The 57,671-nt window shown below is 71.6% G+C and carries 51 protein-coding genes (2 of these 51 cut by a window edge); 43 read left to right on the top strand and 8 right to left on the bottom strand.

Annotated features, from left to right (window positions below):
- Nucleotides 1–502, bottom strand: the 5' portion of a protein-coding gene (locus ACT2CW_RS09250; protein ID WP_445516203.1) for a DUF2470 domain-containing protein. Its footprint begins 263 nt before the window's first position; the window shows 502 of its 765 coding nt (coding positions 1–502); it begins with the start codon at nucleotides 500–502; the stop codon falls past the left edge of the window.
- Nucleotides 503–695: 193 nt separating this feature from the next.
- On the opposite strand from ACT2CW_RS09250, the gene rpsD reads away from it, so the two are divergent.
- The 14 genes from rpsD to nusB all read left to right on the top strand — a co-directional run bounded on the left by rpsD (nucleotide 696) and on the right by nusB (nucleotide 14,711).
- Nucleotides 696–1,307 (top strand): 30S ribosomal protein S4, encoded by a 612-nt coding sequence (rpsD, locus tag ACT2CW_RS09245; protein ID WP_037951633.1) that lies wholly within the window; start codon nucleotides 696–698, stop codon nucleotides 1,305–1,307.
- Between the two features lie 305 nt (nucleotides 1,308–1,612).
- The gene (locus ACT2CW_RS09240) at nucleotides 1,613–2,062 is read left to right on the top strand and encodes a DUF948 domain-containing protein (RefSeq protein ID WP_037951634.1); all 450 of its coding nucleotides are present in this window, start codon (nucleotides 1,613–1,615) and stop codon (nucleotides 2,060–2,062) included.
- An 8-nt stretch (nucleotides 2,063–2,070) separates the two neighbouring features.
- Nucleotides 2,071–2,400, top strand: a complete 330-nt coding sequence (locus ACT2CW_RS09235; RefSeq protein ID WP_445516202.1) for a DUF6167 family protein — start codon at nucleotides 2,071–2,073, stop codon at nucleotides 2,398–2,400.
- Entirely contained in the window at nucleotides 2,400–5,069 is a 2,670-nt protein-coding gene (gene alaS, locus ACT2CW_RS09230; protein ID WP_445516201.1) for an alanine--tRNA ligase, read from the top strand. The genes ACT2CW_RS09235 and alaS overlap by 1 nt, the downstream gene beginning before the upstream one ends.
- Nucleotides 5,069–5,539 carry a Holliday junction resolvase RuvX gene (gene ruvX / locus ACT2CW_RS09225; RefSeq protein WP_445516241.1) on the top strand — a complete coding sequence of 157 codons (471 nt, stop codon included), beginning with the start codon at nucleotides 5,069–5,071 and terminating at the stop codon, nucleotides 5,537–5,539. The genes alaS and ruvX overlap by 1 nt, the downstream gene beginning before the upstream one ends.
- An 88-nt stretch (nucleotides 5,540–5,627) precedes the next feature.
- Complete coding sequence (mltG, locus tag ACT2CW_RS09220) at nucleotides 5,628–7,400, top strand: endolytic transglycosylase MltG (RefSeq protein WP_445516200.1); 1,773 nt, start codon at nucleotides 5,628–5,630, stop codon at nucleotides 7,398–7,400.
- Nucleotides 7,401–7,406: 6 nt separating this feature from the next.
- Nucleotides 7,407–8,234 (top strand): shikimate dehydrogenase, encoded by an 828-nt coding sequence (locus ACT2CW_RS09215; protein ID WP_414082014.1) that lies wholly within the window; start codon nucleotides 7,407–7,409, stop codon nucleotides 8,232–8,234.
- Between the two features lie 234 nt (nucleotides 8,235–8,468).
- On the top strand, nucleotides 8,469–9,653 hold the full coding sequence (gene aroC / locus ACT2CW_RS09210; RefSeq protein WP_164425036.1) for a chorismate synthase: 1,185 nt from the start codon (nucleotides 8,469–8,471) through the stop codon (nucleotides 9,651–9,653).
- Nucleotides 9,654–9,697: 44 nt separating this feature from the next.
- Nucleotides 9,698–10,180, top strand: coding sequence for a shikimate kinase (locus ACT2CW_RS09205; protein WP_445516240.1), 483 nt, complete (start codon nucleotides 9,698–9,700; stop codon nucleotides 10,178–10,180).
- Nucleotides 10,177–11,280, top strand: a complete 1,104-nt coding sequence (gene aroB / locus ACT2CW_RS09200) for a 3-dehydroquinate synthase (RefSeq protein ID WP_445516199.1) — start codon at nucleotides 10,177–10,179, stop codon at nucleotides 11,278–11,280. Before ACT2CW_RS09205 ends, aroB begins: the two co-directional genes overlap by 4 nt.
- 290 nt (nucleotides 11,281–11,570) lie before the next feature.
- Nucleotides 11,571–12,449, top strand: coding sequence for a Pro-rich N-terminal domain-containing protein (locus tag ACT2CW_RS09195; protein WP_445516198.1), 879 nt, complete (start codon nucleotides 11,571–11,573; stop codon nucleotides 12,447–12,449).
- Between the two features lie 63 nt (nucleotides 12,450–12,512).
- A complete protein-coding gene (locus ACT2CW_RS09190; RefSeq protein WP_445516197.1) occupies nucleotides 12,513–13,625 on the top strand; it encodes an aminopeptidase P family protein in 1,113 nt (370 codons plus the stop codon).
- 64 nt (nucleotides 13,626–13,689) lie between these two features.
- Nucleotides 13,690–14,256, top strand: coding sequence for an elongation factor P (efp, locus tag ACT2CW_RS09185; protein ID WP_037951647.1), 567 nt, complete (start codon nucleotides 13,690–13,692; stop codon nucleotides 14,254–14,256).
- Between the two features lie 2 nt (nucleotides 14,257–14,258).
- Nucleotides 14,259–14,711: a transcription antitermination factor NusB gene (gene nusB, locus ACT2CW_RS09180; RefSeq protein WP_445516196.1), complete on the top strand. Its 453-nt coding sequence runs from the start codon at nucleotides 14,259–14,261 to the stop codon at nucleotides 14,709–14,711.
- Between the two features lie 120 nt (nucleotides 14,712–14,831).
- On the opposite strand, the gene bldD is transcribed toward nusB, so the two are convergent.
- On the bottom strand, nucleotides 14,832–15,332 hold the full coding sequence (bldD, locus tag ACT2CW_RS09175; RefSeq protein ID WP_014056259.1) for a transcriptional regulator BldD: 501 nt from the start codon (nucleotides 15,330–15,332) through the stop codon (nucleotides 14,832–14,834).
- 219 nt (nucleotides 15,333–15,551) lie between these two features.
- Here bldD and pyrR point away from each other — a divergent pair, with 219 nt between their 5' ends.
- From pyrR to ACT2CW_RS09105, 14 genes are all read left to right on the top strand, one after another.
- Nucleotides 15,552–16,133, top strand: a complete 582-nt coding sequence (gene pyrR, locus ACT2CW_RS09170) for a bifunctional pyr operon transcriptional regulator/uracil phosphoribosyltransferase PyrR (RefSeq protein WP_037951650.1) — start codon at nucleotides 15,552–15,554, stop codon at nucleotides 16,131–16,133.
- A 139-nt stretch (nucleotides 16,134–16,272) separates the two neighbouring features.
- Entirely contained in the window at nucleotides 16,273–17,253 is a 981-nt protein-coding gene (locus tag ACT2CW_RS09165) for an aspartate carbamoyltransferase catalytic subunit (protein WP_445516195.1), read from the top strand.
- Between the two features lie 2 nt (nucleotides 17,254–17,255).
- Nucleotides 17,256–18,551: a dihydroorotase gene (locus ACT2CW_RS09160; RefSeq protein WP_445516194.1), complete on the top strand. Its 1,296-nt coding sequence runs from the start codon at nucleotides 17,256–17,258 to the stop codon at nucleotides 18,549–18,551.
- Entirely contained in the window at nucleotides 18,548–19,144 is a 597-nt protein-coding gene (locus ACT2CW_RS09155; protein ID WP_311766679.1) for a PH-like domain-containing protein, read from the top strand. The genes ACT2CW_RS09160 and ACT2CW_RS09155 overlap by 4 nt, the downstream gene beginning before the upstream one ends.
- On the top strand, nucleotides 19,141–20,280 hold the full coding sequence (carA, locus tag ACT2CW_RS09150; protein ID WP_164425050.1) for a glutamine-hydrolyzing carbamoyl-phosphate synthase small subunit: 1,140 nt from the start codon (nucleotides 19,141–19,143) through the stop codon (nucleotides 20,278–20,280). Before ACT2CW_RS09155 ends, carA begins: the two co-directional genes overlap by 4 nt.
- A complete protein-coding gene (gene carB / locus ACT2CW_RS09145) occupies nucleotides 20,273–23,584 on the top strand; it encodes a carbamoyl-phosphate synthase large subunit (protein WP_445516193.1) in 3,312 nt (1,103 codons plus the stop codon). Before carA ends, carB begins: the two co-directional genes overlap by 8 nt.
- Before the next feature lie 92 nt (nucleotides 23,585–23,676).
- A complete protein-coding gene (locus ACT2CW_RS09140; protein WP_445516239.1) occupies nucleotides 23,677–24,777 on the top strand; it encodes a quinone-dependent dihydroorotate dehydrogenase in 1,101 nt (366 codons plus the stop codon).
- Nucleotides 24,778–24,871: 94 nt separating this feature from the next.
- A complete protein-coding gene (gene pyrF / locus ACT2CW_RS09135) occupies nucleotides 24,872–25,735 on the top strand; it encodes an orotidine-5'-phosphate decarboxylase (protein WP_164425056.1) in 864 nt (287 codons plus the stop codon).
- A gap of 203 nt (nucleotides 25,736–25,938) precedes the next feature.
- Entirely contained in the window at nucleotides 25,939–26,262 is a 324-nt protein-coding gene (locus ACT2CW_RS09130; RefSeq protein ID WP_009713618.1) for an integration host factor, read from the top strand.
- 48 nt (nucleotides 26,263–26,310) lie between these two features.
- Nucleotides 26,311–26,877 (top strand): guanylate kinase, encoded by a 567-nt coding sequence (gmk, locus tag ACT2CW_RS09125; RefSeq protein WP_164425058.1) that lies wholly within the window; start codon nucleotides 26,311–26,313, stop codon nucleotides 26,875–26,877.
- Nucleotides 26,878–26,935: 58 nt separating this feature from the next.
- Complete coding sequence (gene rpoZ, locus ACT2CW_RS09120) at nucleotides 26,936–27,196, top strand: DNA-directed RNA polymerase subunit omega (protein ID WP_020867048.1); 261 nt, start codon at nucleotides 26,936–26,938, stop codon at nucleotides 27,194–27,196.
- A gap of 141 nt (nucleotides 27,197–27,337) precedes the next feature.
- A complete protein-coding gene (coaBC, locus tag ACT2CW_RS09115; RefSeq protein ID WP_445516192.1) occupies nucleotides 27,338–28,546 on the top strand; it encodes a bifunctional phosphopantothenoylcysteine decarboxylase/phosphopantothenate--cysteine ligase CoaBC in 1,209 nt (402 codons plus the stop codon).
- Nucleotides 28,547–28,906: 360 nt separating this feature from the next.
- Nucleotides 28,907–30,115 (top strand): methionine adenosyltransferase, encoded by a 1,209-nt coding sequence (gene metK, locus ACT2CW_RS09110; protein WP_037951673.1) that lies wholly within the window; start codon nucleotides 28,907–28,909, stop codon nucleotides 30,113–30,115.
- Between the two features lie 101 nt (nucleotides 30,116–30,216).
- Nucleotides 30,217–32,382, top strand: coding sequence for a primosomal protein N' (locus ACT2CW_RS09105; protein WP_445516191.1), 2,166 nt, complete (start codon nucleotides 30,217–30,219; stop codon nucleotides 32,380–32,382).
- Nucleotides 32,383–32,566: 184 nt separating this feature from the next.
- Here ACT2CW_RS09105 and ACT2CW_RS09100 read toward each other — a convergent pair whose 3' ends face one another.
- Nucleotides 32,567–33,082, bottom strand: a complete 516-nt coding sequence (locus ACT2CW_RS09100; RefSeq protein WP_210610208.1) for a hypothetical protein — start codon at nucleotides 33,080–33,082, stop codon at nucleotides 32,567–32,569.
- A 276-nt stretch (nucleotides 33,083–33,358) separates the two neighbouring features.
- Here ACT2CW_RS09100 and fmt point away from each other — a divergent pair, with 276 nt between their 5' ends.
- From fmt to ACT2CW_RS09085, 3 genes are all read left to right on the top strand, one after another.
- Nucleotides 33,359–34,291 (top strand): methionyl-tRNA formyltransferase, encoded by a 933-nt coding sequence (fmt, locus tag ACT2CW_RS09095; RefSeq protein ID WP_164425066.1) that lies wholly within the window; start codon nucleotides 33,359–33,361, stop codon nucleotides 34,289–34,291.
- 146 nt (nucleotides 34,292–34,437) lie between these two features.
- On the top strand, nucleotides 34,438–36,483 hold the full coding sequence (locus tag ACT2CW_RS09090; RefSeq protein ID WP_445516190.1) for an ABC transporter ATP-binding protein: 2,046 nt from the start codon (nucleotides 34,438–34,440) through the stop codon (nucleotides 36,481–36,483).
- A 43-nt stretch (nucleotides 36,484–36,526) separates the two neighbouring features.
- Nucleotides 36,527–37,996 carry an RsmB/NOP family class I SAM-dependent RNA methyltransferase gene (locus ACT2CW_RS09085; protein ID WP_445516189.1) on the top strand — a complete coding sequence of 490 codons (1,470 nt, stop codon included), beginning with the start codon at nucleotides 36,527–36,529 and terminating at the stop codon, nucleotides 37,994–37,996.
- Nucleotides 37,997–38,025: 29 nt separating this feature from the next.
- Here the strand turns inward: ACT2CW_RS09085 and ACT2CW_RS09080 are convergent, their stop codons facing one another.
- Complete coding sequence (locus ACT2CW_RS09080) at nucleotides 38,026–38,958, bottom strand: serine hydrolase (protein WP_445516188.1); 933 nt, start codon at nucleotides 38,956–38,958, stop codon at nucleotides 38,026–38,028.
- A 130-nt stretch (nucleotides 38,959–39,088) separates the two neighbouring features.
- Here ACT2CW_RS09080 and rpe point away from each other — a divergent pair, with 130 nt between their 5' ends.
- The 7 genes from rpe (at nucleotide 39,089) to ACT2CW_RS09045 (ending at nucleotide 48,820) form a co-directional block, all read left to right on the top strand.
- A complete protein-coding gene (gene rpe / locus ACT2CW_RS09075; RefSeq protein WP_086882716.1) occupies nucleotides 39,089–39,763 on the top strand; it encodes a ribulose-phosphate 3-epimerase in 675 nt (224 codons plus the stop codon).
- A gap of 135 nt (nucleotides 39,764–39,898) precedes the next feature.
- Nucleotides 39,899–40,885 carry a sugar-binding transcriptional regulator gene (locus tag ACT2CW_RS09070; RefSeq protein WP_075200442.1) on the top strand — a complete coding sequence of 329 codons (987 nt, stop codon included), beginning with the start codon at nucleotides 39,899–39,901 and terminating at the stop codon, nucleotides 40,883–40,885.
- 136 nt (nucleotides 40,886–41,021) lie between these two features.
- Nucleotides 41,022–41,768: an IclR family transcriptional regulator gene (locus ACT2CW_RS09065; protein WP_445516187.1), complete on the top strand. Its 747-nt coding sequence runs from the start codon at nucleotides 41,022–41,024 to the stop codon at nucleotides 41,766–41,768.
- 239 nt (nucleotides 41,769–42,007) lie between these two features.
- Complete coding sequence (locus ACT2CW_RS09060) at nucleotides 42,008–44,146, top strand: NAD(P)-dependent oxidoreductase (RefSeq protein WP_445516186.1); 2,139 nt, start codon at nucleotides 42,008–42,010, stop codon at nucleotides 44,144–44,146.
- Between the two features lie 194 nt (nucleotides 44,147–44,340).
- The gene (locus ACT2CW_RS09055) at nucleotides 44,341–45,990 is read left to right on the top strand and encodes an L-lactate permease (RefSeq protein WP_445516185.1); all 1,650 of its coding nucleotides are present in this window, start codon (nucleotides 44,341–44,343) and stop codon (nucleotides 45,988–45,990) included.
- Nucleotides 45,991–46,028: 38 nt separating this feature from the next.
- Complete coding sequence (locus ACT2CW_RS09050; RefSeq protein ID WP_445516184.1) at nucleotides 46,029–47,228, top strand: enolase C-terminal domain-like protein; 1,200 nt, start codon at nucleotides 46,029–46,031, stop codon at nucleotides 47,226–47,228.
- A 128-nt stretch (nucleotides 47,229–47,356) separates the two neighbouring features.
- Nucleotides 47,357–48,820, top strand: coding sequence for a GuaB1 family IMP dehydrogenase-related protein (locus ACT2CW_RS09045; protein ID WP_445516183.1), 1,464 nt, complete (start codon nucleotides 47,357–47,359; stop codon nucleotides 48,818–48,820).
- 124 nt (nucleotides 48,821–48,944) lie between these two features.
- On the opposite strand, the gene ACT2CW_RS09040 is transcribed toward ACT2CW_RS09045, so the two are convergent.
- Nucleotides 48,945–49,601, bottom strand: coding sequence for a DUF2637 domain-containing protein (locus tag ACT2CW_RS09040; RefSeq protein WP_233361553.1), 657 nt, complete (start codon nucleotides 49,599–49,601; stop codon nucleotides 48,945–48,947).
- A gap of 107 nt (nucleotides 49,602–49,708) precedes the next feature.
- The gene (locus tag ACT2CW_RS09035; protein ID WP_164425081.1) at nucleotides 49,709–49,915 is read right to left on the bottom strand and encodes a hypothetical protein; all 207 of its coding nucleotides are present in this window, start codon (nucleotides 49,913–49,915) and stop codon (nucleotides 49,709–49,711) included.
- A gap of 300 nt (nucleotides 49,916–50,215) precedes the next feature.
- Here ACT2CW_RS09035 and ACT2CW_RS09030 point away from each other — a divergent pair, with 300 nt between their 5' ends.
- The 4 genes from ACT2CW_RS09030 to ACT2CW_RS09015 all read left to right on the top strand — a co-directional run bounded on the left by ACT2CW_RS09030 (nucleotide 50,216) and on the right by ACT2CW_RS09015 (nucleotide 54,991).
- Nucleotides 50,216–51,688, top strand: coding sequence for an amino acid permease (locus ACT2CW_RS09030; RefSeq protein WP_445516182.1), 1,473 nt, complete (start codon nucleotides 50,216–50,218; stop codon nucleotides 51,686–51,688).
- A 10-nt stretch (nucleotides 51,689–51,698) separates the two neighbouring features.
- On the top strand, nucleotides 51,699–52,154 hold the full coding sequence (locus ACT2CW_RS09025; RefSeq protein ID WP_445516181.1) for an Lrp/AsnC family transcriptional regulator: 456 nt from the start codon (nucleotides 51,699–51,701) through the stop codon (nucleotides 52,152–52,154).
- A gap of 263 nt (nucleotides 52,155–52,417) precedes the next feature.
- Nucleotides 52,418–53,215: a carbon-nitrogen hydrolase family protein gene (locus ACT2CW_RS09020; RefSeq protein WP_037951705.1), complete on the top strand. Its 798-nt coding sequence runs from the start codon at nucleotides 52,418–52,420 to the stop codon at nucleotides 53,213–53,215.
- Nucleotides 53,216–53,281: 66 nt separating this feature from the next.
- Nucleotides 53,282–54,991, top strand: coding sequence for a flavin monoamine oxidase family protein (locus tag ACT2CW_RS09015; RefSeq protein WP_164425086.1), 1,710 nt, complete (start codon nucleotides 53,282–53,284; stop codon nucleotides 54,989–54,991).
- Nucleotides 54,992–55,009: 18 nt separating this feature from the next.
- Here the strand turns inward: ACT2CW_RS09015 and ACT2CW_RS09010 are convergent, their stop codons facing one another.
- Both ACT2CW_RS09010 and ACT2CW_RS09005 read right to left on the bottom strand, forming a co-directional pair.
- The gene (locus tag ACT2CW_RS09010) at nucleotides 55,010–55,711 is read right to left on the bottom strand and encodes a DUF5995 family protein (RefSeq protein WP_445516180.1); all 702 of its coding nucleotides are present in this window, start codon (nucleotides 55,709–55,711) and stop codon (nucleotides 55,010–55,012) included.
- A gap of 300 nt (nucleotides 55,712–56,011) precedes the next feature.
- Nucleotides 56,012–56,896: an NAD-dependent epimerase/dehydratase family protein gene (locus ACT2CW_RS09005; protein WP_445516179.1), complete on the bottom strand. Its 885-nt coding sequence runs from the start codon at nucleotides 56,894–56,896 to the stop codon at nucleotides 56,012–56,014.
- A 131-nt stretch (nucleotides 56,897–57,027) separates the two neighbouring features.
- Here ACT2CW_RS09005 and ACT2CW_RS09000 point away from each other — a divergent pair, with 131 nt between their 5' ends.
- On the top strand, nucleotides 57,028–57,671 hold the 5' portion of the coding sequence (locus tag ACT2CW_RS09000) for a helix-turn-helix transcriptional regulator (protein WP_445516178.1). It continues 214 nt past the right edge of the window; the window shows 644 of its 858 coding nt (coding positions 1–644); its start codon is at nucleotides 57,028–57,030; its stop codon lies off the right edge, out of view.

Below are 57,671 nucleotides of genomic sequence, written 5' to 3'. Positions count from 1 at the left end.
CGTGCCGGACCAGCGGATCGGGGTCGGCCGAGGTGAAGTCGTCCGGCTCGACGCCGTCCTGGCCCCACAGGTCGTCCACGCACGCCTCGCCGACCTCCAGCCGCAGCAGCGTCCAGGCGGCTCTCCCGGCGGGCCCCACCCCGGTGGCCGGCCCACCGCGCCGCGACGGCCGCGGCGCCTGGTCGAGGCCGAGCAGTTCGCCCACCGGATGCCGCTCGGCCAGCAGCGCCGCCGCGGTGCGCGTGCGCTCACCGCAGGGGACGGGGGTGAGCCAGCCGGCCACCCAGGCGCGGCCCCGGATCCGGTGGGGCATCGCGACGGGGGCCACGTCGGTGATCTCCATCACGCAGGTCAGCTCGTCGTCCTGGGCGTGGGCGGCGGCGCGGGCGGCGGGGGAGGCGCTGGGCACGAGCAGCAGCACATCCCCGTCCGGGGCGACCGTACGGGCGGTGGGACCGTCCGCCCCCAGGTCGTCCAGGGCCTCGATTCCGGGAATCGTCAACGAAGCCGTAGCCTTGGATTCAACGAGAGTACGTACGCGCTCTGCCGGTGTGGGCCGCAGGGTGCTTTCCATGGGACGCGGCTGACCCTCCTCGGGGCTCTGACCAGTGCTGGGCAGGGGGATCCCAGGTCGAAACATGCGTTCTCCTCGGCTAAGGTAAGGCTCACCTAACTTACATGGAGGTTCGTTCCCCGTGAACCAGTCGCGTCCCAAGGTCAAGAAGTCGCGGGCGCTCGGCATCGCTCTGACCCCGAAGGCCGTCAAGTACTTCGAGGCCCGCCCCTACCCGCCGGGCGAGCACGGCCGTGGCCGCAAGCAGACCAGTGACTACAAGGTCCGGCTGCTGGAGAAGCAGCGGCTGCGCGCCCAGTACGACATCAGCGAGCGCCAGATGGCCCGTGCCTACGACCGCGCCCGGAAGGCCGAGGGCAAGACGGGCGAGGCCCTGGTCGTCGAGCTCGAGCGCCGTCTGGACGCGCTCGTTCTGCGGTCGGGCATCGCCCGCACCATCTACCAGGCCCGCCAGATGGTCACCCACGGCCACATCGAGGTCAACGGCCGCAAGGTCGACAAGCCGTCCTTCCGGGTCCGCCCGGACGACGTGGTGATGGTCCGCGAGCGCAGCCGCGAGAAGGTCCCCTTCCAGGTGGCGCGCGAGGGTGGTTACGCCCCCGACGGCGAGACCCCGCGCTACCTCCAGGTCAACCTGAAGGCGCTCGCCTTCCGCCTGGACCGGGACCCCAACCGCAAGGAGATCCCGGTGATCTGCGACGAGCAGCTCGTCGTCGAGTACTACGCCCGCTGATCCGGCGGAGCGCACCGTACGCACCCGAGCCCGCGGGTTCCCCCTCGACACCGGTCGACGGGGAACCCGCGGGCTTGTCCGATGGCGGGTCCGCACCGGGCGCCCGGCGGCCGTTATGCGTTTCGGGTGCGCGTCCGCGGCGCGATAAGGTCGATACCTGCCGCCCGCACCCGGATACCGCCCGAGAGCGGCGGGCGACGGACGACGCCGAACGACGCGTCATCACGACACGTCAGCGCGCCGAGCACGACCAACACGACCAATACGAGACAACGACGACGAGCGGCGACAGGGAGCGGTGCGACGTGTCCGGTGGAGAGGTGGCCGGGATCCTCGTGGCCGTCTTCTGGGCGATCCTGGTGTCCTTCCTGGCGCTGGCGCTGGTAAGGCTGGCCCAGACGCTCAAGGCGGCCACCAGACTGGTGGCCGAGGTCACCGACCAGGCGGTGCCGCTGCTGAGCGAGGCGTCCGCGACCGTGCGCGAGGCCAATACCCAGCTCGCCCGGGTGGACTCGATCGCCTCCGACGTCCAGGAGGTCACCTCCAACGCCTCCGCGCTCTCCTCGACCGTCTCCACCGCCTTCGGCGGACCGCTGGTCAAGGTGGCCGCGTTCGGCTACGGCGTCCGGCGGGCGATCGGCCGCAAGGGGCGGGCGGAGGAGGACGAGCCCGCGCCCACGCGCAACGTCGTCATCGGCAAGACCCTGCCGTCCGCCCGCCGGGGCGGCCGCCGCAACCGTGGATCGAAGGGCTGACAGACCGGATGTTCCGCCGCACATTCTGGTTCACCACCGGCGTCGCCGCCGGGGTGTGGGCCACCACCAAGGTCAACCGCAAGCTCAACCAGCTCACTCCGGAGAGCCTGGCGGCGCAGGCCGCCGACCGCGCGGTGCTGGCGGGTCGGCGGATCAAGGTCTTCGCCCTCGACGTACGGGACGGCATGGCCGACCGCGAGGCCGCGCTCAAGGACGCGCTCGGGCTCTCCGCGCCACCGCCGGACGACCGCAAGCGGCTCCCGGCCCAGCGGAGCCGGGCCGAGCTGACCCGCACCACCCCCTACAAGCTCCACGAAGCCGGAAATGAGGACCACTGATGGAGTCGGCTGAAATCCGCCGCCGCTGGCTGCGCTTCTTCGAGGAGCGCGGGCACACCGTCGTGCCGTCGGCGTCGCTCATCGCGGACGACCCGACGCTGCTGCTGGTCCCCGCGGGCATGGTGCCCTTCAAGCCGTACTTCCTCGGTGAGGTCAAGCCGCCCTTCGACCGCGCCGTCAGCGTGCAGAAGTGCGTGCGTACGCCGGACATCGAAGAGGTCGGCAAGACCACCCGCCACGGCACCTTCTTCCAGATGTGCGGGAACTTCTCGTTCGGCGACTACTTCAAGGAAGGCGCCATCAAGTACGCCTGGGAGCTGCTGACCAGCTCGCAGGAGGAGGGTGGCTACGGCCTCGACCCCGAGCGGCTGTGGATCACCGTCTACGAGCAGGACGACGAGGCCGAGCGCATCTGGCGCGAGGTGATCGGCGTCCCCGCCGACCGGATCCAGCGCCTCGGCATGGGCCCGAACTACTGGTCCATGGGCGTCCCCGGCCCCTGCGGCCCCTGCTCCGAGATCAACTACGACCGTGGCCCGGAGTTCGGCGAGGAGGGCGGCCCGGCCGTCAACGACGAGCGCTATGTGGAGATCTGGAACCTGGTCTTCATGCAGTACGAGCGCGGTCCGGGCGAGGGCAAGGACAACTTCCCGATCCTCGGCGAGCTCCCCAGCAAGAACATCGACACCGGTCTCGGCCTCGAGCGCCTGGCGATGATCCTCCAGGGCGTGCGGAACATGTACGAGACCGACACCCTGCGCGTCGTCATGGACAAGGCCACCGAGCTGACCGGGGTCGCCTACGGCGCCGCCCGGACTTCCGACGTCTCGCTGCGCGTGGTCGCCGACCACATGCGCACCTCCGTCATGCTCATCGGCGACGGCGTCACCCCCGGCAACGAGGGCCGCGGCTATGTGCTGCGCCGCATCATGCGCCGCGCCATCCGCAACATGCGCATCCTCGGCGCCACCGAGCCGGTCGTCGGCGAGCTGGTCGACGTCGTCCTCAAGACGATGGGCCAGCAGTACCCGGAGCTGCTCACCGACCGCAAGCGGATCGAGACCGTCGCCCTCGCCGAGGAGTCGGCCTTCCTCAAGACGCTCAAGGCCGGCACCAACATCCTCGACACCGCCGTGACCGACACCAAGGCCACCGGCGGCAGCGTGCTCCCCGGCGACAAGGCGTTCCTGCTCCACGACACCTGGGGCTTCCCGATCGACCTCACCCTCGAGATGGCCGCCGAGCAGGGCCTCTCGGTGGACGAGGAGGGCTTCCGCCGCCTGATGAAGGAGCAGCGGGAGCGCGCCAAGGCCGACGCCAAGGCCAAGAAGACCGGCCACGCCGACCTGTCCGCCTACCGTGAGGTGGCCGACAGCTCCGGCCAGACCGAATTCACCGGCTACCTCCACACCGAGGGCGAGTCCACCGTCGTCGGCCTGCTGGTCGACGGGGTGTCCTCGCCCGCCGCCACCGAGGGCGACGAGGTCGAGGTCGTCCTGGACCGCACCCCGTTCTACGCCGAGGGCGGCGGCCAGCTCGCCGACACCGGCCGGATCAAGCTGGACACCGGCGCCGTGGTGGAGGTCCGGGACGTCCAGCAGCCGGTGCCCGGGGTCAGCGTGCACAAGGGCGTCGTCCAGGTCGGCGAGGTGACGGTCGGCGCCGGGGCCCACGCCCGGATCGACATCAAGCGCCGCCGTGCCATCGCCCGCGCCCACAGCGCCACCCACCTCACCCACCAGGCGCTGCGCGACGCCCTGGGCCCGACCGCCGCCCAGGCCGGTTCGGAGAACTCGCCCGGCCGCTTCCGCTTCGACTTCGGCTCGCCGACCGCCGTGCCCGGCGCGGTCCTCACGGACGTCGAGCAGAAGATCAACGAGGTGCTCTCCCGCGAACTCGACGTCACCGCCGAGGTGATGAGCATGGACGACGCCAAGAAGCAGGGCGCCATCGCCGAGTTCGGCGAGAAGTACGGCGACCGGGTGCGCGTGGTGACCATCGGCGACTTCTCCAAGGAGCTGTGCGGTGGCACCCATGTGCACAACACCGCCCAGCTGGGCCTGGTGAAGCTGCTCGGCGAGTCCTCCATCGGCTCCGGGGTGCGCCGGGTCGAGGCCCTGGTGGGCGTGGACGCGTACAACTTCCTCGCCCGGGAGCACACGGTCGTCTCCCAGCTCACCGACCTGGTCAAGGGCCGACCCGAGGAGCTGCCGGAGAAGATCTCCGGCATGCTGAGCAAGCTCAAGGAGGCCGAGAAGGAGATCGAGCGGTTCCGCGCCGAGAAGGTGCTCCAGGCCGCCGCCGGTCTCGTCCAGGGCGCCAAGGACGTCCGGGGCGTGGCCCTGGTCGCCGCCAAGGTGCCGGACGGCACCTCCGCCGACGATCTGCGCAAGCTGGTCCTGGACGTCCGTGGCCGCATTCCGGGTGACCGCCCGGCCGTCGTCGCCCTCTTCACCGTGGCGGGCGGCCGCCCGCTGACCGTCATCGCCACCAACGAGGCCGCCCGTGAGCGCGGGCTCAAGGCCGGTGACCTGGTCCGCACCGCCGCCAAGACGCTCGGCGGCGGAGGCGGCGGCAAGCCGGACGTGGCCCAGGGCGGCGGTCAGAACCCGGAGGCCGTCGGCGAGGCCATCGAGGCCGTCGAGCGGCTCGTCGCGGAATCGGCCTGATCGTCGTGCGACGCGGCAGGCGGATCGCCATCGACGTCGGGGACGCCCGGATCGGGGTCGCCTCGTGCGACCCCGACGGGATCCTCGCCACCCCCGTGGAGACCGTGCCGGGACGCGACATCCCGGCCGCCCACAAGCGGCTCGTGGCGATCGTCGAGGAGTACGAACCGATCGAGGTGGTGGTCGGCCTGCCGCGTTCGCTCAGCGGACGCGAGGGGCCGGCCGCGGCCAAAGTGCGCACCTTCGCGCGCGAGTTGGCGCGGCGGGTCAACCCGGTGCCGGTGCGGCTCGTCGACGAGCGTATGACCACTGTCACAGCCTCCCAGGGGCTGCGCGCCTCCGGGATGACGTCCAAGAAGGGCCGTTCCGTCGTTGACCAGGCGGCTGCCGTGGTGATCCTCCAGAGCGCGCTGGAGACCGAGCGGGCCTCGGGGAGGGCCCCCGGGGAAGCCGTCGAAGTGGTCATCTGATCGCGATACGGTAACGTTCCGCGCGGCATGGCCGCCGCCCGTGCCACGCACACGCCGAGCGGTGACCACCTCCGTCGCTAGGGGATCGATGACTGAGTACGGCCGGGGACCCGGCTCCCAACCGTGGCACCCCGAGGATCCGCTGTACGGGGACCGAGAGTGGAGCGGCCACCACGCGGCGGCCGGCCAGGATCCCTACGCACAGGACGATCCCTACGCACAGGACCGGTACGCGCAGGACCCCTACGCCCAGCAGGACACCTACGCACAGGATCCGTACGCACCGGACGCCTACGGCCAGGATCCCTACGGTCAGGGCGGCTACGGCCAGGGCCCGTACGGCCAGGACCCCTACGGACACCAGCAGTATCCGCACGGCTATCCGCGCGACCCCCAGCAGCAGCATCAGCAGCCCCAGTGGGACGGCCAGGACGCCGGTTACCCGCATCAGCGGCACCCGCAGGAGTACCCCGGCCAGGGCGGCCCTTACCCGCCCCAGGACGGCTCGTACGGCGGGATGGACCCGCGGGACCCCTATGGCGGCCAGGGCGGTTCCTACCCGGGCCAGGACCCCTACCAGGGACAACAGGGCACTCAGCAGATGCCCACGGTGCCCGCGGAGCACCAGGTGCCGCGCCAGCGCCAGGCCCCCGAGGAGCCGCCCCTCCAGGCGGACGAAGAGGACGACCATCCGTTCTTCAACGACGGCGGCGGCCGGGGCGACGCCGATGACGCGGACGACGACGGCGAGGACGGCGAGCGCTCCGGCGAGAAGGGCAAGCCCAAGAAGCGCCGCAGCGGCGTGGCCTGCCTCTTCGTGACCGTCGTTCTGGTGGGCGCCGTCGGCGGAGGCGGCTACTACGCCTACGACTTCTGGCAGACCCGCTTCGGCCCCGCACCCGACTACTCCGGCCAGGGCACCGGCCGGATCGAGGTGGAGGTCCCGTCCGGCTCCGGCAACGCCGAGATCGGCTCGATCCTCGCCGACAAGGGCGTGGTCAAGAGCAGCGGCGCCTTCGTCGACGCCGTGGAGGACAGCGGCAAGTTCGTCCAGCCGGGCACCTACACCCTGCGCAAGGAGATGTCCGGCGCGGCGGCGGTCAAGCTGATGCTCGACCCCAGCAGCAGCAACGCGCTGATCGTCACCGAGGGCATGCGCGACGCCACGATCTACGCGGCGATCGACAAGAAGATCGGCCTCAAGGCGGGGACCACCGCGGGCGTCGCCAAGAAGGAGGCCAAGAACCTCGGGCTGCCCTCCTGGGCCGACGACAACAGCAAGATCAAGGATCCGCTGGAAGGCTTCCTGTACCCGTCCCGCTACAGCGTGGGCGAGGGCGCCAAACCCGCGGACGTACTGCGGAAGATGGTCGCCGAGGCCAATCGGAACTACTCCGGTCTGGATCTGGAGGGCAAGGCCAAGGAATTGGGCCTGAAGTCCCCGCTCCAGCTGATCAGCGTGGCCAGCCTGGTCCAGGCGGAGGGCGTCACCCACGACGACTTCCGGAAGATGGCCGAGGTCGTCTACAACCGGCTGAAGCCCGCGAACCCGGAGACATACGGCAAGGTGGAATTCGACTCCACCTACAACTACATCAAGAACCAGAGCAAGATCGATATCCCGATCAGCGAGATCAAGCAGTACGACAACCCGTACAACACCTACTTCTACAAGGGACTTCCGCCCGGTCCGATCGGAAATCCGGGCCATGACGCGCTGAAGGCGGCGATGAACCCGACCGGCGACGGCTGGTATTACTTCGTCTCGCTCGACGGCAAGACGAGCCAGTTCTCCAAGACCTACACGGATCACCAGAAGTGGGTCGACAAGTTCAATAAGCAGCGCAAGAACAACGGCTGAGGAAAGATGTCGGAAAACCGCAGGGCAGCGGTGCTCGGTTCGCCGATCGCCCATTCCCTGTCACCGGTGCTGCACCGCGCCGCCTACCGCGAACTGGGCCTGACCGGCTGGACGTACGACCGCTTCGAGGTGGACGAGACCGGGCTGCCGGACTTCTTCAAGCACCTCGGCGAGGACGCGGGACCGGCCTGGGCCGGGCTGTCCCTGACCATGCCGCTCAAGCGCGCCGTCATCCCGCTGCTGGACGAGATCAGCGACACCGCGGCCTCGGTGGAGGCCGTCAACACGGTCGTCTTCGGCGACGACGGCCGCAGGCGCGGGGACAACACCGACATCCCCGGCATGCTGGCGGCGCTGCGGGAGCGCGGCGTCGGGCGCGTGGCGCGCGCCGCCGTGCTGGGCGCCGGCGCCACGGCCTCCTCCGCGCTGGCCGCGCTCTCCCGGATCTGCGACGGCGAGGTCACCGCGTACGTCCGCAGCGCGGCCCGCGCCGCCGAGATGCGGCAGTGGGGCGAGCGGCTGGGCGTCGCGGTGCGCACCGCGGACTGGGGCGACGCGGCCGAGGCGCTCGGCGCGCCGCTGGTGATCGCCACCACCCCCGCGGGCACCACAGACGCGCTCGCCGCGGCCGTACCGGACCGCCCCGGCGCGCTCTTCGACGTCCTCTACGAGCCCTGGCCCACCCCGCTGGCCGCCGCCTGGGCGGCGCGCGGCGGCTCGGTGGTCGGCGGCCTGGACCTCCTGGTGCACCAGGCGGTGCTCCAGGTCGAGCAGATGACGGGCCGCGCCCCGGCGCCGCTGGCCGCGATGCGCGAGGCGCTGGCGGCCCGCTGAGCCGTCCCACGGGCCCCTCGTCGGCTCCCTCCGGCCCCTCGTCGGGTCCGTCCGGCCCGTCCCCGGCCCCGTCCGGCCCGTCCCCGGCCGCTCTCCGGGGCGCCGCGAGCGTCCACCTCATGGACCACGAACCGAGCGGACGCCCCGGTCGTGGGAGGATCGGAGGTGCGGGCCGGAGTCGCGCGGACCGGGCCGCGCCGCACGACGTCGAGGCACGCGCATGAGGGAGCACCGTTGAGCAGGTTGCGCTGGCTGACCGCGGGGGAGTCGCACGGCCCCGCACTCGTGGCGACGCTGGAGGGGCTGCCCGCCGGGGTGCCGATCACCACCGACATGGTGGCGGACGCCCTGGCCCGACGGCGGCTCGGCTATGGCCGCGGTGCCCGGATGAAGTTCGAGCGCGACGAGGTCACCTTCATCGGCGGCGTACGCCACGGGCTGACCCTCGGCTCCCCGGTCGCGATCATGGTCGGCAATACGGAGTGGCCCAAGTGGGAGCAGGTCATGGCCGCCGACCCGGTGGACGCCGAGATCCTCGAGGGCGTCGCCCGTAACGCCCCGCTCACCCGCCCCCGCCCCGGCCACGCCGACCTGGCCGGGATGCAGAAGTACGGCTTCGACGAGGCCCGGCCGATCCTGGAGCGCGCCAGCGCCCGCGAGACCGCCGCCCGGGTGGCGCTGGGTACCGTCGCCCGCTCCTACCTCAAGGAGACGGCCGGGATCGAGATCGTCTCGCACGTCGTGGAGCTGGCCGCCGCGAAGGCGCCGTACGGCGTCCTCCCCAAGCCCTCCGACGTCGAGAGGCTGGACGCCGACCCGGTGCGCTGCCTGGACGCCGACGCGAGCAAGGCGATGGTGGCCGAGATCGACCAGGCCCACAAGGACGGCGACACGCTCGGCGGTGTCGTCGAGGTGCTCGCGTACGGCGTGCCGGTGGGCCTCGGCTCGCATGTGCACTGGGACCGTCGGCTCGACGCACGGCTGGCCGCCGCGCTGATGGGCATCCAGGCCATCAAGGGCGTCGAGGTCGGCGACGGCTTCGACCTGGCGCGGGTGCCCGGCTCCAAGGCCCACGACGAGATCGTCTCCACGGACGAGGGCATCCGGCGCTCCACGGGCCGCTCCGGCGGCACCGAGGGCGGGCTGAGCACCGGCGAGCTGCTGCGCGTCCGCGCCGCGATGAAGCCGATCGCGACCGTGCCGCGGGCGCTGGCCACGGTCGATGTGACCACCGGCGAGGCCACCAAGGCCCACCACCAGCGCTCCGACGTGTGCGCCGTCCCGGCCGCCGGGATCGTCGCCGAGGCGATGGTCGCGCTGGTGCTGGCGGACGCGGTCGCGGAGAAGTTCGGCGGCGACTCGGTTCCCGAGACCCGGCGCAACGTGAAGGGCTTCCTCGAGAACCTGGGCATCCGGTGAGCGGGGACATTGGCGGGGGTCCGGCGGTTGTGCTGGTCGGGCCCATGGGGGTCGGCAAGACCACCGTCGGGCAGGTGCTCGCGGAGCGGCTCGGCACCACCTTCCGCGACACCGACACCGACATCGTCGCGACGGCGGGCAAGGAGATCTCGGAGATCTTCATCGACGAGGGCGAGGCGCACTTCCGCGAGCTGGAGCGGCAGGCGGTGCGGACCGCCGTCGCCGGGCACCGGGGCGTGCTCGCGCTGGGCGGCGGCGCCGTCCTCGACGAGGGCACCCGGGCGCTGCTCGCGGGCCTCCCGGTCGTCTTCCTGGAGATGGGCGTCGCCGAGGCCGTCAAGCGCACCGGTCTCGACGCCCCGCGCCCGCTGCTCGCGGTCAATCCGCGTCAGCGCTGGCGCGAGCTGATGGAGCAGCGCCGCCCGCTGTACACCGAGGTCGCCCGCGCCGTGGTGTCGACCGAGGACCGCACCCCCGAGGCCGTCGCCGAGGCCGTCCTGGACGTACTGGAGCTGAAGAACGCATGACATCCCCTGTGGCCGACACCCCCACGCGCGTCCAGGTCGGAGGCACCGCGGGCACCGCTCCGTACGAGGTGCTGATCGGCCGGCAGCTGCTCGGTGAGCTCCCCGGGCTGCTCGGCACGCTTGCGAAGCGCGTCGCCGTTCTGCACCCCGAGGCGCTGGCCGAGACCGGTGAGGCGATCCGCCAGGACCTCGCCGAGCAGGGGTACGACGCCATCGCGATCCAGCTGCCCAACGCGGAGGAGGCCAAGACCGCCGAGGTCGCCGCGTACTGCTGGAAGGCGCTCGGGCAGACCGGCTTCACCCGCACCGATGTGATCGTCGGCGTCGGCGGCGGCGCGACCACCGACCTCGCCGGGTTCGTGGCCGCCACCTGGCTGCGCGGAGTGCGCTGGATCGCCGTCCCCACGACCGTGCTCGGCATGGTCGACGCCGCCGTCGGCGGCAAGACCGGGATCAACACGGCCGAGGGCAAGAACCTCGTCGGCGCCTTCCACCCCCCGTCCGGGGTGCTGTGCGATCTGGCCGCGCTGGACTCGCTGCCGGTCAACGACTACGTCAGCGGGCTCGCCGAGGTCATCAAGGCGGGCTTCATCGCCGACCCGGAGATCCTGGAGCTCATCGAGCGGGACCCGGTCGCCGCCCGTACGCCCGCCGGCCCGCACACCGCCGAGCTCATCGAGCGCTCCATCCGGGTCAAGGCCGAGGTCGTCTCCAGCGACCTCAAGGAGTCCGGGCTGCGGGAGATCCTCAACTACGGCCACACGCTCGCCCACGCCATCGAGAAGAACGAGCGCTACAACTGGCGCCATGGCGCGGCCGTCTCCGTGGGCATGGTCTTCGCCGCCGAGCTGGGCCGGCTGGCGGGCCGGCTGGACGACGCCACGGCCGACCGGCACCGCACCGTCCTGGAGGCCGTGGGCCTGCCGCTCACCTACCGCGGCGACCAGTGGCCCAAGCTGCTGGAGACCATGAAGGTCGACAAGAAGTCCCGCGGTGACCTGCTGCGTTTCATCGTCCTGGACGGTGTCGCCAAGCCCACCGTGCTGGAGGGTCCGGACCCGGCGGTGCTGCTCGCGGCGTACGCCGAGGTCTCCGGCTGACCCGGTTCGTAAACCGTCTTCCCGCGTCACAGCTCTGTCATCGCCTCGACGACGACGAAAGCCCGCGGCCCCGCCGCGGGCTTTCGAACGGCCCCCGGGCCCTGGCGGTTGCGGCCCTTGAGGGACGAAATGCCTGGCTGACGCGGGGCGGCGGGGACACAGCGGGTTTGCGGTCCGTTCACACAGCGGAGCGTTGGGCAGGTACCGTTCGGTAGGAGCGGCCCCAGCGCCGTATCAGCACCTGACAGTTGTCGGACGAGAACTGCCTGTACGAGACGGAGTGCCACCGGATGCAGCATGCGGGAGCTCCGCTGCCACCGCCCCACCGGCCGGGGCCGGTTCCCGGGCAGCAGGGCGCGGGCTGGGCGCAGGGCGCGAATGCGAACCATCACCCGGGACCTCACCCCAATCCCCCCGCCCCGCCCGTGCCTCCCGTGGCCGGGCACCCGGTACCGCCCGCGCAGCATCCGGCGTCCCCTCCGCCGACCCCGCCCGCGCCCCCCGGGGCGCCGCTGGAGACGGTGAACACCACCGGCCATGTCCAGCTGCCGCCCGGCGGTCCGGTGCCGCTGCCGCATCCCCCGTCGGACCCGTCGCTCGCCGATGTCTCGCAGGCGACGGTGGCGGTGCTGCTGATCGGACCGGCCGGCGCGGGCAAGACCACGGTCGCGCGCTACTGGGCCGACCGCCGCCGGGTGCCGACCGCGCACATCAGCCTGGACGATGTGCGGGAGTGGGTCCGGTCCGGCTTCGCCAACCCCCAGTCGGGATGGAACGAGCACTCCGAGGCGCAGTACCGTCTCGCCCGCCGCACCTGCGGCTTCGCGGCCCGTAACTTCCTGGCCAACGGGATCTCCTGCATCCTCGACGACGCCGTGTTCCCGGACCGCCCGGTCGTCGGCCTCGGCGGCTGGAAGCGCCATGTGGGCCCCGGGCTGCTGCCGGTGGTGGTCCTTCCGGGCCTGGAGATCGTCCTGGAGCGGAACGCGGCCCGCAGCGGGAACCGCCGCCTCAGCGACGAGGAGGTGGCGCGGATCCACGGCCGGATGGCGGGGTGGTACGGCTCCGGTCTGCCGATCATCGACAACTCCACGTACGACGTGGAGACCACGGCCCGCATGCTCGACGAGGTCGTCACCCGCTCCATCGCGAGCCCCCCGAGCTGGTAACACACCCCCCGTCCGGACCCGCTCGACCGGCCGTACCCGACGGGCGTGCGTACGCTCGGGGACATGTCCGAGGTGTACGCGGCCCGACGTGCCCGTCTGCACGATCAGTGCACCGCGGCCGGGAGCGCGGCGGCGCTGGTGTCCCGGCCCGCCAATGTGCGCTATCTGTGCGGCGCCGTGCCGCCCGGGGCCGTGCTGCTGCTCGGACCCGTCCAGGATGTGCTGGTGGCCACCGAGGTCCCGTCCGCGCCCCCGCTCTCCGCGGGCCCGCCGCGTTCCGACGAGCCGCGGCTGCTGGTGGTGCCCGGCTCGGACGGCGATCCGGCCGTGGCCGCCGCCGATCTGGCCGCGGCGGACGGCGCCGAGTCGCTGGCCGTCGAGGAGCACGATCTGACCGTCGCCCGCCATCGGGCGCTCGGCGCCGCCGCCCCCCGCGTCCGCCTGGCCGATCTGGGCCGCGCCGTCGAGCAGTTGCGGCTCATCAAGGACGACGAGGAGATCTCCTGTATGCGGATCGCCGGGGAGCTCGCCGACCAGGCGCTCGGCGAGCTGCTGGAGTCGATCCTGGTGGGCCGCACCGAGCGGCATCTGGCGCTGGAGCTGGAGCGCCGGCTGGTCGACCACGGCGCGGACGGCCCGGCCTTCCCCACCGTGGTCGCGGCGGGGCCCAACGCCGGGCGCCCCGGCCATCCGCCCACCGACCGGAGGGTCGAGGAGGGCGATTTCCTCACCATCTCGCTCGGCGCCGACTACCGCGGCTACCGCTGCCAGGTGGGCCGTACCTTCGTCATCGGACCCTCGCCCGCGGACTGGCAGGTCGAGCTGTACGATGCGGTATTCGCCGCTCAGCGGGCCGGGCGGGAGGCGCTGTTGCCGGGCCGGGCGTACCGGGACGTGGACCGGGTGACCCGTCAGGTGCTGACCGCCGCGGGCTTCGGAGACGGGCTGGAACCGTGCACCGGACACGGTGTGGGCCTGGAAATCGACGAGGACCCTCGGCTCACACCGTCCGCCATGGGTAAACTGGACGCTTGTGTGCCGGTCACCGTCGAGCCGGGGGTCCACCTCCCGGGCCGGGGCGGTGTCCGGATCGATGACACGCTCGTCGTCCGCCCCGAGGCGGACGGCGGACCCGAGCTACTCACCATCACGACCAAAGAGCTGCTCGCGCTCTAGCGGAACCGGGCGCGCCGGCGGCTCTCTGGTCTCCACCAGCTGTAGTCCAGGAGAACCCGCAACCGTGGCATCCACGAACGACCTCAAGAACGGCATGGTGCTCAAGCTCGACGGCGGCCAGCTGTGGTCCGTCGTCGAGTTCCAGCACGTCAAGCCCGGCAAGGGCCCCGCTTTCGTGCGCACCAAGCTCAAGAACGTGCTGTCCGGCAAGGTGGTCGACAAGACCTTCAACGCCGGTGTGAAGGTCGAGACGGCCAATGTCGACAAGCGCGGCATGCAGTTCTCGTACAAGGACGGCGAGAGCTTTGTGTTCATGGACATGGACACCTTCGACCAGATCTACATCACCCCCGAGGTCGTCGGCGACAACGCCCGCTACCTGCTCGAGGGGTTCGAGGCCGTCGTGGCGATGTACGAGGGCAACCCGCTGTACGTCGAGCTGCCCGCCGCCGTCGAGCTGGTGATCGAGTACACCGAGCCGGGCGTCCAGGGCGACCGCTCCACCGGTGGCACCAAGCCCGCCAAGCTGGAGACCGGCTACGAGATCGGTGTGCCGCTGTTCATCACCACCGGTGAGAAGATCAAGGTCGACACCCGCTCCGGTGAGTACCTCGGTCGGGTGAACAACTAACCGTGGCTGCCCGCAACAAGGCCCGTAAGCGCGCCTTCCAGATCCTCTTCGAGGCCGATCAGCGCGGGAGCACCGTGCAGACCGTGCTCGCGGACTGGATACGGCTCGCCCGGACCGACGACCGGCAGCCGCCGGTCAGCGAATACACGATGCAGCTCGTCGAGGGCTATGCACAGCACATCGCCCGGATCGACGAGCTGATCGCGACCTACGCGGTGGGCTGGACGCTGGACCGGATGCCGGTCGTCGACCGGAACATCCTGCGGCTGGGCGCCTATGAGCTGGTGTGGGAGGACGCGACGCCGGACGCGGTGGTGATCGACGAGGCGGTGCAGCTCGCCAAGGAGTTCTCCACCGATGACTCGCCGGCCTTTGTCAACGGCCTGCTGGGCCGCATCAAGGAGCTGAAGCCGAGTCTGCGTCGCGAGCAGGAGCCCCGGGAGCCCCAGGCATAGCCGGCACCAGGCACAGCCGCGTTCATCACACGACAAAGCCGCCGGGGGCGGTGGAGGACCCAGTAGGGCTCCACTGCCCCCGGCGGCACGTTTCTGCGGGTGAACAGGGGAAAGAGGGACTCAGACGTCTTCGTGCTGGACCGCGCGGCGGGCGTCGGCGCCCAGCACGCCCCAGCTGATCAGCTGTTCGGTCAGCACGGACGGCGACTGGTCGTAGATGACGGCGAGGGTGCGCAGATCGTCCTGACGGATCGAGAGCACCTTGCCGTTGTAGTCACCACGCTGGCTCTGGATCGTCGCGGCGTACCGCTGGAGCGGGCCCGCCTTCTCGACCGGCACATGGGCCAGTCGCTCCAGGTCCAGTACCAGCTTCGGCGGCGGCTCCGCGGCCCCGGCCGGGCTCGTGCCCGGAAGCAGCTCCTGCACCGGGACGCCGTAGAAGTCGGCCAGCTCGGCGAGACGCTGCACGGTCACGGCGCGGTCGCCGCGCTCGTACGATCCCACCACCACGGCCTTCCAGCGGCCCTGGGACTTCTCCTCGACACCGTGGAGGGAGAGGCCCTGCTGGGTGCGGATGGCGCGGAGCTTGGCCCCGAGCTGTTTGGCGTATTCGCTGGACATAAAGCTCCCCGGACGCTGTATCGACGTGCGGCTGTGCCGCGCGGCTGGTCACTCACTGTGAGGTTACGCAGCGTAATTTCCATTCGTCAAGCCGAACGGAGCGGAGGGGCTCCGGCCAGGGGTGTTGACGGGGGCACTCGATACTCCTGCTAGTGTGAATGGCGCAAATCCGACCGTCCTTTAAGGTCCGTCCCGTGAGGCGGAGAAGGAGGTCCTCGTATGGACGCCCGTACCTCGGACGCCGCGCGCTCGGTGCTGGAAGCACCGGATATCGCGCGCGTTCTCACCCGCATCGCCCACGAGATCGTCGAGCGCGCCAAAGGCGCCGATGACGTGGTGCTGCTCGGCATTCCCACCCGTGGTGTCTTTCTCGCCCGGCGGCTGGCCGCCCGGCTCGAAGAGATCACCGGCAAGCCCGGCCGGATCCCGGTCGGCTCGCTCGACATCACGATGTACCGCGACGACCTGAGGCTGCGCCCGGCCCGCGCGCTCGCCCGCACCGAGATCCCCGACGACGGCATCGACGGCCGCCTCGTGGTCCTCGTCGACGATGTGCTCTTCTCCGGCCGCACCATCCGCGCCGCCCTCGACGCCCTCGGCGACATCGGGCGGCCGCGCGCTGTGCAGCTCGCGGTCCTCGTCGACCGCGGCCACCGGGAACTGCCGATCCGCGCCGACTACGTCGGCAAGAACCTCCCCACGTCGCTGCGGGAGACGGTCAAGGTCCAGCTCACCGAGGAGGACGGCCGCGACAGCGTGCTCCTCGGGCTGCGCGAGACCACCCCGGCGGACGGGAAGTAGCGCCCCGCACCGACGGCGAGTGCCACCCCCGCGACCGAAGGGGCACCCGCCCGACGTACCACCGGTGCCGCCAGGCCACCGGTCCCCGCGCCTGCCCGCCCGCACGCCCGCACACCTCCTTCACCCACGGAGCAACCGGATGAAGCGCCACCTCATCTCGGCCGCCGATCTCTCGCGCGACGACGCCGTCCTGATCCTCGACACCGCCGAGGAACTGGCCCGGCTCGCCGACCGGCCGATCAAGAAACTGCCGACCCTGCGCGGCCGTACCGTCGTCAACCTCTTCTTCGAGGACTCCACCCGCACCCGCATCTCGTTCGAGGCGGCCGCCAAGCGGCTCTCCGCCGACGTGATCAACTTCTCCGCCAAGGGGTCCTCGGTCTCCAAGGGCGAGTCCCTGAAGGACACCGCGCTCACCCTGGAGGCCATGGGCGCCGACGCCGTGGTGATCCGCCACCACGCCTCCGGCGCCCCGCACCGGCTGGCCACCTCCGGCTGGATCAACGGCGCCGTGGTGAACGCGGGCGACGGCACCCATGAGCACCCCACCCAGGCGCTGCTCGACGCGTTCACCATGCGCCGCCGGCTGGCCTCCGGGGCGTCCGGCGTGGGCCAGGACCTGGCCGGCCGCCGGGTCACCATCGTCGGCGACGTCCTGCACAGCCGGGTGGCCCGCTCCAACGTCCATCTGCTGTCCACCCTGGGCGCCGAGGTCACCCTGGTCGCCCCGCCGACGCTGGTCCCCTTCGGCGTGGAGAGCTGGCCCTGCGAGGTCGCCTACGACCTGGACGCGGTGATCGGCAAGACCGACGCCGTGATGATGCTGCGCGTCCAGCGCGAGCGCATGAACGCCGCGTTCTTCCCCACCGAGCGGGAGTACGCCCGCCGCTACGGCCTGGACGGCGACCGGATGGCGCGGATGCCCGAGCACGCCATCGTGATGCACCCCGGCCCCATGAACCGCGGCATGGAGATCACCGCCGATGTCGCGGACTCCGACCGCTGCACCGCCGTCGAGCAGGTCGCCAATGGGGTCTCGATCCGCATGGCCGTCCTGTATCTGCTGCTCGGCGGGAACGAGTCCGCCGTCGCCGCCGCCCGCACCGAGGAGAGCAAGTGACCATGAGCGACACCCACAAGACGCTGCTGCGCGGGGCGAAGGTGCTCGGCGGCCGGCCGCGCGACGTGCTGATCGAGGGCGAGCGCATCGCCGCGGTCGGCGCCGGCCTCGACGCCGACGGCGCCACCGTGATCGACGCCACCGGGCAGATCCTGCTGCCGGGCCTGGTCGACCTCCACACCCATCTGCGCGAGCCCGGCCGGGAGGACTCCGAGACGGTCCTCACCGGCACCCGGGCCGCCGCGATCGGCGGCTTCACCGCCGTCCACGCCATGGCCAACACCTTCCCGGTGGCCGACACCGCGGGCGTCGTCGAGCAGGTGTGGCGGCTGGGCAAGGAGTCCGGCTACTGCGACGTACAGCCCATCGGTGCGGTGACCGTGGGCCTGGAGGGCAAGAAGCTCGCCGAGCTGGGCGCGATGCACGACTCCGCCGCCGGGGTGCGGGTCTTCTCCGACGACGGCAAGTGCGTGGACGACGCGGTGATCATGCGCCGCGCGCTGGAGTACGTGAAGGCGTTCGACGGCGTCATCGCCCAGCACGCCCAGGAGCCCCGGCTCACCGAGGGCGCCCAGATGAACGAGGGCGTCGTCTCCGCCGAGCTGGGCCTGGGCGGCTGGCCGGCCGTCGCCGAGGAGTCGATCATCGCCCGCGATGTGCTGCTCGCCGCGCACGTCGGCTCCCGGGTGCACATCTGCCATCTGTCCACCGCGGGCTCGGTGGAGATCGTCCGCTGGGCCAAGTCCAAGGGCTGGAACGTCACCGCCGAGGTCACCCCGCACCACCTGCTCCTGACCGACGAGCTTGTACGCTCCTACGACCCCGTCTACAAGGTGAACCCGCCGCTGCGCACCGAGGCCGATGTGATGGCGCTGCGCGAGGCGCTCGCCGACGGCACCATCGACTGCGTGGCCACCGACCACGCCCCGCATCCGCACGAGGACAAGGACTGCGAGTGGGGCGCGGCGGCCATGGGCATGGTGGGCCTGGAGACGGCGCTGTCCGTGGTCCAGCACACCATGGTGGACACCGGACTGCTGGACTGGACGGGCGTCGCCGACCGGATGTCGGCGCGGCCCTCGGCCATCGGCCGACTGACCGGCCACGGCCGTCCCATCGCCGCCGGGGAGCCCGCCAACCTCACCCTGCTCGACTCGGCTTACCGTGGTGTGGTGAACCCCGCGGGCTTCGCCTCCCGCAGCCGCAACACCCCCTACGAGGGCCGTGAACTGCCGGGCCGCGTGACGTACACCTTCCTGCGGGGCCGGGCGACGGTTGTGGACGGGAAGCTGGCGTGACGACTCCGAGTCATCCGGTGGCGGGCCTCGCGGGATTCGCGGGCCTCGCCGCCGAGCAGAAATCGCAGGACGTGACGGACTGGGCCGCCCGGCTCGGCTGGGTCGTCGGGCTGCTGCTGGTCATCGCGCTGGTCTACTGGCTGATGCGGGAGGGCTGGAAGTGGCGCGGCACCCTCCAGGGCGACCTCCCCGAGCTGCCCCAGGCCCCGGCCGAGCCCGGCGAGCCCAAGCTGTCGATGAGCGGCCGCTACCACGGTTCCACCACCGCCGGGCAGTGGCTGGACCGGATCGTCGCCCATGGCCTCGGCACCCGCAGCCGGGTCGAGCTCACCCTCACCGACCAGGGCGTGAGCGTCGTACGGCCGGGCGCGCGGGACTTCTTCATCCCCGCCGCCGAGCTGCGCGGCGCGCGGCTCGACAAGGGCATCGCGGGCAAGGTCCTCGCCGAGGGCGGGCTGCTGGTGATCACTTGGAGCCACGGTGACCGGCTGATCGACTCCGGCTTCCGCTCCGACCACGCGGCCGAGCACCCCGCCTGGGTCGAGGCCCTGGCCGTCAAGAACACCGAGCACAACCAGGAAGGCGCACGATGACCACCTCCAACAGGGGGGCCACCAGCCCCGCAGTCCTCGTCCTGGAGGACGGCCGCTCCTTCCGCGGCCGGGCCTACGGGGCCGTGGGGGAGACCTTCGGCGAGGCCGTGTTCTCCACCGGGATGACCGGCTACCAGGAGACCCTGACCGACCCCTCCTACCACCGCCAGGTCGTCGTGATGACCGCCCCGCACATCGGGAACACCGGCGTCAACGACGAGGACCCGGAGTCGCAGCGGATCTGGGTCTCCGGCTATGTGGTGCGCGACCCGGCCCGTACGCCCTCCAACTGGCGCTCCCGCCGCTCGCTCGACGAGGAGCTCAGCGCCCAGGGCGTCGTCGGCATCAGCGGGATCGACACCCGCGCCCTCACCCGCCATCTGCGCGAGCGCGGCGCCATGCGCGTGGGCATCTTCTCCGGCGGGGCGCTCGCCGACGAGGCCACGCTGCTGGCGAAGGTGCGTCAGGCCCCCCAGATGAAGGGCGCCGACCTCAGCGGCGAGGTGGCCACCGAGGAGCGTTACGTCGTCCCGGCGATCGGCACCAAGAGGTTCACCGTCGCCGCGATCGACCTGGGCATCAAGGGCATGACCCCGCACCGGATGGCCGAGCGCGGCATCGAGGTGCACGTGCTGCCCGCGACCGCCACCGCCGAGGACGTCTACGCGGTGAACCCGGACGGGGTCTTCTTCTCCAACGGCCCCGGCGACCCGGCCACCGCCGACCACCCCGTCGCCCTGATGCGGGCCGTGCTGGAGCGCTCCACGCCGCTGTTCGGCATCTGCTTCGGCAACCAGATCCTCGGCCGCGCGCTCGGCTTCGGCACCTTCAAGCTGAAGTACGGCCACCGCGGGATCAACCAGCCGGTGCAGGACCGCACCACCGGCAAGGTGGAGGTCACCGCCCACAACCACGGCTTCGCCGTGGACGCCCCGCTCGACGCGCCGTCCGACACCCCCTTCGGCCGCGCCGAGGTCTCCCACGTCTGCCTCAACGACAACGTGGTCGAGGGGCTGCGGCTGCTCGACCGCCCCGCGTTCAGCGTCCAGTACCACCCCGAAGCCGCCGCCGGTCCGCATGACGCCGCGTACCTTTTCGACCGCTTCGTGTCCCTGATGGAGGGCCAGCGTGCCTAAGCGCACCGACATCCAGTCCGTTCTGGTCATCGGCTCCGGCCCGATCGTCATCGGCCAGGCCGCCGAGTTCGACTACTCCGGCACCCAGGCGTGCCGGGTGCTCAAGGCCGAGGGCCTGCGGGTCATCCTGGTCAACTCCAACCCGGCCACGATCATGACCGACCCGGAGATCGCCGACGCCACCTATGTCGAGCCGATCACCCCGGAGTACGTCGAGAAGATCATCGCTAAGGAGCGCCCCGACGCGCTGCTGCCCACCCTCGGTGGCCAGACCGCGCTCAACACCGCCATCTCGCTGCACGAGGCGGGCACCCTCGAGGAGTACGGCGTCGAGCTGATCGGCGCCAATGTCCAGGCGATCCACAAGGGCGAGGACCGCGACCAGTTCAAGGAGGTCGTCGAGGCCGTCCAGGCCAAGATCGGCCACGGTGAGTCCGCCCGCTCGGTCATCTGCCACTCCATGGACGACGTCCTCGCGGGCGTCGAGGAGCTCGGCGGCTACCCCGTCGTGGTCCGCCCCTCCTTCACCATGGGCGGTGCGGGCTCCGGCTTCGCCCACGACGAGGACGAGCTGCGCCGTATCGCGGGCCAGGGCCTGGCCCTCTCGCCGACCACCGAGGTGCTCCTGGAGGAGTCCATCCTCGGCTGGAAGGAGTACGAGCTGGAGCTGATGCGCGACCGCAACGACAACGTCGTGGTCGTCTGCTCCATCGAGAACTTCGACCCCATGGGCGTGCACACCGGTGACTCGATCACCGTCGCCCCGGCGATGACGCTCACCGACCGCGAGTACCAGATCCTGCGGGACATCGGCATCGCCGTCATCCGCGAGGTCGGAGTCGACACCGGCGGCTGCAACATCCAGTTCGCGGTCAACCCCGAGGACGGCCGGGTCATCGTCATCGAGATGAACCCGCGCGTCTCCCGCTCCTCGGCGCTCGCCTCCAAGGCCACCGGCTTCCCCATCGCCAAGATCGCCGCGAAGCTGGCCGTCGGCTACACCCTGGACGAGATCCCCAACGACATCACCCAGGAGACCCCGGCCTCCTTCGAGCCCACGCTCGACTATGTCGTGGTCAAGGTGCCGCGCTTCGCCTTCGAGAAGTTCCCGGCCGCCGACGCCCGGCTCACCACCACCATGAAGTCGGTCGGCGAGGCCATGGCCATCGGCCGCAACTTCACCGAGGCGCTCCAGAAGGCGCTGCGCTCGCTGGAGAAGAAGGGCAGCCAGTTCGACTTCACCGGGGAGCCCGGCGACAAGACCGAGCTTCTCCAGCGGGCCGTGATCCCCACCGACGGCCGGATCAACACCGTGATGCGGGCCATCCGTGCCGGGGCCACCCCCGAGGAGGTCTTCGACGCCACGAAGATCGACCCGTGGTTCGTGGACCAGCTCTTCCTGATCAAGGAGGTCGCGGACGAGATCGCCGCCGCCGGCAAGCTCGGCCCCGAGCTGCTCGCCGAGGCCAAGCGGCACGGCTTCTCCGACGCCCAGATCGCCGGGATCCGCTCGCTGCGCGAGGACGTGGTCCGCGAGGTGCGGCACGCGCTGGGCATCCGGCCCGTCTACAAGACGGTCGACACCTGCGCCGCCGAGTTCGCCGCCCGGACCCCGTACTTCTACTCCTCCTACGACGAGGAGTCCGAGGTCGCCCCGCGCGAGACCCCCGCGGTGATCATCCTCGGCTCGGGCCCCAACCGCATCGGCCAGGGCATCGAGTTCGACTACTCCTGCGTCCACGCCTCCTTCGCGCTGCATGACGCGGGCTATGAGACCGTCATGGTCAACTGCAACCCGGAGACCGTCTCCACCGACTACGACACCTCCGACCGGCTCTACTTCGAGCCGCTCACCCTGGAGGACGTACTGGAGATCGTCCACGCGGAAACGCAGGCGGGCCCGGTCGCCGGGGTCATCGTCCAGCTCGGCGGCCAGACCCCGCTGGGCCTGGCCCAGGCGCTCAAGGACAACGGCGTGCCAATCGTCGGCACCTCGCCCGAGGCGATCAACCTCGCCGAGGAGCGCGGCGCCTTCGGCCGGGTGCTCACCGAGGCCGGGCTGCCCGCGCCCAAGTACGGCACCGCCTTCTCCTTCGAGCAGGCCAAGGGCATCGCCGCCGAGATCGGCTACCCGGTCATGGTCCGCCCCTCCTATGTGCTCGGCGGCCGCGGTATGGAGATCGTCTACGACGAGCCCTCGCTCGCCGCGTACCTGGAGCGGCACGCCGGGCTGATCTCCGAGCACCCCGTGCTCATCGACCGCTTCCTCGACGACGCCATAGAAATCGACGTGGACGCGCTCTACGACGGCGAGGAGCTCTACCTCGGCGGCGTCATGGAGCACATCGAGGAGGCCGGTATCCACTCCGGCGACTCGGCCTGCGCCCTGCCCCCGATCACCCTCGGCGGCTTCGACATCAAGCGGCTGCGCGCCTCGACCGAGGCCATCGCGCGCGGGGTCGGCGTCCGCGGGCTGATCAACATCCAGTTCGCGATGGCCGGGGACATCCTGTACGTGCTGGAGGCGAACCCGCGCGCCTCCCGTACCGTGCCCTTCACCTCCAAGGCCACCGCCGTACCGCTGGCCAAGGCCGCCGCCCGGATCTCGCTGGGCGCCACCATCGCCGAGCTGCGCGCCGAGGGGCTGCTGCCCTCCAGCGGCGACGGCGGCACGCTGCCGATGGACGCCCCGATCTCCGTCAAGGAGGCCGTGATGCCGTGGAGCCGGTTCCGGGACGCCTCCGGGCGCGGGGTGGACACCATCCTCGGCCCGGAGATGCGCTCCACCGGCGAGGTCATGGGCATCGACTCGGTCTTCGGCGCGGCCTACGCCAAGTCGCAGGCCGGGGCGTACGGCGCGCTGCCGACCAAGGGGCGCGCGTTCGTCTCCGTCGCCAACCGCGACAAGCGTTCGATGATCTTCCCGGCCCGGGAGCTGGTCGGCCTCGGCTTCGAGCTGCTGGCCACCTCGGGCACGGCGGAGGTGCTCAAGCGCAACGGGATCAACGCGACCGTGGTGCGCAAGCACAGCGAGGGCGAGGGCCCGAACGGTGAGAAGACCATCGTCCAGCTCATTCACGAGGGCGAGGTCGACCTGATCGTCAACACCCCGTACGGCACCGGCGGCCGGCTCGACGGCTATGACATCCGTACGGCGTCCGTCGCCCGCGGAGTCCCGTGCCTGACCACCGTCCAGGCGCTCGCGGCCGCCGTCCAGGGCATCGAGGCGCTGGGCCGGGGCGCGGTCGGCGTCCGATCGCTCCAGGAACACGCGGAACATCTGACCGCCGCCCGCGAGGAGTGAGGCGAGGGAGGGGGACACCGGCCGGTGTCCCCCTCTTCATGAGCCCACCGCTCTTCATGTCCACGTCCTCGCCCTTCGGCAGAAAGCCCCTCATGTACGCCCTCCTCTTCAACCTGATCTTCCGGCGCATGGACCCGGAAAAGGCCCATCACCTGGCCTTCTCCTGGATCCGCCTGGCCGCCCGCGTCCCCGTCCTGCGCACCTTCGCCGCCGCCGTCCTCGCCCCCCGCGACAGGGCGCTGCGCACCGAGGCGCTGGGCCTGCGGATGCACGGGCCGTTCGGGCTCGCCGCCGGATTCGACAAGAACGCCGCCGGGATCGATGGCATGGCCATGCTGGGCTTCGACCATGTCGAGATCGGCACGGTCACCGCCCAGCCGCAGCCCGGCAACCCCAAGCGGCGGCTCTTCCGGCTGGTCGCCGACCGCGCCCTGATCAACCGGATGGGCTTCAACAACGAGGGCTCGGCGGCGGTCGCGGCCCGTCTCGCGGCCCGGCGCCCGGCCTTCCGTACCACGGTCGGCGTCAACATCGGCAAGACCAAGGTCGTCCCGGAGGCGGAGGCCGTCGCCGACTATGTGACGTCCACCGAGCGGCTCGCCGCCCACGCCGACTACCTCGTCGTCAACGTCTCCTCGCCCAATACCCCCGGACTGCGGAATCTCCAGGCCGTGGACCATCTGCGGCCGCTGCTGACCGCGGTCCGCGAGGCCGCGGACCGCACGGTCACCGGTCGCAAGGTGCCACTTCTGGTCAAAATCGCGCCGGATCTCGCCGACGAGGACGTGGACGCGGTCGCCGATCTGGCGGTCGAGCTCGGCCTGGACGGCATCATCGCCACGAACACCACCATCGCGCGCGACGGACTCGGCCTCGCCTCGCCCGCCCGGCTCACCGCCGAGACCGGCGGCCTGTCCGGCGCGCCCCTGAAGGCGCGCTCCCTGGCGGTGCTGCGCCGCCTGTACGCCCGGGTGGGGGACCGGCTGACCCTGGTCGGGGTCGGCGGGATCGAGACCGCGGACGACGCCTGGGAGCGGATCCTCGCGGGGGCGACGCTGGTCCAGGGCTACAGCGCGTTCATCTACCGCGGGCCGTTCTGGTGCCGTGAGATCCACCGCGGCCTCGCGGCCCGCTTGGCCGCGAGCCCGTACGCCACCCTCGCCGAGGCCGTCGGCGCCGAGGCAGCCGCGTAATGCCCGGGGGCTCCGCCCCCGCCCCCCGCCGGGGCTCCGCCCCGGACCCCGCTCCTCAAGCGCCGGAGGGGCTGAATTTCCTGAGGAGAGACCGATGACGACACCCGCACCCACCCCCTTCGGCACCCGCTTGCGCGCCGCCATGGACGCCCGCGGACCGCTCTGCGTCGGCATCGACCCGCACGCCTCCCTGCTGGCCGACTGGGGCCTGGGGGACGATGTGGCCGGTCTGGAGCGGTTCACCCGGACCGTCGTGGACGCCCTCGCCGAGCGGGTCGCCGTCCTCAAGCCGCAGTCGGCCTTCTTCGAGCGGTTCGGCTCCCGCGGCATCGCGGTGCTGGAACGGGCCGTCGCCGACGCCCGCGCCGCCGGGGCGCTGGTGCTGATGGACGCCAAGCGCGGCGACATCGGCTCGACCATGGCCGCGTACGCCTCCGCCTATCTGGATCCGGCCGGCCCGCTCTTCTCGGACGCCGTCACCGTCAGCCCCTACCTCGGCTTCGGCTCGCTGCGCCCGGCGCTGGACGCGGCGCGGGCGGCGGGTGCGGGCGTCTTCGCGCTGGCGCTGACGTCCAACCCGGAGGGCGCCGAGGTGCAGCACGCGGTGCGGCCCGACGGGACGACCGTCGCGGCCACCGTGCTGACCGCGCTCAAGGCCGAGAACGCCGCCGAGGCCGCCGAGGGCCGCCTCGGCTCGTACGGGGCCGTCGTCGGGGCCACCCTCGGCGGCACCGCGCACCGGCTGGGCGCCGATCTGGCGATCGACGGGCCGCTGCTGGCCCCCGGCATCGGGGCCCAGGGCGCGACCCCCGCCGATCTTCCGGCGGTCTTCGGCGCGGCGGTGCGAAATGTCCTTCCGAGCGTCAGCCGGGGGGTGCTCCGGCACGGTCCGGACGCCGCGTCGCTGGTCGCCGCGGCCTCCCGAATGGCTGATGAAGTGCGTGCCGTGGCCGAATAACCCGGCTACTTTGTCCGTAAATGTCTGAGTCGAGCGAGTCTGACCAGGACTTTTCGTCTGTTCTCGCTGACTGGAGCGGGATCGGCCGCTAGTCTCCGACGAGAGCGAACGCGCGCTGCGTTGCGCGTTGCTCCCCAGGTGAGGGGCGACTAGGTTCCTCACCGGTCCATATCCGACAGTTCGACATCCGAGGTGACGTAGGCGTGGCTCTTCCGCCCCTTACCCCTGAACAGCGCGCAGCCGCGCTAGAAAAGGCCGCCGCGGCTCGCCGGGAGCGCGCCGAGGTCAAGAATCGACTCAAGCACTCCGGCGCCTCCCTGCACGAGGTCATCAAGCAGGGCCAGGAGAACGATGTCATCGGCAAGATGAAGGTGTCCGCTCTCCTCGAGTCCCTGCCCGGCGTCGGCAAGGTCCGCGCCAAGCAGATCATGGAGCGGCTCGGCATCTCCGAGAGCCGTCGTGTGCGGGGTCTGGGCTCCAACCAGATCGCGTCGCTCGAGCGTGAGTTCGGCGGCGCCGCCGGCTGACCCGGCCCGGCGTTTCCAGGCACTCCCGGGAACCTGGATAATCGCTCCATGGCAGCACACTCCGCACGACCGCGACTGACCGTGCTCTCCGGCCCCTCCGGGGTCGGCAAGAGCACGGTCGTCGCCCATATGCGCAAGGAACACCCCGAGGTCTGGCTCTCGGTCTCCGCCACGACCCGGCGTCCGCGCCCCGGTGAGCGGGACGGCGTCCACTACTTCTTCGTGGACGACGGGGAGTTCGACAAGCTCATAGCAAATGGTGAGCTGCTGGAGTGGGCCGAATTCGCGGGCAACCGCTACGGCACCCCGCGCGAGGCGGTCATGGACCGCCTCGGCGCGGGCGAGCCGGTGCTGCTGGAGATCGATCTCCAGGGCGCACGGCAGATCCGCGAGTCCATGCCGGAGGCGCAGCTGGTCTTCCTCGCTCCGCCGAGCTGGGAGGAGCTGGTGCGCCGGCTCACCGGCCGGGGCACCGAGGCGCCCGAGGTGATCGAGCGGCGGCTGGAGGCCGCGCGGACCGAGCTGGCCGCCGAGTCAGAGTTCGATATGACCTTGGTCAATACCTCCGTCGAGGACGTGGCCAATGAGCTGCTAGCCTTGATGCGAGTGGCTTGATCTTCGATTCACTCTTGCCGTCAGGCGAAATAAGGAAGGCTAGAGAGTGTCCTCTCCCATGACCGCGCCCGAGGGGATCATCAACCCTCCGATTGATGAGCTGCTCGAGGCCACCGACTCCAAGTACAGCCTGGTGATCTACGCGGCCAAGCGCGCGCGTCAGATCAACGCGTACTACTCCCAGCTCGGTGAGGGCCTGCTCGAGTACGTCGGTCCCCTCGTGGACACCCACGTCCACGAGAAGCCCCTCTCGATCGCGCTCCGTGAGATCAACGCGGGCCTGCTGACGTCCGAGGCCATCGAGGGCCCCGCCCAGTAGGTTCCGCAGCGCGTGAACCACCGGCCCGGCAGCGATGCCGGGCCCGTGGTGTGTCATGGGTACGTGAGCCGACCCGGCGTACCGTGACTGGACGTAACGCCCGATGCGGCATACGACGTACCCGGTGGGGAGAGCCGAGCGATGGACAAGCCCGAAGTGGTCCTGGGCGTCAGTGGCGGGATCGCCGCCTACAAGGCGTGTGAGCTGCTGCGCCGCCTCACCGAGTCCGGCCATGACGTACGCGTCGTGCCCACCGCCTCGGCGCTGCACTTCATCGGCGAGGCCACCTGGTCGGCGCTGTCCGGACATCCGGCGACGACCGAGGTCTGGGAGTCCGTCCACGAGGTGCCCCACGTCCGCATCGGCCAGTCCGCCGATCTGGTCGTGATCGCCCCCGCCACCACCGATCTGCTCGCCAAGGCCGCCCACGGCCTGGCGGACGACCTGCTCACCAATACGCTCCTCACCGCGCGCTGTCCGGTCGTCTTCGCGCCCGCGATGCACACCGAGATGTGGGAGCACCCGGCCACCCAGGAGAACGTGGCGACGCTGCGCCGCCGCGGCGCCGTCGTCATCGAGCCCGCCGTGGGGCGGCTCACCGGTGTGGACACCGGCAAGGGGCGGCTGCCCGACCCCGGGGAGATCTTCGAGGTCTGCCGCCGGGTGCTGGCCCGCGGCGCCGAGGCGCTCACCGCCGATCTGGCCGGCCGCCATGTCGTGGTCAGCGCCGGAGGCACCCGCGAGCCGCTGGACCCGGTGCGCTTCCTCGGCAACCGCTCCACCGGCCGCCAGGGGTACGCCCTGGCCCGTGCCGCCGTCGCCCGGGGCGCGCGGGTGACGCTCATCTCGGCCAACAGCGAGCTGCCCGACCCGGCCGGCGCCGATGTGGTGCGCGCGGGCACCGCGGCACAGCTGCGGGAGGCCGTCCTCAAGGCCGCCGCGGACGCCGACGCAGTGGTCATGGCCGCCGCCGTCGCCGACTTCCGCCCCGCCCAGTACGCCGAAGGGAAGATCAAGAAGCGCGAGGGCCAGGAGCCCGAGCCGCTCGCCCTGGTGCGGAATCCGGACATCCTCGCCGAGATCTCCGCGGAGCGCGCCCGCCCCGGCCAGATCGTGGTCGGCTTCGCCGCCGAGACCGACGACGTGCTCGCGAACGGGCGCGCGAAGCTGGCCCGCAAGGGCTGCGATCTGCTCGTGGTGAACGAGGTCGGGGAGCACAAGACCTTCGGCGCCGAGACCAACGAGGCCGTGGTGCTCGGCGCGGACGGCACCGAGACGCCCGTGCCGTACGGCCCCAAGGGCGCGCTCGCCGACACGGTCTGGGACCTGGTGGCCCGCCGCCTGGGCTGAGGGCGCACCCGGGGCCGCGCCGGATCCCGCCCGGCGGGGCTGCCCGGGAGTTCTCGACAGGCTCGACGCGGGACTCCCCGGAACTTCTCGAAAGGCTCGACAACAGGCTCGACAGGGGGCTCGACAGGGGGCGGGACACGGCCGATCGGGCTCATGACACATCCCTGCCACGGCGGGGTGGGGCTGTATTTCGGCTTGAGGCAAGGTATGTTCCCGGTCACGGGCCTGCCCGTTCTGTGGGACGGGGATGCTTGACCGGTGGACGTGCCGGATAAACTGGCCCAGGAACCGCATCGGGCGCAGCCCCCGCGCGGTCCCGACCATGATCAGCCAGCAGCCGCTGCAACCCCAGGGAGCGATGTGTCCCGCCGCCTGTTCACCTCGGAATCTGTCACCGAGGGTCACCCCGACAAGATCGCTGACCAGATCAGCGACACCATTCTCGACGCCCTTCTGCGGGAGGACCCGCACTCCCGGGTCGCGGTCGAGACCTTGATCACCACCGGCCTGGTGCATGTGGCCGGCGAGGTGACGACCAAGGCGTACGCCCCGATCGCGACGCTCGTGCGGAACAAGATCCTCGAAATCGGCTACGACTCGTCGAAGAAGGGCTTCGACGGCGCCTCCTGCGGCGTCTCGGTGTCGATCGGCTCACAGTCCCCGGACATCGCCCAGGGTGTGGACTCCGCCTACGAGCTCCGGGTCGAGGGCGACGAGGACGAGCTGGACAAGCAGGGCGCGGGCGACCAGGGCCTGATGTTCGGGTACGCCTGCGACGAGACGCCCGAGCTGATGCCGCTGCCGATCAACCTGGCGCACCGGCTCTCCCGCCGGCTGTCCGACGTCCGCAAGAACGGGACCATCCCCTACCTGCGCCCGGACGGCAAGACCCAGGTCACCATCGAGTACGACGGCCACAAGGCGGTCCGCCTGGACACCGTCGTCGTCTCCTCGCAGCACGCCTCCGACATCGACCTGGACTCGCTGCTGGCGCCCGACATCCGGGAATTCGTGGTCGAGCACGTGCTGAACGAGCTGGTCGAGGACGGCATCAAGCTCGACACCGAGGGCTACCGCCTGCTGGTCAACCCGACCGGCCGCTTCGAGATCGGCGGCCCGATGGGCGACGCCGGCCTCACCGGCCGCAAGATCATCATCGACACCTACGGCGGCATGTCCCGCCACGGCGGCGGCGCCTTCTCCGGCAAGGACCCCTCCAAGGTCGACCGCTCCGCCGCCTACGCCATGCGCTGGGTCGCCAAGAACGTGGTGGCCGCCGGCCTCGCCCAGCGCTGCGAGGTGCAGGTCGCGTACGCCATCGGCAAGGCCGAGCCGGTCGGCCTCTTCGTCGAGACCTTCGGCACGGCGGCGGTCGACGCCGAGAAGATCGAGAAGGCCATCTCCGAGGTCTTCGACCTCCGCCCGGCCGCGATCATCCGCGACCTCGACCTGCTTCGCCCGATCTACGCCCAGACGGCGGCGTACGGCCACTTCGGCCGTGAGCACTCCGACTTCACCTGGGAGCGCACCGACCGCGTCGACGCCCTCCGCGCGGCGGCGGGTCTGTAGGCCCGGCTCGCTTCACGAACCCCGACGAAGGCCCGGACGCCCCCGCGGCGCCCGGGCCTTCGCATGCGTAGCTGTCCGTGCGGTCTGCTAAGACTTGATCTGTGAGCAGGGACAACGAGCGGCCGAGGGAGCCGGCGGAGGCGTCGGAGGGGGAGCAGCTCGCGCTCATTCGGGAGACGGTGCGCAAGGCCAAGGTGCCCAAGGCGAAGCCGCGGACCTGGCGGGGGGCGGCGCTGGCCGCGGAGCGGCCGGTGGCGCGGGTGCTGGTGGACAAGGGGCCGGTCCACCTCGACAAGCTGTGGGACTACGCGGTGCCGGCCGAGATGGACGCCGAGGCCCGGCCCGGGGTGCGGGTGCGGGTGCGGTTCGGGGCCGGGACGGGGAAGGTGCGCGACGGGCGGCGCGAGGGGGGCGGGCTGCTCGACGGGTACATCATCGAGCGCGTCGCCGAGTCCGACTACCGGGGCCCGCTGGCCGCCCTCGCGCAGGTGGTCTCCACCGAGCAGGTGCTGGGGCCGGGGCTGCTGGCGCTGTGCCGGGCGGTCGCCGAACGGTACGCCGGGTCGCTCGCCGATGTGCTCCAGCTGGCCCTGCCCAAGCGCAACGCCCGTGCCGAGGGCGAGCCGTCACCGGCGCCGCTGCCCCCGCCGGAGCCGCCCGCGCCCGGGAGCTGGGCGCGCTATCCGGCCGGGCCCGGGTTCCTGGAGGCGCTGGTGCGCGGGGACCGGCCGCGGGCCGTGTGGACCGCGCTGCCCGGACCGCACTGGCCCCGGGAGTGGGCCACCGCCGTGGCCGCCGCGCTCGCGTCCGGGCGCGGGGCGCTCGTCGTCGTGCCCGACGGGCGGACGGCCGAGCGGGTGGACGCCGCGCTCGCGGAGGTGCTCGGCGGCCCGGGGCGGCACGTGCTGCTCACCGCCGACCTCGGGCCGGAGGAGCGCTACCGCCGCTGGCTGGCGGTCAGCCGGGGCTCGGTGCGGGCGGTGGTGGGCACCCGGGCGGCGATGTTCGCACCCGTCCGTGACCTCGGGCTGGTGGGGATCTGGGACGACGGGGACCGCAGCCACAGCGACGATCGGCTGCCGCAGCCGCACGCCCGCGATGTGCTGCTGCTGCGCGCCGTCCAGGAGAAGACCGGCTTCCTGCTGGGCGACCTCGGCCGCACCGTCGAGGCCGCCCAGCTGGTGGAGAACGGCTGGGCCCGGCCGCTCGAGGCCGACCGCGAGCGGGTCCGGGCCGCCGCCCCGCTGATCCGTACGGTCGACGAGGGCGAGGTGGCCCGGGACGCCGAGGCCCGCGCCGCCCGGCTGCCCACGATCGCGTGGCAGACCGTACGGGACGCGCTGACCCGCGGCCCGGTGCTGGTGCAGGTGCCGCGCCGGGGCTATGTGCCGAAGCTGGCCTGTGAGCGCTGCCGGGAGCCCGCGCGCTGTGCGCACTGTTCGGGCCCGCTGGAGGCGCGGGACGCGGACCATCTGGTGTGTGGCTGGTGCGGGCGGGGCGAGCCCGCCTGGCACTGCCGCGAATGCGGGGGCGTCCGGCTGCGGGCGTCCATCGTCGGCGCCCGGCGCACCGCCGAGGAGCTGGGCCGCGCCTTTCCGTCCGTGCCCGTCCGCACCTCGGGTCGTGACCATGTGCTGACGTCCGTCCCGGACCGTCCGGCGCTCGTCGTGAGCACACCGGGCGCCGAACCGGTCGCGGAGGGCGGCTACGCCGCGGCGCTGCTGCTCGACGGCTGGGCCCTGCTCGGCCGCCCCGATCTGCGCGCCGGTGAGGACGCGCTGCGCCACTGGCTGGAGGCGGCCTCGCTGGTCCGTGGCCATGGGGAGGAGGGGGACGACGGCCGGGGCGGCATGGTGGTGATCATGGCCGAGCCGACGCTGCGGCCCGTCCAGGCGCTGGTGCGCTGGGATCCGGCCGGTTACGCGGCGCGCGAGCTGGCCGAGCGGTCCGATCTGGGCTTTCCGCCGATCTCCCGGATGGCGGCCGTGACCGGCCCCGCGGAGGCGGTGGCCGAGCTGATCGCCTCGACCCAACTGCCCGAGGGGGCCGAGATCCTGGGGCCGGTCCCGCTGCCCCCGCCGCCCCCCGGCCGCCCGCGCCGCCCCGGGGACCCGCCCGCGGGCGAGGTCTGGGAGCGCGCCCTGCTACGGGTCCGCCCCGGCCAGGGCAGCGCCCTCGCGGCAGCCCTCAAGGAGGCGAAGGCCCGCCGCCTGGCCCGGGGGGACAGGGATCCCGCGGTGCGGGTGGATCCCCTGGACATCGGGTGACTCCGGTGCCGTACAGCGTCCGGTGGCTTGGGGCCTCCGGCCCGGGCCACCTCCCGGCGGTGGCCGCTGGGGAGGCTTTCGCGCCCCGGCGGGGGCACCTCCCGGCGGTGGCCAGGGAAATCCGAGCCTCTCACCGGGGACATCCGAGCCTCTCACCGGGGAGAGCCGAGCCTCTGACGAGCCTCTAGAGAGAGGGCCGAGGGCTCGGGAACGCGCTCGGGCGGGGGTCCTCGCGGAGGGACGGGGCCGACTGCGGGGGGACCGTGCGGGCGGCGGGCACCGAGGGCAGGGGGGCGGGCTCGGCCGGGCGGCCCGTGGACGGTTCGCCGCCCTCGGCCGCGCTCTGCGCGGCGGCCCGGCGGGCGCCGTAACGGCGGTGCACCGCCTGCTTGGTGACGCCGAGCGCCGAGCCCACCGCGTCCCAGGAGAAGCCGAGCGAGCGATCGAAGTCGACCGCGGCCGTGACCAGCGTCTCGACGCTGTCCCGCAGTTCCTGGGCGAGCCGCACGGTGGGGGCCGGGGCGCGTCCGTAGACCACGAAACCGGCGGACGGGCCGGTGCGACGGGGGCGGTAGACATTGCCGAGCTGGGCGGTGAGCGTGCGCAGCGCGTCCACCTGGCGGCGGACCCGCTCGATGTCCCGGACCAGGAGGTGCAGGCTGGCCCGTGCCTGGGCGTCATGAGTTGCGTGGTCGGCCATGAACAAGCCTCTCGAACCGGCGTTGACGGGGGATTGGGGGATGGGGGAGTTGAGGGGATGGGCTGGGAGTCGGACGGACGGCGGGAAATGGATCGGGCCGCGACAGCGGCCCGATGCGGTCAATCTGCCTTGACCAACGCGGCACCCGCCCGTCGGTCACGGTCCGGGGCGTGCGGCAGTCCGCTCGTACGCCCCCTCGGACGGCGGACCATAGACTTCAGACGCTGTTCGCGACGTTCCCGCCGTATCCGCTGTGTGAGAGGTAGTTCGCCACCCATGAGGCTCGTCTTCGCCGGTACCCCCGAGGTCGCCCTGCCCGCTCTGGACGCGCTGATCGCGTCCCAGAAGCACGAGGTGGTGGCCGTGGTGACCCGTCCCGACGCGCCCGCCGGGCGCGGCCGCCGACTGGTGGCCAGCCCGGTCGCCGAGCGGGCCGAGGAGGCGGGTATCGAGGTGCTCAAGCCCAACAAGCCGCGCGATCCGGAGTTCCTCGCCCGGCTCACCGAGATCGCGCCCGACTGCTGCCCGGTGGTGGCCTACGGCGCGCTGCTGCCCAAGGCCGCGCTGGAGATCCCCGCGCACGGCTGGGTCAATCTGCACTTCTCGCTGCTCCCGGCCTGGCGGGGCGCGGCCCCCGTGCAGCACTCCCTGCTGGCGGGCGACGAGATGACCGGCGCCTCGACCTTCCAGATCGAGGAAGGGCTGGACTCCGGGCCGGTGTTCGGGGTGGTGACGGAGCAGGTGCGGCCCACCGACACCAGCGGCGATCTGCTGACCCGGCTCGCCTTCGCCGGTGCCGGGCTGCTCGAGGCGACGATGGACGGCATCGAGAACGGCACCCTGCGCCCGGTGGAGCAGCCGGCCGAGGGCATCTCGCTCGCCCCGAAGATCACCGTCGAGGACGCGGAGATCGACTGGACGGCGCCCGCGCTGCGCGTCGACCGGCTGGTGCGCGCGTGCACCCCCGCCCCGGGCGCGTGGACCACCTTCCGGGGGGAGCGGCTGAAGGTCGTCTCGGCGCGCCCGGTGGCGGACCGTACGGATCTGGCGCCCGGTGTGCCGGCCGTCACCAAGAAGGCCGTGTACGTGGGCACCGGCAGCCATGCCGTCGAGCTGACCTGGGTGCGGCCGCAGGGCAAGAAGCCGATGCCGGCGGCGGACTGGGCGCGCGGGGTGCGGATCGCGGAGGGCGAGCGGCTCGGGGCCTGAGCGGGCCGCCACGCCGAAGGCCGCGCCAAGGGCCGCGCCAAAGGCCGCGCCAGAACCAGCTGCGCCACGGACGCGCCCAGGAGGCGGATGTTGACTTCAACCTAGGTTGAAGTCTTACGTTCCTCACGAGACCTCGGAGGTACGTGATGGACATGCAATCGACCGCCTGGCACTCCCTGTATCAGACGGCCAATGCCCAGGACGACCGGCGGCCCTTCTCCCGCGAGACGCTGCGCCGCATCGGCGCCTTCGCCCGTCCGCACCGCCGTCAGCTGCTGTTGTTCCTGGTGCTGAGCACGGTCGCGGCGGTGCTCGCGGTGGCGACGCCACTGCTGGCGGGCCGGGTGGTGGACGCGATCGTCCACCGTTCGGGACAGGGCACGGTGCTCTGGCTGGCCGGGCTCATCGCCGCGATCGCCGTGGCGGAGGCGGGACTCGGGCTGGTGACCCGCTGGCTGTCGGCGAACATCGGCGAGGGGCTGATCCTCGATCTGCGCACCGCCGTCTTCGACCACGTCCAGCGGATGCCGGTGGCGTTCTTCACCCGGACCCGCACCGGTGCGCTGGTCAGCAGGCTCAACAACGACGTCATCGGCGCGCAGCGGGCGTTCAGCGACACCCTCTCCGGGGTGGTCGGCAATGTGGTGACCCTGCTGCTCACCTTTGTCGTCATGGTCGGGATCTCCTGGCAGATCACCCTGCTGACGCTGCTGCTCCTGCCCGTCTTCCTGCTGCCCGCGCGCCGGGTGGGCGGACGGCTGGCGAAGCTGCGGCGCGAGGCGGCCGCGCACAACGCCGCGATGAGCACCCAGATGACCGAGCGCTTCTCCGCGCCCGGGGCGACCCTGGTCAAGCTGTTCGGACGGCCCGCCGACGAGTCCGCCGAGTTCGCCGCGCGCACCCGCCGGGTGCGGGACATCGGGGTGCGGACCGCGATGGTCCAGGTCTCCTTCGTGACCGCCCTGACCCTCGTCTCCGCCCTGGCCCTCGCCCTGGTCTACGGCCTCGGCGGCTGGTTCGCGCTGCACGGGCGGCTCGACCCCGGCGCCGTCGTCGCGCTCGCGCTGCTGCTCACCCGGCTGTACGCGCCGCTGACCGCGCTGGCCGGGGCGCGGGTCGAGGTGATGAGCGCGCTCGTCAGCTTCGAGCGGGTCTTCGAGGTGCTCGACCTCGAACCGCTGATCAAGGAGAAGCCGGACGCCCGGGAGGTCCCGGAGGGGCCGGTGTCCGTCGAGTTCGACCGCGTGGACTTCGGCTACCCGGCCGCTGACAAGGTCTCGCTCGCCTCCCTGGAGGAGGTCGCCACCCTGGACACCCGCGGTGGCGTCCCGGTCCTGCACCAGGTGTCCTTCCGCGCCGAACCGGGCCAGATGGTCGCGCTGGTGGGCTCCTCCGGCGCCGGGAAGTCGACCATCGCGCAGCTGCTGCCGAGGCTCTACGACGCCGACGGCGGCGCCGTACGGCTCGCCGGGGTGGACGTACGCGATCTGACGGCCGACTCGATCCGCGCCACCCTCGGCATGGTCACGCAGGACGGCCATCTCTTCCATGACTCGATCCGCGCCAATCTGCTGCTGGCCCGGCCGGAGGCCACCGACGAGGAGCTGTGGGAGGTGCTGCGCCGGGCCCGTCTCGAGGGGCTGATCGCGGCGCTGCCGGACGGTCTCGACACCGTCGTGGGCGAGCGCGGCTACCGGCTCTCCGGCGGCGAGCGCCAGCGGCTGACCATCGCCCGGCTGCTGCTGGCCCGGCCCCGGGTGGTGATCCTGGACGAGGCCACCGCGCATCTGGACTCCACCTCGGAGGCGGAAGTCCAGGAGGCGCTCGGCGAGGCGCTGGACGGGCGCACCGCGGTGGTGATCGCCCACCGGCTGTCCACGGTCCGGGCGGCGGATCTCATCCTGGTCGTGGAGGACGGGCGGATCGTGGAGCGCGGTACGCACACCGCGCTGCTGGCCGCCGGAGGCCGCTACGAGGAGCTGTACCGCACCCAGTTCGAGCAGCCGACGAGTGCCGACGGCGGATTCGCCGTCAACGGCACGACGGTGGACGGAACCATCGTGGACGGCACGACGGTGGACGGAACCATCGTGGACGGTACGACCGTGGATGGAACCATCGTGGACGGTACGGCCCTGGACGGAGCGGCCCTGGACGGCGGCCCCACGACCGCCGACGCCCCGGCGACGTAGGCTTGTCCCTTCAGCCCGATCCGTCTCCCGGAGCACATTTCCCGTGACCGACCAGCCCCGTCGTCGCCGTCCCCACGCCCCGAACCGGCCTGGCAAGCCCTACCGCCGCCCGCAGAAGGACCCCGTGCGGATCCTCGCCTTCGAGGCGCTGCGGGCGGTGGACGAACGGGACGCGTACGCCAACCTCGTTCTCCCGCCCCTGCTGCGCAAGGCGCGGGAGAGCGCGGAGGCCGGCGGGCCGCGATTCGACTCCCGGGACGCGGCGCTCGCCACCGAGCTGGTCTACGGCACCCTGCGGCACCAGGGCACCTACGACGCGATCATCGCCGAATGCGTGGACCGCCCGCTGCGCGAGGTGGATCCACCCGTGCTCGATGTACTGAACCTCGGCGCCCACCAGTTGCTCGGAACCCGTATCCCCACCCACGCCGCCGTCTCGGCCAGCGTCGAGCTGGCCCGGGTGGTGCTCGGCGACGGCCGGGCCAAGTTCGTCAACGCCGTGCTGCGCAAGATCGCCACGCATGACCTCGACGGCTGGCTGGAGCGGGTCGCCCCGCCCTACGACGAGGACCCCGAGGAGCATCTGGGCGTCCGCCACTCCCATCCGCGCTGGGTCGTCTCCGCCCTGTGGGACGCGCTCGGCGGCGGCAGCGCCGGTATGGAGGAGCTGCTGGCCGCCGACAACGAACGGCCCGAGGTCACCCTCGTCGCCCGGCCCGGCCGGTCCACGCCCGGGGAGCTGCTGGACGCGGTCGGCGACCAGAGCGCGGAGCCGGGCCGCTGGTCGCCGTACGCGGTGCGGCTCACCGAGGGCGGCGAGCCCGGTGCGCTGGGGGCGGTGCGGGACGGGCGGGCCGGAGTGCAGGACGAGGGCAGCCAGCTGGTGGCCATCGCGCTGGCGAACGCCCCGCTGGAGGGGGACGACCGGCGCTGGCTGGACGGCTGCGCGGGCCCCGGCGGCAAGGCTGCGCTGCTCGGCGCGCTCGCCGCGGAGCGCGGCGCCTCGCTGCTGGCCGCCGAGAAGCAGCCGCACCGGGCCCGGCTGGTGGCCGGGGCCCTGGCGGGCAACCCGGGCCCGTATCAGGTGATCGCCGCGGACGGCACCCGGCCGCCGTGGCGCCCGGAGTCGTTCGACCGGGTGCTGGTGGACGTTCCCTGCACCGGCCTGGGCGCCCTGCGCCGCCGCCCCGAGGCGCGCTGGCGGCGCCGACCCGAGGATCTCGAGGGCTTCGCCCCGCTCCAGCGCGGGCTGCTGCGGGAGGCGCTGGCCGCGGCGCGGATCGGCGGGGTGGTCGGCTACGCCACCTGCTCCCCGCATCCGGCAGAGACCCGGGCCGTGGTGGAGGACGTCCTCAAGGGGCGGGGCGGCGCGGCCGTCTCCGCGGAGTGGATCGACGCCCGGCCGCTGCTGCCCGGGGTGCCCGAGCTGGGCGACGGCCCCGACATCCAGCTGTGGCCGCACCGGCACGGCACGGACGCCATGTATCTGGCCCTGCTGCGCCGCACCGGCTGACCGCGCCCAAGTCCGAGGTCGGTCCAGGGTCAGTCCTCCGGAACCGCCGGAAGCGCTTCCTCGGGACGGTCGGTCGGGGCGTAGAGCGTATCGGCGTGGGCGGTGGGGTTGAGGTCCCTGTGCACCGCGCGCGCCACCGCCTCGATGGTGGCCACGCCCGCCTCCATGGTGCGGTCGTCCTGGGTGAGCACGGTGAGCGTGTAGTCGTGGCCGCCGCCGGTGAAGGCACCGACGCTGTGCACCCGCCAGCCGTGCGAGGACCGCTCCAGCCAGCCGTTCTTCACCTGGATCCGCACCCCGCGCGGGGCGCCGGCCGGGGTGCCCCAGCGCTGTTCCCGGATGACCTTGCCCATCAACGAGAGGATGTACGTGCGGGAGGCGTCGGTCAGCACCGTGTTCGGGTGGGTGATCAGCTCCAGGAGCCGCTCCTGGTCGTTCGCGGTGATCCGGGTCAGGCCCCAGTAGCCGTCCTTGCCGGGCACGGTGGCGTCCATTCCGGCCGCCCGCAGGAACGCCTTGACCCTGGCGGGCTTGAGCTGCTTCCACAACTTGCTGGTCGAGGCGTTGTCCGACTTGGTGATCATGGCTTTGGCGAGGGTCTTCTCGCGCTTGGTCAGCCCCCGGTGGTGCCGCTGGGCGTCCCACAGCAGCGTCCCCAGGACCGTCACCTTCACCACGCTCGCGGAGTCGAACCGCTGGTTCGCGCGCAGGGTGCAGCGAGTGCGGGTGGTGTGGTCGCGGAGGCTGATCGCGACCGTGCCGGACCGGCCGCGCAGCGCGCCGGCGATGTCCTTGGACAGCTTTCCGGCCAGCCCGGACTGGTGCGAGACGCAGACCGGCCGCGGTGCGGTGGCCGCCGCGGAGGCGGGCCCGGTCCCGGCGACCGGCGCCGCGACGACGGCCGCCGTCAGCGCCGCGCACACCGCGGTGCGGGGATGCCGGGGTAGGGGATCGCTCGTCATGGTGGGTTGCCTGTAGGGGTTGCTCGACCATCTTCATGATCTCGTCTCCCCCGGCGTCCGTCGATCCGAGCGGGCCGATGATCGGATCCCGGCTCCATGGACCGGCGCCGATCGTGGGAGGCTTGGACCCATGGCCCCGCAGATCAATCCCAGCATCCTGTCCGCAGACTTCTCCCGCCTGGCGGATGAGGCGAAGGCGGTCGAAGGCGCCGACTGGCTCCACGTCGACGTCATGGACAACCACTTCGTCCCCAACCTCACCCTCGGCGTGCCGGTGGTCGAATCGTTGGGCAGGGCCACGCAGACCCCGCTGGACTGCCATCTCATGATCGAGGACCCGGACCGCTGGGCGCCGCAGTACATCGAGGCGGGCGCCGGCTCCGTCACCTTCCATGTGGAGGCCGCGGCCGCGCCGGTGCGGCTGGCGCGCGAGATCCGGGCCAAGGGCGCACGGGCCTCGATGGCGCTCAAGCCCGCCACGCCCATCGAGCCGTACGAGGATCTGCTGCCCGAGCTGGACATGCTGCTGGTGATGACCGTGGAGCCCGGCTTCGGCGGCCAGGCGTTCCTCGACATCATGCTGCCGAAGATCCGCCGCACCCGGCAGCTCATCGCCCGGCACGGCCTCCAGATGTGGCTCCAGGTGGACGGCGGGGTCTCGGCCGAGACCATCGAGCGGTGCGCCGAGGCGGGCGCCGATGTGTTCGTCGCGGGCTCGGCCGTCTACGGCGCCGACGACCCGGCCAAGGCCGTACGGGAGCTGCGCCACCTGGCCGAAAAGGCGACCGGCACCCCCGGTTCATGAGGCGAGGCAGCTACCGGTCGGTGAACTCAAGGATGAAGGCCAAACCAACTCCGCCGTTTCTGACAGGATGAACGGTGAGTCCGGACAGTGAATAGTGAGGAGACCGCGGTGTCGACGGGCCGTTCAGCCACGCGGATGGGACCCGCCGAACTGGTGCAGGCGGCCGCCATGGCGCGCCGCTTCTACCTCGAGGGCAAGTCCAAGATCCAGATCGCCGAGGAGTTCGGCGTCAGCCGCTTCAAGGTCGCGCGGGTGCTGGAGACGGCGCTCGAGCGCGATCTGGTGCGCATCGAAATCCGGGTTCCCGCCGAGCTCGACGCGGAGCGCTCCGACGCGCTGCGCGCCCGCTACGGGCTGCGCCACGCTGTCGTCGTGGAGTCCCCGGCCGACGCCGAGGCGGACACCCCGGACCCGGAGAACCTCGGCGAGGTCGCCGCGGACCTGCTGGGCGAGCTGGTGACCGAGGGGGATGTGCTGGGGCTGGCCTGGGGACGGTCCACGATCCACATGGCGGCCGCGCTGCACCGGCTGCCCCCGTGCACCGTCGTCCAGCTCACGGGCGTCTACGACGCGGGCACGGCCGAGCGCGGCTCGGTCGAGGCGGTGCGCCGCGCCGCCGCCGTCTCCGGCGGTGAGGCGCATCCCATCTACGCGCCGATGCTGCTGCCGGACACCGCCACCGCGGACGCCCTGCGCGGCCAGACCGGTATCGCCCGCGCCTTCGAGTACTTCGACAAGGTCACCGTGGCCTGCGTCTCCATCGGCTCGTGGGAGGCCGGGATCTCCACGGTCTACGACATGCTGACGGAGGAGGAGCGGGCCCACTACGAGAGCCTGGGCGCCGCCGCCGAGATGTCGGCCCACCTCTTCGACGCCGAGGGCCGCCGCATCGGCCGCGACCTGGGCGAGCGCTGCATCACCGTGGAGGCCGACCGGCTGCGCCGGATCCCCGAGGTGGTGGCCATCGCCGGTGGCCGCCGCAAGGCCGAGGCGATCGGGGCGGTGCTGAGGTCCGGGCTGGTCACCAGCCTGGTGACGGACACCGCCGCCGCGGACTACCTGCTCGGGATCACCCCGGCCGCCCACCCGGCCCTCGACCGCGCCGACCCGGACGGGCCGTAAGCCCTCCGGGGGCGTAAGCCCCCGGGGGTCACGGGGCGGCTCGGACGGCGGCTTCGCCGCGGAGTGCCGAGGGCTTGAGCGGGCCTGTGAGCAGGGTTAAGGTCAGCAGCCCCGCTCGCTGAGGAGTCACGTGTCCGTGTCGAAGTCGGTCCTCGGGAAGGCCGTGGCGCTCCTGAACGCCTACGAGCCCGGTGATGAATCGCTGAGCCTCGCGGAGCTGCACCGGCGGACCGGTATCCCCAAGACCACCTTGCACCGCCTGCTCGGCGAGCTGGGCGAGTGGAAGGTCCTCGAGCGGACCCGCCAGGGGTACCGACTGGGGATGCGGATGTTCGAGTGGGGTCAGCTCGTCTCCGTCCAGCGCTCGCTCTGCGACGCCGCGGCGCCGTTCCTCGCCTGCCTCTCCGAGGCGACGCACGCCACGGTGAACCTCGCGGTGCCGGAGGGGCCCGACGTGGTGTACATACAGAAGATCAACGCCCTCGACCAGCCTCGGAAGCCCCCACGCGTGGGCGGCCGGCTGCCGATGCACTGCACGGCGCTGGGCAAGGCCATCCTTGCCCATGACCTCCCTGACCGGCTCGATGCTCTGGTGTCGCGCGGCCTGGTCGGTCAGACCCCACGCTCGGTGCGCGACCTGGTCGCCCTCCGCGCTGAAATCGAGCGCGTGCGGGCGTGCGGCTTCGCGGAGGAGCGGGAGGAGGCCGTGGTCGGCGTCGCGTGCGTGGCCGCCCCGGTCCGTAACGCGAGCGGAGCGGTGGTCGGAGCGATCTCGGTCGCCGGGCATCCGGCGAGGATCGACGCGGGGCGGGTCTGGCCGACCTTGCGGGCCACGGCGCTGGGCCTGTCGCGCACCGTGGGCAGGCGCGGGCCCGGCTGGTGAACCGCGGCGCCACCCCACGACGAAACCCGCGCTCCACGGACTGAGACAGTCCGGAACCTCATACGGCCCGGCCGCCCCCGCTCCGGTGGGGCGGCCGGGCCGTCGCCGTTGCTCCGCGATCGCCGCACCAGCCTCCCGTTCCGATGAGCGGAACACATCGTGGCGGGGTGCCCGGCGAACTTCATAGTGGACGCGCCGCGGACGGCCGGCAGCAGGTGAAGGCGCGCGAAGGAGCAGCCATGAACGTCATACGCACCAGCGTCACCACTTTCGACGCGACCGATGAGGCGCCTCTCCCGGCTCAGTTGCTGCCCGCGGACTCCGCGCGTTCCGTTCTCGTCGGACGGGTCTGGGACCCCGAGACGGGAGGCCCCAGAGTGGTGACGGTCCGCGGGGACCAACTCCTGGACCTCACCGACGAGTTCTCGACCGTCGCCGGGCTCCTCGAGCATGCCGCACCCGGGCGTGCCGTCGCGCGGGCCGCGGCACCGGCCCGTTGGTCCCTGAAGGACGTCGCCGCCTCGTCGGCGGGTGCGGACCCGAACGTCCCACGGCTGCTCGCGCCCATCGACCTGCAAGTGATCAAGGCATGTGGCATCACCTTCACCGAGAGCCTGATCGAGCGGGTCATCGAGGAGCGCTGCCGCGGCGACTTCACCCGCGCCTCGGCCGTCCGCGGCCTGGTCATGGACGCTCTCGGCGGAAGCCTCGCGGTGGCGCCTGGGTCCCCGGAGGCGCTTCGCGTGATCGAAGTGCTGACCGCGCAAGGCATGTGGTCCCAGTATCTCGAGGTGGGCCTTGGCCCCTATCCGGAGGTGTTCACCAAGGCCCCCGTCCTGTCGTCCGTCGGCCCCGGCAGCGCCATCGGCATCCCGTCCTTCTCCGCGTGGAACAACCCTGAGCCTGAGCTAGTCCTCGTGGTCGACTCGGGCGGACGCGTCAAGGGAGCGACGCTCGGCAATGACGTGAACCTGCGGGATATCGAGGGGCGCAGCGCACTCCTGCTGGGCATGGCCAAGGACAACAACGCCTCCTGCGCCGTCGGCCCGTTCGTCCGTCTTCTCGACGGCGACTTCACCCTCGACGTACTCCGCGACGAGGAGATCACCCTCCGGATAGCCGGACGGGACGGCTTCCGCCTGGAGGGCCACAACAGTCTCTCCCGCATCAGCCGGACATTCGAGGAACTCGTCGGCGCGACGTGCGGCGTCCATCACCAGTATCCGGACGGTTTCGCCCTCTTCACCGGAACGCTCTTCGCCCCCACCCAGGATCGGGGAGAGGCGGGCATGGGTTTCACTCACCGGCCCGGCGACCGGGTCACCATCAGCAGTCCCCACCTCGGCACGCTCATGAACACGACCGTGCCCACGGAGGAGCTGCCGCCCTGGGACTTCGGCCTCCGCGCCATGTCCACGTACCTCCGGGACAGGAGCCCGTCGCCTATGGTGCCGACCATCAGTGACCCCGCCGTGGTCCTCGTCCCCCACGCCGACTGTGCCGCGGTCCTCGCCGACGTGCCCGGCCTGCGCCCGGTCGTCTACGATCCACGGTCCGCGCTGCCCGCCGAGGCGCGCACGGCGCGGGTGCTGGTGGCGCCGTTTCTGATGACCCCGGGAATGACCGCGCTGACCGACGGAATGCCGGAGCTGGAGCTGGTGCAGCTCCTCACCGCCGGGGCCGAGGCGTGGCTCGGGCGGCTGCCCGAAGGGGTCGCGCTCTCGGACTGCCGGGGCGCTCATGGCGGCGCCACCGCGGAGTGGGTGGTCTCGGCGCTGCTCGCGGTGTACCGGCACCTGCCGCGGTTCGCCCGGGCCCAGGACGAAGGGCGCTGGGACTACCACCGGACCGAGGAGCTGGCCGGCAAGAAGATCCTCATCGTGGGGGCCGGTGACGTGGCGGAGAACGCGGTCCGCCGGCTGGCGGGGTTCGAGGTGAGCACCACGCTGGTCGGCCGGCACGCCCGGGACGGCGTGCACGGAATGGCCGAGCTGCCGGTCCTGCTGCCCGAGCACGATGCCACGGTGCTGGTCGTCCCGCTCACCGAGGAAACCCGCGGCATGGCCGACGCGGAGTTCCTGGCCGCGATGCCGGATGGCGCGGTGCTGGTCAACGCGGCGCGCGGCCCGGTCTGTGACACCGACGCGCTCGTCGCCGAGCTGGACTCCGGGCGGCTGCGGGCCGCGCTCGACGTCACCGACCCGGAGCCGCTGCCCGAGGAGCACCCCTTGTGGAAGGTGCCCGGTCTGCTGCTCACCCCGCATGTGGCCGCCAGTGTGCCGCTGACGATGTCCCGGGCCTACGACGTCGTGGCGGAGCAGCTGCGCTCCTTCGTACGGGGCGAGGAACCGCCGAACGTGGTGCACGGAACGTACTGACCCGGCGCACGAGCAATGTCATCAGCCTTGACGTGATTCGCCGCACGCATACACAATCCGACTTACATAACAGACAGTGTCTTAAATATAAGACGCAGAGAAGTCGGAGCAGAGGCCCGCCTTCTGTCTTGGGCCCCGAACTCCCCTGCCGATTTGTCCAGTTGCTCCTCCATCAACGCTGCCGGAGGTCCGTCATGTATCAACAGCCCACCGCCCCTCTGGGCGGATCCCTGGGGTGGTCCGCCCTGACCGCCGCCGTCCCGCTCCTGCTGCTGTTCCTGCTTCTGGGCGTGTTTCGGGTCCGGGCGTGGATCGCCTCCGTCACCGGGTTGCTCGTCGCGACCGCCGTGGCGATCGGTGTGTACGGGATGCCGTTCGGAACCGCGGTGTCCGGCATGGCGGAGGGGGCCGTCTTCGGGCTGTTCCCTGTCATGTGGATCGTGGCCAACGCGATCTGGGTCTACCGGATGACCCGCGACAGCGGGGATTTCGACCGGTTGCGCGAGGCGTTCTCACGAGTCAGCGACGACCGCCGGATACAGGGCCTGATCATCGCGTTCTCCTTCGGCGCGCTGCTGGAGGCGCTGGCCGGGTTCGGGGCGCCGGTGGCGATCTGCTCGGTGATGTTGGTGGCGCTCGGGCTACCGGCCATGCGGGCGGTGACGGTGTCGTTGATCGCGAACACCGTGCCGGTGGCGTGGGGCGGTGTCGGGCTGCCGATCATCACACTCGGTCAGGTCACCGGGATTCCGGTGGACACGCTGAGCCGGGCCACCGCCCACCTCGTTCCGGTGCTCGCGCTCTTCGTCCCGATGCTGCTGCTTGTGGTGCTCGACGGCGCCCGCGGGGTGCGCGAGGTATGGCCCGCGGCGGCGGTGGCCGGATTGGCGTTCGCCGTCCCGCAGTACGCGGTCGCGACCTTTGGCCCGATCCAACTCGTGGACATAGTCGCCGCATTGGCCTCGGCCGGATCCGTGCTGCTGCTGACGCGGTTCTGGCAGCCGCGCCGCTCGGAGCCCTCGGCCCGGGCCGACGCCGAGACGCCCGGTGGTGGCGCCCTGACGCCAACCGGCGGCGGCGCGACCGGCGTTCTCACCGCTCCGTCCCGCGTCGACGTCTTCCGCGCCTTCGCGCCCTACCTGGTGATCATCGTGTTCTTCACCGTGTCCGTGGTCCCGAGTGTCAAGGGCGTGCTGAAGGCCGCCACGGTGACCTTCGCATGGCCCGGACTCGCGGTGCGGACACCACAGGGCGAGCCGGTGGCGCTCGCGACCTACAAGTTCGACTGGCTCGCCACCCCCGGGACCGTGCTGCTCATCGCGGGCGTCGTCACCGCGATGATGCTCCGGATCGGCGCCCGCACGGCGCTGCGGGCCTACGGCCGGACGCTGTCGCAGCTGCGCGAGGCCGGAGGCACCGTCATGGCCGTACTGGCGCTTGCTTATGTCATGAACCTGTCCGGGCAGACCACGACGCTCGGCCTGTTCCTGGCCACCGCGGGAAGCTTCTTCGTCGTCCTGTCCCCGCTGCTCGGCTGGTTCGGTACCGCCGTCACCGGCTCGGATACGTCATCGAATTCGCTGTTCGGCGCGTTGCAGGTCAGCGCCGCCCAGGGGACCGGGATGTCGCCGACCCTCGCCGCGGCCGCCAACACCGCCGGCGGGGTCCTGGGGAAGATGATGAGCCCGCAGAACCTCGCCGTCGGAGCGGCGGCCGTCGGCCTGGCGGGGCGCGAGGGCGAAATCCTCCGGCGGGTGCTCGTCGCGTCCGCGGTGCTCGTGCCCGCGCTCTGCCTGCTCGTCTATCTCCAGTCGACCCCGGTCCTCGGGTGGCTCGTGCCGTGACCGGCACTCGATACACCCATCCCTATGGAGGCAATCCCATGATCGACGCGCCGATTTCATCGGTACGGATGAGGGAGGTCGGCGCCGTGCTCGCCGCCGGTTCACCGCACCGTGCGGCCCCGCCGCAATCCCGTCCGCTCAGCATCTACCCGGCGTTCCACACCGGATCCGCGGGCCAGGTGCTGCTGTCCGACCCCCGTCGCAGGACCGCCAGGTACCTCGAGATCGCGACCACGGCCGGTGTGACCGGCAGATACGGGCCGCTCGACCAGGATGTGGCCGCCCCGCTGGCGGAAGGCATGGCGAGCGGATTGCTCGGCCTGAACCCGATGGCGAACGGCTATATCTGGGATGTGTTGCAGCGCACCGACCGGCACTCACGCCATGGAATCCGCAAGATGGCGATAAGCGCCGTGGACAACGCGCTGTGGGATCTGCGCGGCCGCTTGCTGGGCGTTCCCGTCTGGCAGCTGCTCGGAGGGGCCGGTCGTACGCATATCCCGGCCTATGCCAGCACTCATGGCACGTTTCATTCCGACGGCGAAGTCGAGCGCACGGCGGAGGAACTGCTCGACGAGGGCTACACCGCCCAGAAGTGGTTCTTCGGCGACGGGCCCGCGCAGGGCCCCGAGGGAATGGAACGCAATATCGCGCTGGTCGAACGGGCCCGAGCGGCCGTCGGTTTTCGATCCGCCCTGATGTTCGATGCCTTCATGAGCTGGGACCTTCCGTATGCCCGGGCCTGGTGCGCCCGGGTGGAGCACCTCCGGCCGGATTGGCTGGAGGAGCCATTCCCGGCGGCGGCGGTACCGTCGTTCGCGCAGCTGCGTTCCTCGACCACCATTCCGCTGGCGGCCGGTGAGCATCTGTACGACCGGTACGATCTCCTGCCCTTTTTGCGGAAGGGGCTGTTGAGCGTGGTGCAAGTCGATCCGGAATGGTGCGGTGGTGTCACCGAGGTGGTGCGCATGTGCGCCATGGCCGAGCCGTTCGGCGTTCAGGTGTTCCCGCACGGGCACGGTATTCACGCCGCGCTGCATATCGTGGCGAGCCAATCGCCGCAGCTCTGTCCGTCCGTCGAGTACCTCTACCGCTTCACTCCGGAAAAGCACTACTTCGAAGTGGAGGCTCCCGTTCCGAAGGGCGGAGTGATTCCGCTGCCCACCCGGCCGGGATTCGGAATCGAAATAGATGAGGACCGAGTGGAGACGGACAAGGAAGTCTTCGCGTTTTCCTGAGCCGGCGCCGTCCGCCGGCGAGGCGCCGCGGTAGCGTCGTGCTCCTTGTAGGATTACATGATCATGAGGCTCGTTTGCTGTGCCATCCTGGGGGTGACCTGCCTCCCTTCATGTGAAAATGTAGAAGTATGCAATTCCTTGAGCCCGGTACCGGACGCTACGTAAAGTCATCTCCGGCTCCCTACGACCTGACCTACGACGATGTGTTCATGGTGCCGAGCCGTTCCGCGGTCGGCTCCCGCCAGGGAGTGGACCTGTCGGCCCCCGACGGCACCGGCACCACCATCCCGCTCGTCGTCGCCAACATGACCGCGATCGCCGGCCGCCGCATGGCCGAGACGGTCGCCCGGCGCGGTGGCCTCGTCGTCATCCCGCAGGACATCCCGATCGACGTCGTCACCGATGTGGTCCGCTGGGTCAAGAGCCGCCATCTGGTGCTGGACACCCCGATCGTGCTCGCCCCGACCGGCACCGTCGCCGACGCGCTGTCGCTGCTGCCCAAGCGGGCACACGGCGCGGGTGTGGTGGTCGAGGACGGGCGTCCGGTGGGCGTGGTGACCGAGTCCGACCTGACCGGGGTGGACCGCTTCACCCAGCTGTCCGAGGTGATGTCGCGGGAGCTGATGGTGCTCGACGCCGACATCGACCCCCAGGAGGCGTTCAGCCGCCTCGACGCCGCCCACCGCAAGCTGGCGCCCGCCGTGGACGCGGACGGAAAGCTGGCGGGCATCCTGAGCCGCAAGGGAGCGCTGCGCGCGACGCTCTACACGCCCGCGGTGGACGCGGCGGGCCGGCTGCGGATCGCGGCCGCCGTCGGGGTCAACGGCGATGTGGAGGGCCGTACGATGGCGCTGCTCGACGCCGGGGTGGACACCCTCGTCGTGGACACCGCCCACGGCCACCAGGAGTCGATGATCAGCACGCTCAAGGCGGTCCGGGGGCTGGGCCCGCGGGTGCCGGTGGTGGCGGGCAACGTGGTCGCCGCCGAGGGGGTGCGCGATCTCATCGAGGCCGGTGCCGACATCGTCAAGGTCGGCGTCGGGCCGGGTGCCATGTGCACCACCCGCATGATGACCGGCGTCGGCCGGCCGCAGTTCTCCGCGGTGCTGGAATGCGCCGCCGAGGCGCGGAAGTTCGGCAAGCACATCTGGGCGGACGGCGGTATCCGGCACCCCCGCGACGTCGCCATGGCGCTGGCCGCCGGGGCGTCCAACGTCATGATCGGCTCCTGGTTCGCGGGCACGTACGAGTCGCCCGGCGACCTTCAGCACACCGCCGACGGCCGCCCGTACAAGGAGAGCTTCGGCATGGCGTCGGCGCGCGCGGTGCGCAATCGCACCAGCGAGGAGTCGGCGTACGAGCGGGCCCGCAAGGGGCTGTTCGAGGAGGGCATCTCCACCTCGCGGATGTTCCTGGACCCGGCCCGGCCGGGCGTCGAGGACCTGATCGACTCGATCGTCGCGGGCGTGCGCAGCTCCTGCACCTACGCGGGCGCCGGGTCGCTGGAGGAGTTCCACGAGCGGGCGGTCGTCGGCGTCCAGAGCGCCGCGGGCTACGCCGAGGGCAAGCCCCTCCATGCCTCCTGGGACTGAGGCGGCGTCTCCTGGGACGGGGACGGCGTCCCGTGGGGCCGAGACAGCGTCTGGGACCGATACAGCGCGACAGCCCCACTCGGCTCGGGTGAGTGGGGCTGTCGCGCTGTCTCGCGACGGTGGCTCATCTCGCCATGCCACGCTGCTCGCCCCGGGTCCGGGGCAGCGCGTGGCGTGGCGGGCTGGTGAGCGTGATCTGCCGCACCAGCTGGTGGAACGAGACCAGCGCGGCGACCGGGGGAAGGCCGGCCACGGCGATGCTGGGCGCGTTCCTCGGGGCGTGTGCCACGCACAGGAACACCGCGATGGTGGAGAAGAGCACCACCACGGCCCATGAGTGCGCCGCGCCCCGCCGGTGCAGGGCGGCCCGCAGCACCGACAGCGAGGCGACCAGCCAGGGTCCGTAGACCAGCAGGGGCCACCACGCCGCCATGGACTCCGTGGTGCTCGGGGAAGCCAGATAGCGCAGCGGGCGGTAGGAGATCATGCCGCCGAGCACGCTCAGCATGGCGACGATGACCGTGGTGACCGCCGCGAAGATCAGGCTGATCACATGCAGCCACGGCATCGTCGGCAGCCGGAAGCGGACCCGGCGGCGCTTGCCGCGCCCCCGCACATGCGCGGGGGAGGGGGTTCGCAGGGGGGTGACCGGTGGTCCGATGGGGCCGGTGGTGTGCAGCGCCTCCTCGGCGGAGGACGTCTGGAGCAGCCGGGCCAGGTCCCCCTCCAGGTCCCAGCGGCCCTCGATGGTCTCCGGGTCGGGCAGGGGGAAAGGATTCATCTCATAATCGGCTGCCACCTCGAACCGCTCCCCGGGAGGGGGTGCGGGGGCGGACCGGTGGCCGGTGGGAGGGGGCCCGTAGCCGCCCGGCCTCGGCTCGGTGTACGTCATGCCTTGACGCCCGGTTCTGTGGTATCGGAGCGCTGGAGGAAGTCCGCCTCGATCCGGCCCAGCGTCCGGATGAAGTCCTCCCACACTCTCGCGCAGTATTCGAGCGGGTAGCGCTCGCTGTCACCCCCCTGGTCGCGAGGCCGGAACACCGGTTCGGCACCGAGGCGGGAGTGATCGGGTGGTTGCAGGCTGTCAGTGGTCACGTCCCCACCAACGACCGCTAAAATGGTGCAGTATCGCGGCATTCGGGTGAAACGCGCGCTGACGAGCTCAGTGTTTCGCAACGATTCACCGTCGGGCGCCCCCGCGCGCAACGTTGCGACACGTATGCGCAACCATGGTCCATTACGGCCGTCGGCGGACGGCTCATAGGGTCTTGCGCTGACGTGGAGTGGCGAAGACCGGCTGCTCGGCGATTCCCACCTGCGGGTTTCCCTCCCGGGTACCCGTATGTCCGCAGTCGGTCGCCACCACCTGATGGCAGCGAATAAGGAGCCACCCAAGTGTTGGAGCACGGCGCAGCACCACCCGCCACCCAGCAACCGGAACCAGACCCTCCGGTCAGCGGGCTGGGCGCCCGGCTGATGCGGCGCAAGCCGGTGGAACGGCTGGTCGCCGAGGGCGGCCAGGGCGAGGGCGGAAGCCTCCGGCGTTCGATGGGCGTATGGCAGCTCACCATGATCAGCATCGGCGCCACCCTGGGCACCGGCATCTTCGTGGTGCTCGGCGAGGCGGTGCCGGACGCGGGCCCCGCGGTCGTCGTGTCGTTCGTCATCGCCGGGCTCACCGCGCTGTTCTCCGCGCTGTCGTACGCCGAGCTGGCGGGCACCATCCCGGTCTCCGGCTCCTCCTACTCGTACGCCTACGCCACGATGGGCGAGCTTATCGCCTGGATCTGCGGCTGGTGTCTGATCCTGGAGTACGGCGTCTCGGTGGCGGCCGTGGCCGTCGGCTGGGGCGAGTACCTCAACGAACTGCTCGACGGCACCCTCGGGGTCACCATCCCCGACGCGCTGGCCGCCCCGCCCGGGGACGGCGGGATCTTCAACCTGCCCGCACTGCTCGTGGTGCTGCTGGCCATGGCGTTCCTGCTGGGCGGCGCCAAGGAGAGCGCCCGCGCCAACGCCATCATGGTCGGGGTGAAGATCGCGGCGCTGATCCTCTTCTGCGCCGTCGCCTTCACCGGCATCCGGGCCGGCAACTACACCCCGTTCATGCCGCTGGGCATGGCGGGCGTCAGCGCCGCCGGCGCCACCCTCTTCTTCTCCTACATCGGCTTCGACGCCGCCTCCACGGCCGGTGAGGAGGCCAAGAACCCCCAGCGCGACCTGCCCCGCGCGATCATGCTCTCGCTGATCATCGTCACCGCGCTGTACTGCCTGGTGGCCGCCGTGGCGGTGGGCGCGCTGCCGTGGAAGAAGTTCTCCGGCTCCGAGGCCGCGCTCGCCTCGATCATGAAGGATGTCACCGGACAGAACTTCTGGGCCGTGCTGCTGGCGGCCGGCGCGGTGATCGCGATCGCCTCCGTGGTGCTGACCGTGCTCTACGGACAGACCCGCATCCTCTTCGCGATGTCCCGGGACGGGCTGGTGCCCAAGGTCTTCTCCACGGTCCACGCCCGGACCGGGGTGCCCCGCGCCAACACCGTCATCGTCTCGCTCTTCTGCGGCGTCCTCGCCGCCGCGATCCCGCTCGGCCAGCTCGCCGACGCCACCAGCATCGGCACGCTCTTCGCCTTCGCGCTGGTCAACATCGCCGTGATCGTGCTGCGCCGGACCCGGCCCGATATGCCGCGGACCTTCCGGGTGCCGCTGTCCCCGCTCTTCCCGGTGGTCGGCTTCGTGCTGTGTCTGTGGATGATGGGCAGCCTTCAGTTCGTGACCTGGGTGGTCTTCGGCGTGTGGATGGCCGTCGGCCTTGTGCTGTACTTCGGATACGGCATGCGCCGATCCCGACTGGCCACAGCAGAGAAGTGATTGCCCCCCAGTGCGACTGAACGATCTCGACGAACGCATCGTCCACGCCCTCGCCGAGGACGCCCGCCGCTCCTACGCCGACATCGGCGAAATCGTCGGGCTGTCCGCGCCCGCCGTCAAACGGCGGGTGGACCGGCTGCGCGCGGAGGGAGCCATCACGGGCTTCACGGTGCGGGTCGACCCGGTGGCGCTGGGCTGGGAGACCGAGGGCTTCATCGAGCTCTACTGCCGCCACAACACCTCGCCGGAGGACATCCGGCGAGGTCTGTCGCGCTATCCCGAGGTGGTGTCCGCGTCCACCGTCACCGGTAACGCGGACGCCGTCGTCCAGGTCTTCGCGGCGGATATGCGCCATTTTGAGCGGGTGCTGGAGCGGATTGCGGGGGAGCCGTTCGTGGAGCGTACGAAGTCTGTGCTGGTGCTGTCGCCGTTGCTGCGGAGGTTCAGCTCGGGTGCGCCTACGTAGGCGCTTCGCTGGGTGTGCGGTTCGTGGCGTCTGCCATGAGCTGTTGTTGGTCGGCTGCGGCGTTCGTTGTGGCTGGTCGCGCCCACGCGGCGGAGCCGCATATCGACACAGTCCCGCGCCCCTTTGGGGCGCGTGCAATGAATCGTCGTGTGCCGGGGCCCATACGTCATGAATCGACGCCGGACGCAATGAAGTCGTCTTGTTGGGCGATCCGGAGGCAACGTACTGTTTTTATGCCCGTACTCCTCCTCCCAAGGTCTGCCATGCCGCCGCTGCGCACCGCTCTGCTCCAGAACTCCGGTCACCCCGGCGACCCCGCCGGTAACCTCAAGGTCCTCGACGAGGCCGCCGCCCGCGCGGCCGCCGACGGCGCCGGGCTGCTGGTCACCGCGGAGATGTTCCTCACGGGCTACGCCATCGGTGGCGGCGTACGGGAGCTGGCCGAGCCCGCGGACGGGCCGAGTGGCCGGGCCGTGGCCGAGATCGCCGCGACGCACGGGTTGGCCGTCCTCTACGGCTACCCCGAGCGCCACGCGGACGCGGTTCACAACTCCGCGCGGCTGGTGGGCGCGGACGGCACCGAGCTGGCCAACTACCGCAAGACCCATCTCTACGGCTGCTTCGAGCGGGAGTCGTTCACCCCCGGGGAGACCCCCGTCGTCCAGGCCACCATCGGCGAGCTGACCGTCGGCATCCTGGTCTGCTACGACGTGGAGTTCCCCGAGAACGTACGGGCCCACGCCCTGGCCGGGACCGATCTGCTGGTGGTGCCCACCGCGCAGATGCACCCCTTCGAGTTCGTCGCCGAATCCCTGATCCCGGTGCGGGCCTTCGAGAGCCAGATGTACATCGCGTACGTCAACCGCAGTGGCCGCGAGGGCGAGTTCGACTTCGTCGGGCTGAGCTGTCTGGCCGGGCCCGACGGCGCCACCTGTCTGCGCGCCGGGCGCGGTGAGGAGCTCCTCCTCGGCGACGTCGACCCCAAACTGCTGACGACCTCGCGCCGGATCAACCCGTATCTGCGGGACCGCCGCCCCGGGCTCTACACCTCCCTCGGCTGATCCGTCCGGCCCCTGCCGCACCCGAACCACCCCTTTGAGCACCAAGCAGCAAGGAGTCCGTACCCCATGACGTCCACGGTGCCCACCGCCGTCCATGACGAGCAGGAGGCGCAGGCGCTCGAGGCCCTGCCGCCCATCACCATGTTCGGCCCGGACTTCCCCTACGCCTACGACGACTACCTCGCCCACCCCGCGGGCCTGGGCCAGATACCGGCGACCGAGCACGGCGCCGAGGTCGCGGTCGTCGGCGGCGGTCTCTCCGGTGTCGTCGCCGCGTACGAGCTGATGAAGATGGGCCTGCGGCCCGTGGTCTACGAGGCCGACCGGATCGGCGGACGGCTGCGCACCGTCGGCTTCGACGGCTGTGACGACGAGCTGACCGCCGAGATGGGCGCGATGCGCTTCCCGCCGTCCTCCACCGCCCTCCAGCACTACATCGACCTGGTGGGCCTGAAGACCCAGCCGTTCCCCAACCCGCTGGCCCCCGAGACCCCCTCGACCGTCGTCGACCTCAAGGGCGAGTCCCACTACGCCCGCACTATCGACGATCTGCCGCCGGTCTACCGCGAGGTGGCCGACGCCTGGAACGCCTGTCTGGAGGAGGGCGCGGACTTCTCCGACATGAACCGCGCGATCCGCGAGCGGGACGTGCCCAGGATCAGGGAGATCTGGGCGCGGCTGGTCGAGAAGCTGGACAACCAGACCTTCTACGGCTTCCTCTGCGACTCCTCGGCCTTCACCTCCTTCCGCCACCGCGAGATCTTCGGCCAGGTCGGCTTCGGCACCGGCGGCTGGGACACCGACTTCCCCAACTCCATCCTGGAGATCCTGCGGGTCGTCTACACCGAGGCCGACGACCACCACCGCGGCATCGTCGGCGGCAGCCAGCAGCTGCCGCTGCGGCTGTGGGAGCGCGAGCCCGAGAAGATCGTCCACTGGCCCCAGGGCACCTCGCTGGCCTCGCTGCACGAGGGCGCGCCCCGCCCGGCCGTGACCCGGCTGCACCGGGCCGCGGGCGACCGCGTTGTGGTGACGGACGCGAGCGGGGACATCCGCTCGTACCGGGCGGTGGTCTTCACCGCGCAGTCCTGGATGCTGCTCTCCCAGATCGACTGCGATGACTCGCTCTTCCCGATCGACCACTGGACGGCGATCGAGCGCACCCACTACATGGAGTCCAGCAAGCTCTTCGTGCCGGTGGACCGGCCGTTCTGGCTGGACAAGGACGAGGTCACCGGGCGGGACACGATGAGCATGACGCTCACCGACCGGATGACCCGCGGCACCTATCTGCTGGACAACGGCCCGGACCGGCCCGCCGTCATCTGCCTCTCCTACACCTGGTGCGACGACAGCCTGAAGTGGCTGCCGCTGTCGGCGAACGAGCGGATGGAGGTCATGCTCAAGTCGCTCTCGGAGATCTATCCGAATGTCGACATCCGCAAGCACATCATCGGCAGCCCGGTCACCGTGTCCTGGGAGAACGAGCCGTACTTCATGGGCGCGTTCAAGGCCAATCTGCCCGGCCACTACCGCTACCAGCGCCGGCTGTTCACCCACTTCATGCAGGACCGGCTGCCCGCCGACAAGCGTGGCGTCTTCCTCGCGGGCGACGACATCTCCTGGACGGCGGGCTGGGCCGAGGGCGCCATCCAGACCGCGCTCAACGCGGTGTGGGGCGTCATGCACCAGTTCGGCGGCTCCACCGACCCGAAGAACCCCGGGCCGGGCGATCTGTACGACGAGATCGCGCCCGTCGAGCTCCCCGAGGACTGAGCCGGTCCGGGGCCCGCCTCAGCACGCGGACGGCAGCGGGGTGAGCAGAAAGCGCCCGACCAGACCCACGGTGGCGTCGACGCGCTCGGCGAACTCCTCGGCCAGCTCCGGCACCGCGCGCAGCCCCCACAGCGCGCGGAACGCCGCCCATGCGGCGTCCCGCGCCTTCTCCAGGCTCCAGGAGCCCACGAGATGGGTGAGCGGATCGGCCACGTCCAGCAGATCGGGGCCGGGCATCAGCTCCTCCCGGATCCGCTCCTCCATCCCCGTGAGCAGGGCGCCGATCCGGTCGAAGTCGCCCTCCAGGGCGTCCGGTTCGAGGTCCCGGGCCCGGCAGGTGTCCAGCAGCGCGAGCGCCAGGTCATGGCCGATATGGGCGTTGATCCCGGCGAGCGCGAACTGCACCGGGCGGACCCCGGGATGGCACCGCAGCTGGAACAGCGGCCGCCAGCAGGCGGGCGGCCGCCCGCCGGTCGTCACCGCGTCGACCGCCGCCAGATAGCGCTCGGCGAACCGCACATCCAGCTCCTCGGTGGCGGACGGGTCGTGGAAGTACCCGTCCGCGAGCCGCCGGCCGACCTCCTCGGTGACCGACAGATACACCCCGTTGAAGACCGCCACCCCGTCCCCCGGCGGCAGCGCCGCGCCGAGCGCGCTCATGCGCGCCACGACGCTTCTCACGGTGCGCGGTGCGAGCCGCGCGGGCGTGGGCATCGTCATGGACACCAGCGTGGCAGGCCGGACAGGCGCGGTCCCGCCGTACGCCGCCGCTTCCCCTGGACGGCCTAAGCGCTCCGCGGGAAGTGCCATGGGATGCCGTCGTGCCTCTGCGGCCGCATCGTGGCTGGTCGCCCACGCGGCGGAGCCGCACATCGACACGGCCCCGCGCCCCTTCGGGGTGCTGCCCGAACCGTAGTGGACTTCCTCCGACCTGCTCAGGGCCTGTCGTCAACTGGGGCGCCCGGCCGCGAGCAGGGCGTCCCCTCTGACGACCGGCCCTGACGCCCCGTCAACGCCGTATCACAGCACACCCGCGTCGCGCGCCGTCCACATCGACGGATACAGCGGCCGCCAGCCCAGCTCGTCGCGCAGCCGGAGGTTGGAGGTGATCCCGAACCACGGGTCCTCGTCGGTCCGCTCGGTCATGCCCTCGGGCAGCGGCACCCCGTTGATCTGGAAGAGCTCGACCGTGGTCGCCGGGGCGTCGTCCACGATGTTGTACTTGCGGCCCGACACCGAGCCGCCGGCCGTGCCGCCCGGGGCGCGCAGCAGCCGCAGCAGCGCCTGCGTCGCGTCCGCGTGGTGGACCATGGCGAGCCGCTGGTTCCCGGCCCATGCCGCCGCGTGCGGCAGGACGTTCGCCAGATGCGGATCGCCGTCCCCGTAGACGAAGGCCAGGCTGCCGATCCGCAGATCGAGGCCGTGCTCGCGGTGCAGCGCCAGCAGCTCCCGCTCCGCCTCCGCCTTGGAGGCGGGGTACGCGCCCCACAGCAGCCCGCCGGGCCTGCTCTCGTCGTCCTCCGTCAGCGGCCGCCCGCGCGCGGCGCCGTACACCAGATTGGTGCTGACCTGGAGGAACCGGCTCGTTCCGGCCTCGACCGCGGCCCGCCCGAGCGCCACCGCCGCGTCCCGGTTGACCGCCCACGCCTCCTCGTCCGGCACCCCGCGGAAGGCCGCCGCGATGTTGACCACCGCATGCGCCCCCTCCATGGCCCTCCGCAGATCCTTCTCCTCGCGCAGATCGCCGACCATGAGGTTCGCGCCCTGGGCCGCGAAGGGGGCGCCGCGTTCCTCGTCACGCACCAGCACCCGTACCTCGGTACCGGCCGCGCGCCGCTCCAGCAGCCGCTTGGTGAACCGCCGTCCCACCTGGCCGGTCGCACCCGTCACCAGAATCAAGGGCATGAGCTCCGCCTTTCGTCTCGTTCGTCGCTCGGCCCCAGCCTGCGGCGGGCGGGGCGGCGCCGGGAGAGACCTCCTCATCCAGGGATCCGCAGACCCTGGATACGGGACGCGGGCACGGCCACGATGGGAGCGTGCATCGAACGGAACTCGCCGACTTCCTGCGCCGCTGCCGCGCCCGCCTCGGCCCCGCCGAGGTGGGGCTGACGCCCGGCCCCCGACGCCGTACGCCCGGGCTGCGCCGGGAGGAGGTGGCCCAGCTCGCGGGCATGTCCCCGGACTACTACACCCGGCTGGAGCAGGCCCGCGGCCCGCGCCCGTCCCGCCAGATGCTGACCGCGCTGGCCCGCGCGCTGCGGCTCACCCACGACGAGCGGGACCACCTCTTCCACCTGGTGGGGGAGGAGCCGCCGCGCGACCGCAGCACCTCGGAGCATGTGCGGCCCGGTCTGCTCAGGGTGCTGGACCGGCTGTACGACACCCCGGCCCAGGTGATCACCGACTGGGGCGAGGTGCTGGCGCAGAACGCGATGGCGGCGGCGCTGGTCGGCGACATCATGGGGCGGCCGCCCGGCGACCGCAATATCGTCCGGTCCTTCTTCACCCGGCGCGACGCCGGCTCCGGCACCCCCGGGATCTTCCCGAGCGAGGAGCTCGAGGAGCACGCCCGGCTCCATGTGGCCACCCTCCGGGCCGTCTTCGCCGCCCGCCCCGACGACCCCGGCCCGGCGGGGCTCGTGGCCGAACTGCTGTCGGTGAGTGCGGAGTTCGCGGCGCT

This window comes from Streptomyces sp. NEAU-174 (assembly GCF_052665095.1).
The sequence above is the reverse complement of the archived record's forward strand: the minus strand, read 5'-3'. Positions and strand labels throughout refer to the sequence as shown.

Coding starts and splice junctions, on each gene's coding strand:
- ACT2CW_RS09190 (WP_445516197.1), top strand. CDS start 12,513: ATGTCCGAGGTGTACGCGGCCCGACGTGCCCGTCTGCACGATCAGTGC.
- carA (WP_164425050.1), top strand. CDS start 19,141: ATGACCACCTCCAACAGGGGGGCCACCAGCCCCGCAGTCCTCGTCCTG.
- ACT2CW_RS09235 (WP_445516202.1), top strand. CDS start 2,071: ATGTTCCGCCGCACATTCTGGTTCACCACCGGCGTCGCCGCCGGGGTG.
- ACT2CW_RS09090 (WP_445516190.1), top strand. CDS start 34,438: ATGGACATGCAATCGACCGCCTGGCACTCCCTGTATCAGACGGCCAAT.
- ACT2CW_RS09100 (WP_210610208.1), bottom strand. CDS start 33,082: ATGGCCGACCACGCAACTCATGACGCCCAGGCACGGGCCAGCCTGCAC.
- ACT2CW_RS09165 (WP_445516195.1), top strand. CDS start 16,273: ATGAAGCGCCACCTCATCTCGGCCGCCGATCTCTCGCGCGACGACGCC.
- ACT2CW_RS09160 (WP_445516194.1), top strand. CDS start 17,256: ATGAGCGACACCCACAAGACGCTGCTGCGCGGGGCGAAGGTGCTCGGC.
- mltG (WP_445516200.1), top strand. CDS start 5,628: ATGACTGAGTACGGCCGGGGACCCGGCTCCCAACCGTGGCACCCCGAG.
- ACT2CW_RS09020 (WP_037951705.1), top strand. CDS start 52,418: ATGCCGCCGCTGCGCACCGCTCTGCTCCAGAACTCCGGTCACCCCGGC.
- ACT2CW_RS09070 (WP_075200442.1), top strand. CDS start 39,899: ATGGGACCCGCCGAACTGGTGCAGGCGGCCGCCATGGCGCGCCGCTTC.
- coaBC (WP_445516192.1), top strand. CDS start 27,338: ATGGACAAGCCCGAAGTGGTCCTGGGCGTCAGTGGCGGGATCGCCGCC.
- ACT2CW_RS09045 (WP_445516183.1), top strand. CDS start 47,357: ATGCAATTCCTTGAGCCCGGTACCGGACGCTACGTAAAGTCATCTCCG.
- ACT2CW_RS09010 (WP_445516180.1), bottom strand. CDS start 55,711: ATGACGATGCCCACGCCCGCGCGGCTCGCACCGCGCACCGTGAGAAGC.
- pyrF (WP_164425056.1), top strand. CDS start 24,872: ATGACGACACCCGCACCCACCCCCTTCGGCACCCGCTTGCGCGCCGCC.
- gmk (WP_164425058.1), top strand. CDS start 26,311: ATGGCAGCACACTCCGCACGACCGCGACTGACCGTGCTCTCCGGCCCC.
- ACT2CW_RS09050 (WP_445516184.1), top strand. CDS start 46,029: ATGATCGACGCGCCGATTTCATCGGTACGGATGAGGGAGGTCGGCGCC.
- ACT2CW_RS09040 (WP_233361553.1), bottom strand. CDS start 49,601: ATGAATCCTTTCCCCCTGCCCGACCCGGAGACCATCGAGGGCCGCTGG.
- rpe (WP_086882716.1), top strand. CDS start 39,089: ATGGCCCCGCAGATCAATCCCAGCATCCTGTCCGCAGACTTCTCCCGC.
- ACT2CW_RS09215 (WP_414082014.1), top strand. CDS start 7,407: ATGTCGGAAAACCGCAGGGCAGCGGTGCTCGGTTCGCCGATCGCCCAT.
- fmt (WP_164425066.1), top strand. CDS start 33,359: ATGAGGCTCGTCTTCGCCGGTACCCCCGAGGTCGCCCTGCCCGCTCTG.
- bldD (WP_014056259.1), bottom strand. CDS start 15,332: ATGTCCAGCGAATACGCCAAACAGCTCGGGGCCAAGCTCCGCGCCATC.
- alaS (WP_445516201.1), top strand. CDS start 2,400: ATGGAGTCGGCTGAAATCCGCCGCCGCTGGCTGCGCTTCTTCGAGGAG.
- aroB (WP_445516199.1), top strand. CDS start 10,177: ATGACATCCCCTGTGGCCGACACCCCCACGCGCGTCCAGGTCGGAGGC.
- ACT2CW_RS09005 (WP_445516179.1), bottom strand. CDS start 56,896: ATGCCCTTGATTCTGGTGACGGGTGCGACCGGCCAGGTGGGACGGCGG.
- ACT2CW_RS09015 (WP_164425086.1), top strand. CDS start 53,282: ATGACGTCCACGGTGCCCACCGCCGTCCATGACGAGCAGGAGGCGCAG.
- ACT2CW_RS09205 (WP_445516240.1), top strand. CDS start 9,698: ATGGGGGTCGGCAAGACCACCGTCGGGCAGGTGCTCGCGGAGCGGCTC.
- ACT2CW_RS09195 (WP_445516198.1), top strand. CDS start 11,571: ATGCAGCATGCGGGAGCTCCGCTGCCACCGCCCCACCGGCCGGGGCCG.
- ACT2CW_RS09055 (WP_445516185.1), top strand. CDS start 44,341: ATGTATCAACAGCCCACCGCCCCTCTGGGCGGATCCCTGGGGTGGTCC.
- ACT2CW_RS09080 (WP_445516188.1), bottom strand. CDS start 38,958: ATGACGAGCGATCCCCTACCCCGGCATCCCCGCACCGCGGTGTGCGCG.
- rpoZ (WP_020867048.1), top strand. CDS start 26,936: ATGACCGCGCCCGAGGGGATCATCAACCCTCCGATTGATGAGCTGCTC.
- ACT2CW_RS09060 (WP_445516186.1), top strand. CDS start 42,008: ATGAACGTCATACGCACCAGCGTCACCACTTTCGACGCGACCGATGAG.
- pyrR (WP_037951650.1), top strand. CDS start 15,552: ATGGACGCCCGTACCTCGGACGCCGCGCGCTCGGTGCTGGAAGCACCG.
- ACT2CW_RS09140 (WP_445516239.1), top strand. CDS start 23,677: ATGTACGCCCTCCTCTTCAACCTGATCTTCCGGCGCATGGACCCGGAA.